This window comes from Hydrogenophaga sp. GW456-12-10-14-TSB4 (assembly GCF_059424305.1).
The window spans coordinates 54,011-111,395 of sequence record NZ_JBWKZH010000001.1 but is presented as its reverse complement, the minus strand read 5'-3'; the positions used below and the strand labels follow the sequence as shown (position 1 = coordinate 111,395).

52 protein-coding genes and 1 pseudogene (2 of these 53 cut by a window edge) are annotated in these 57,385 nt (G+C 62.6%); 19 read left to right on the top strand and 34 right to left on the bottom strand.

The window, feature by feature from the left end; genetic code table 11:
* The 10 genes in view from AC07ZS_RS00565 to AC07ZS_RS00520 are tightly spaced (at most 55 nt apart) and all read right to left on the bottom strand, a layout consistent with a single transcriptional unit that may run on beyond the window.
* Positions 1-1,251, bottom strand: the 5' portion of a protein-coding gene (locus tag AC07ZS_RS00565; protein WP_297393909.1) for an acyl-CoA carboxylase subunit beta. The gene continues 348 nt to the left of window position 1, outside the view; only the first 1,251 of its 1,599 coding nucleotides appear in the window; its start codon is at positions 1,249-1,251; its stop codon lies off the left edge, out of view.
* A gap of 10 nt (positions 1,252-1,261) precedes the next feature.
* On the bottom strand, positions 1,262-1,762 hold the full coding sequence (locus AC07ZS_RS00560) for a biotin/lipoyl-containing protein (protein WP_492437698.1): 501 nt from the start codon (positions 1,760-1,762) through the stop codon (positions 1,262-1,264).
* A 2-nt stretch (positions 1,763-1,764) separates the two neighbouring features.
* Positions 1,765-3,234, bottom strand: a complete 1,470-nt coding sequence (locus tag AC07ZS_RS00555; RefSeq protein ID WP_086124712.1) for an acetyl-CoA carboxylase biotin carboxylase subunit — start codon at positions 3,232-3,234, stop codon at positions 1,765-1,767.
* Between the two features lie 43 nt (positions 3,235-3,277).
* Positions 3,278-4,486, bottom strand: coding sequence for an ABC transporter substrate-binding protein (locus AC07ZS_RS00550; RefSeq protein WP_056278283.1), 1,209 nt, complete (start codon positions 4,484-4,486; stop codon positions 3,278-3,280).
* A gap of 55 nt (positions 4,487-4,541) precedes the next feature.
* Entirely contained in the window at positions 4,542-5,744 is a 1,203-nt protein-coding gene (locus AC07ZS_RS00545; RefSeq protein WP_069047296.1) for an ABC transporter substrate-binding protein, read from the bottom strand.
* 41 nt (positions 5,745-5,785) lie between these two features.
* Positions 5,786-6,832 (bottom strand): branched-chain amino acid ABC transporter permease, encoded by a 1,047-nt coding sequence (locus AC07ZS_RS00540; protein WP_056278277.1) that lies wholly within the window; start codon positions 6,830-6,832, stop codon positions 5,786-5,788.
* On the bottom strand, positions 6,832-7,704 hold the full coding sequence (locus tag AC07ZS_RS00535; RefSeq protein ID WP_056278272.1) for a branched-chain amino acid ABC transporter permease: 873 nt from the start codon (positions 7,702-7,704) through the stop codon (positions 6,832-6,834). Before AC07ZS_RS00535 ends, AC07ZS_RS00540 begins: the two co-directional genes overlap by 1 nt.
* Positions 7,704-9,572, bottom strand: coding sequence for an AMP-dependent synthetase/ligase (locus AC07ZS_RS00530; protein ID WP_056278268.1), 1,869 nt, complete (start codon positions 9,570-9,572; stop codon positions 7,704-7,706). Before AC07ZS_RS00530 ends, AC07ZS_RS00535 begins: the two co-directional genes overlap by 1 nt.
* Positions 9,569-10,351: an ABC transporter ATP-binding protein gene (locus tag AC07ZS_RS00525; RefSeq protein ID WP_056278265.1), complete on the bottom strand. Its 783-nt coding sequence runs from the start codon at positions 10,349-10,351 to the stop codon at positions 9,569-9,571. Before AC07ZS_RS00525 ends, AC07ZS_RS00530 begins: the two co-directional genes overlap by 4 nt.
* Positions 10,352-10,361: 10 nt before the next feature.
* Complete coding sequence (locus tag AC07ZS_RS00520) at positions 10,362-11,153, bottom strand: ABC transporter ATP-binding protein (RefSeq protein ID WP_056278262.1); 792 nt, start codon at positions 11,151-11,153, stop codon at positions 10,362-10,364.
* A gap of 627 nt (positions 11,154-11,780) precedes the next feature.
* Here AC07ZS_RS00520 and AC07ZS_RS00515 point away from each other — a divergent pair.
* Positions 11,781-12,246: pseudogene (locus AC07ZS_RS00515) on the top strand (IS30 family transposase); the annotation flags it as partial.
* Between the two features lie 120 nt (positions 12,247-12,366).
* Here the strand turns inward: AC07ZS_RS00515 and AC07ZS_RS00510 are convergent.
* From AC07ZS_RS00510 to AC07ZS_RS00400, 23 genes are all read right to left on the bottom strand, one after another.
* Positions 12,367-14,052 (bottom strand): electron transfer flavoprotein-ubiquinone oxidoreductase, encoded by a 1,686-nt coding sequence (locus AC07ZS_RS00510; RefSeq protein ID WP_069047294.1) that lies wholly within the window; start codon positions 14,050-14,052, stop codon positions 12,367-12,369.
* Positions 14,053-14,114: 62 nt separating this feature from the next.
* On the bottom strand, positions 14,115-14,624 hold the full coding sequence (locus AC07ZS_RS00505) for a MaoC family dehydratase (protein ID WP_056278252.1): 510 nt from the start codon (positions 14,622-14,624) through the stop codon (positions 14,115-14,117).
* A gap of 144 nt (positions 14,625-14,768) precedes the next feature.
* Positions 14,769-15,473 carry a TetR/AcrR family transcriptional regulator gene (locus AC07ZS_RS00500; RefSeq protein WP_492437704.1) on the bottom strand — a complete coding sequence of 235 codons (705 nt, stop codon included), beginning with the start codon at positions 15,471-15,473 and terminating at the stop codon, positions 14,769-14,771.
* 21 nt (positions 15,474-15,494) lie between these two features.
* The gene (gene badI / locus AC07ZS_RS00495) at positions 15,495-16,286 is read right to left on the bottom strand and encodes a 2-ketocyclohexanecarboxyl-CoA hydrolase (RefSeq protein WP_056278247.1); all 792 of its coding nucleotides are present in this window, start codon (positions 16,284-16,286) and stop codon (positions 15,495-15,497) included.
* Between the two features lie 59 nt (positions 16,287-16,345).
* On the bottom strand, positions 16,346-17,143 hold the full coding sequence (locus AC07ZS_RS00490) for an SDR family NAD(P)-dependent oxidoreductase (protein WP_008905455.1): 798 nt from the start codon (positions 17,141-17,143) through the stop codon (positions 16,346-16,348).
* 248 nt (positions 17,144-17,391) lie between these two features.
* Positions 17,392-18,648 (bottom strand): ABC transporter substrate-binding protein, encoded by a 1,257-nt coding sequence (locus AC07ZS_RS00485; RefSeq protein WP_056278244.1) that lies wholly within the window; start codon positions 18,646-18,648, stop codon positions 17,392-17,394.
* A gap of 93 nt (positions 18,649-18,741) precedes the next feature.
* On the bottom strand, positions 18,742-19,998 hold the full coding sequence (locus tag AC07ZS_RS00480) for an ABC transporter substrate-binding protein (RefSeq protein WP_297393893.1): 1,257 nt from the start codon (positions 19,996-19,998) through the stop codon (positions 18,742-18,744).
* A 126-nt stretch (positions 19,999-20,124) separates the two neighbouring features.
* Positions 20,125-20,976, bottom strand: a complete 852-nt coding sequence (locus AC07ZS_RS00475; RefSeq protein ID WP_082586007.1) for an ABC transporter ATP-binding protein — start codon at positions 20,974-20,976, stop codon at positions 20,125-20,127.
* A 10-nt stretch (positions 20,977-20,986) separates the two neighbouring features.
* Entirely contained in the window at positions 20,987-22,060 is a 1,074-nt protein-coding gene (locus tag AC07ZS_RS00470) for a branched-chain amino acid ABC transporter permease (protein ID WP_034694558.1), read from the bottom strand.
* 5 nt (positions 22,061-22,065) lie between these two features.
* Complete coding sequence (locus tag AC07ZS_RS00465; protein ID WP_056278238.1) at positions 22,066-22,953, bottom strand: branched-chain amino acid ABC transporter permease; 888 nt, start codon at positions 22,951-22,953, stop codon at positions 22,066-22,068.
* A gap of 3 nt (positions 22,954-22,956) precedes the next feature.
* Positions 22,957-24,900: an AMP-dependent synthetase/ligase gene (locus tag AC07ZS_RS00460; protein WP_086124709.1), complete on the bottom strand. Its 1,944-nt coding sequence runs from the start codon at positions 24,898-24,900 to the stop codon at positions 22,957-22,959.
* A complete protein-coding gene (locus AC07ZS_RS00455; RefSeq protein ID WP_008905462.1) occupies positions 24,887-25,684 on the bottom strand; it encodes an ABC transporter ATP-binding protein in 798 nt (265 codons plus the stop codon). The genes AC07ZS_RS00460 and AC07ZS_RS00455 overlap by 14 nt, the downstream gene beginning before the upstream one ends.
* A gap of 188 nt (positions 25,685-25,872) precedes the next feature.
* Entirely contained in the window at positions 25,873-27,090 is a 1,218-nt protein-coding gene (locus AC07ZS_RS00450) for a CaiB/BaiF CoA transferase family protein (protein ID WP_297393880.1), read from the bottom strand.
* 9 nt (positions 27,091-27,099) lie between these two features.
* On the bottom strand, positions 27,100-28,266 hold the full coding sequence (locus AC07ZS_RS00445; RefSeq protein ID WP_056278231.1) for an acyl-CoA dehydrogenase family protein: 1,167 nt from the start codon (positions 28,264-28,266) through the stop codon (positions 27,100-27,102).
* 66 nt (positions 28,267-28,332) lie between these two features.
* Positions 28,333-29,136, bottom strand: coding sequence for an enoyl-CoA hydratase/isomerase family protein (locus tag AC07ZS_RS00440; RefSeq protein ID WP_056278228.1), 804 nt, complete (start codon positions 29,134-29,136; stop codon positions 28,333-28,335).
* A gap of 51 nt (positions 29,137-29,187) precedes the next feature.
* Entirely contained in the window at positions 29,188-30,045 is an 858-nt protein-coding gene (locus AC07ZS_RS00435; protein ID WP_008905466.1) for a MaoC/PaaZ C-terminal domain-containing protein, read from the bottom strand.
* A gap of 11 nt (positions 30,046-30,056) precedes the next feature.
* Positions 30,057-30,977: an SDR family oxidoreductase gene (locus AC07ZS_RS00430; RefSeq protein ID WP_297393868.1), complete on the bottom strand. Its 921-nt coding sequence runs from the start codon at positions 30,975-30,977 to the stop codon at positions 30,057-30,059.
* Positions 30,978-31,007: 30 nt separating this feature from the next.
* The gene (locus AC07ZS_RS00425; RefSeq protein WP_056278218.1) at positions 31,008-32,165 is read right to left on the bottom strand and encodes a thiolase family protein; all 1,158 of its coding nucleotides are present in this window, start codon (positions 32,163-32,165) and stop codon (positions 31,008-31,010) included.
* Positions 32,166-32,226: 61 nt separating this feature from the next.
* Complete coding sequence (locus AC07ZS_RS00420; protein ID WP_056278216.1) at positions 32,227-32,634, bottom strand: Zn-ribbon domain-containing OB-fold protein; 408 nt, start codon at positions 32,632-32,634, stop codon at positions 32,227-32,229.
* A complete protein-coding gene (locus AC07ZS_RS00415; protein ID WP_056278213.1) occupies positions 32,631-33,800 on the bottom strand; it encodes an acyl-CoA dehydrogenase family protein in 1,170 nt (389 codons plus the stop codon). Before AC07ZS_RS00415 ends, AC07ZS_RS00420 begins: the two co-directional genes overlap by 4 nt.
* Positions 33,797-34,963, bottom strand: a complete 1,167-nt coding sequence (locus AC07ZS_RS00410; RefSeq protein ID WP_056278211.1) for an acyl-CoA dehydrogenase family protein — start codon at positions 34,961-34,963, stop codon at positions 33,797-33,799. The genes AC07ZS_RS00415 and AC07ZS_RS00410 overlap by 4 nt, the downstream gene beginning before the upstream one ends.
* A gap of 81 nt (positions 34,964-35,044) precedes the next feature.
* Entirely contained in the window at positions 35,045-36,211 is a 1,167-nt protein-coding gene (locus AC07ZS_RS00405) for an acyl-CoA dehydrogenase family protein (RefSeq protein ID WP_056278207.1), read from the bottom strand.
* 18 nt (positions 36,212-36,229) lie between these two features.
* Complete coding sequence (locus AC07ZS_RS00400; RefSeq protein WP_069047284.1) at positions 36,230-38,284, bottom strand: NADPH-dependent 2,4-dienoyl-CoA reductase; 2,055 nt, start codon at positions 38,282-38,284, stop codon at positions 36,230-36,232.
* A gap of 156 nt (positions 38,285-38,440) precedes the next feature.
* Between AC07ZS_RS00400 and AC07ZS_RS00395 the strand changes: the two genes are divergently transcribed.
* The 18 genes from AC07ZS_RS00395 (at position 38,441) to AC07ZS_RS00310 (ending at position 57,300) form a co-directional block, all read left to right on the top strand.
* Positions 38,441-39,607, top strand: coding sequence for an acyl-CoA dehydrogenase family protein (locus tag AC07ZS_RS00395; protein WP_056278202.1), 1,167 nt, complete (start codon positions 38,441-38,443; stop codon positions 39,605-39,607).
* Positions 39,604-40,392, top strand: a complete 789-nt coding sequence (locus AC07ZS_RS00390; protein ID WP_056278198.1) for an enoyl-CoA hydratase/isomerase family protein — start codon at positions 39,604-39,606, stop codon at positions 40,390-40,392. The genes AC07ZS_RS00395 and AC07ZS_RS00390 overlap by 4 nt, the downstream gene beginning before the upstream one ends.
* A 40-nt stretch (positions 40,393-40,432) precedes the next feature.
* A complete protein-coding gene (locus tag AC07ZS_RS00385; RefSeq protein WP_056278196.1) occupies positions 40,433-42,040 on the top strand; it encodes a carboxyl transferase domain-containing protein in 1,608 nt (535 codons plus the stop codon).
* 66 nt (positions 42,041-42,106) lie between these two features.
* Positions 42,107-44,104, top strand: a complete 1,998-nt coding sequence (locus tag AC07ZS_RS00380) for an acetyl/propionyl/methylcrotonyl-CoA carboxylase subunit alpha (protein WP_056278193.1) — start codon at positions 42,107-42,109, stop codon at positions 44,102-44,104.
* A gap of 18 nt (positions 44,105-44,122) precedes the next feature.
* A complete protein-coding gene (locus AC07ZS_RS00375) occupies positions 44,123-45,112 on the top strand; it encodes a hydroxymethylglutaryl-CoA lyase (RefSeq protein ID WP_056278190.1) in 990 nt (329 codons plus the stop codon).
* A gap of 173 nt (positions 45,113-45,285) precedes the next feature.
* Positions 45,286-45,399, top strand: a complete 114-nt coding sequence (locus AC07ZS_RS00370) for a hypothetical protein (protein ID WP_250637255.1) — start codon at positions 45,286-45,288, stop codon at positions 45,397-45,399.
* A gap of 50 nt (positions 45,400-45,449) precedes the next feature.
* Entirely contained in the window at positions 45,450-45,647 is a 198-nt protein-coding gene (locus AC07ZS_RS00365) for an SDR family oxidoreductase (protein WP_056278186.1), read from the top strand.
* 82 nt (positions 45,648-45,729) lie between these two features.
* Entirely contained in the window at positions 45,730-47,325 is a 1,596-nt protein-coding gene (locus AC07ZS_RS00360) for a carboxyl transferase domain-containing protein (RefSeq protein WP_494796807.1), read from the top strand.
* 10 nt (positions 47,326-47,335) lie between these two features.
* A complete protein-coding gene (locus AC07ZS_RS00355) occupies positions 47,336-48,133 on the top strand; it encodes a crotonase/enoyl-CoA hydratase family protein (protein ID WP_069047281.1) in 798 nt (265 codons plus the stop codon).
* Between the two features lie 25 nt (positions 48,134-48,158).
* On the top strand, positions 48,159-50,183 hold the full coding sequence (locus AC07ZS_RS00350) for an ATP-binding protein (protein WP_056278178.1): 2,025 nt from the start codon (positions 48,159-48,161) through the stop codon (positions 50,181-50,183).
* Entirely contained in the window at positions 50,180-51,325 is a 1,146-nt protein-coding gene (locus AC07ZS_RS00345; protein ID WP_056278176.1) for an acyl-CoA dehydrogenase family protein, read from the top strand. The genes AC07ZS_RS00350 and AC07ZS_RS00345 overlap by 4 nt, the downstream gene beginning before the upstream one ends.
* A 2-nt stretch (positions 51,326-51,327) precedes the next feature.
* Complete coding sequence (locus tag AC07ZS_RS00340; RefSeq protein WP_056278172.1) at positions 51,328-52,389, top strand: MBL fold metallo-hydrolase; 1,062 nt, start codon at positions 51,328-51,330, stop codon at positions 52,387-52,389.
* The gene (locus AC07ZS_RS00335) at positions 52,386-52,862 is read left to right on the top strand and encodes a PaaI family thioesterase (RefSeq protein WP_056278169.1); all 477 of its coding nucleotides are present in this window, start codon (positions 52,386-52,388) and stop codon (positions 52,860-52,862) included. Before AC07ZS_RS00340 ends, AC07ZS_RS00335 begins: the two co-directional genes overlap by 4 nt.
* The gene (locus tag AC07ZS_RS00330) at positions 52,859-53,293 is read left to right on the top strand and encodes a PaaI family thioesterase (protein ID WP_056278166.1); all 435 of its coding nucleotides are present in this window, start codon (positions 52,859-52,861) and stop codon (positions 53,291-53,293) included. The genes AC07ZS_RS00335 and AC07ZS_RS00330 overlap by 4 nt, the downstream gene beginning before the upstream one ends.
* 24 nt (positions 53,294-53,317) lie before the next feature.
* Complete coding sequence (locus AC07ZS_RS00325) at positions 53,318-54,199, top strand: SDR family oxidoreductase (RefSeq protein WP_056278584.1); 882 nt, start codon at positions 53,318-53,320, stop codon at positions 54,197-54,199.
* A 13-nt stretch (positions 54,200-54,212) separates the two neighbouring features.
* Positions 54,213-54,908, top strand: coding sequence for a transglutaminase-like domain-containing protein (locus tag AC07ZS_RS00320; protein ID WP_235501454.1), 696 nt, complete (start codon positions 54,213-54,215; stop codon positions 54,906-54,908).
* Positions 54,905-55,771, top strand: a complete 867-nt coding sequence (locus tag AC07ZS_RS00315; protein WP_056278160.1) for an alpha/beta fold hydrolase — start codon at positions 54,905-54,907, stop codon at positions 55,769-55,771. Before AC07ZS_RS00320 ends, AC07ZS_RS00315 begins: the two co-directional genes overlap by 4 nt.
* A 14-nt stretch (positions 55,772-55,785) precedes the next feature.
* Positions 55,786-57,300 (top strand): AMP-binding protein, encoded by a 1,515-nt coding sequence (locus AC07ZS_RS00310; protein WP_492437719.1) that lies wholly within the window; start codon positions 55,786-55,788, stop codon positions 57,298-57,300.
* Between the two features lie 8 nt (positions 57,301-57,308).
* Here the strand turns inward: AC07ZS_RS00310 and AC07ZS_RS00305 are convergent, their stop codons facing one another.
* Positions 57,309-57,385 carry the final stretch of an SDR family NAD(P)-dependent oxidoreductase gene (locus tag AC07ZS_RS00305; RefSeq protein ID WP_056278154.1) on the bottom strand. The gene runs 733 nt beyond the window's last position, so 77 of the gene's 810 nt are visible here — the last part of the coding sequence; the start codon falls outside the window, past its right edge; its stop codon occupies positions 57,309-57,311.

Here is a 57,385-nt window from a genome sequence, read left to right as displayed (position 1 = left end):
GCCCGCACCGAAAGCTGCGCTGGTGATGACGGTGAACTTGGGCACCTCGCTGCCAGCCTGCGCCATCAACATCTTGGCGCCGTCCTTGGTGATGCCTTCCATTTCGTAGTTGCGGCCGATCATGTAGCCGGTGGTGTTTTGAAGAAACACGAGCGGTGTACGGTTCTGATTGCACAGCGAGATGAAGTGCGCCGCTTTCTTGGAACTGTCGCTGAACAACACGCCGTTGTTGGCGAGGATGCCCACGCGGTACCCCCAGATGTAGGCGTAGCCGCAGATCAGCGTGGTGCCATAAGCGGGTTGGTATTCGTGGAAGCGGCTGCCGTCGACGATGCGGGCAATGAGTTCGCGCTGGTCAAACTGCACCCGGTGGTCGGGCGAGACGATGCCCAGCATTTCGTCGGGGTCGTAGTAGGGTGGCTCGGCATCGCGTTCTGGCAGGTAGCTTTTCGTCGCGGGCTTGAACTGCGCAACGATCTCGCGGCAAATCGCGATGGCGTGGGCCTCATTGTCAGCCGGGTAGTCGACCGTGCCGGATACCTGGGTGTGTAAATCACAGCCTCCGATCTCGTCGGCGGTGTGCTCCTCACCGGTGGCGGCCTTCACGAGCGGTGGCCCGCCGAGGAACACGCCGCCGGTGCCACGCACGATGATGCTGTAATCGCACAGCGCCGGGATGTAGGCACCGCCGGCGGTGCAGTTGCCGAACACCATCGCGACCTGCGGCACGCCGGCCTTGGACAGCAGGCATTGGTTGCGGAACACCCGGCCACCCTCGATGTACACGCCTGACAGTTCTTCAAGGAAGGCGCCGCCGCTGTCGCACAAATGCAGGACCGGCAACTGGTTCTCCAGCGCGATGTCCAGCAGTCGTGCCAGCTTGCGTGGCGTGAGCGTGTACCAGACACCGCCCTTGACGCTGGAATCGTCGGCGTGGATCAGCACCTCGCGGCCACTGACCACGCCCAGGCCAGTGACCACGTTGGCACCCGGGACCTCGCCGTTGTAGTCCTCGCAGGCAGCCAGCGCCGAGAACTCAAGAAAGGGCGTACCGGGATCTAGTAGCAGGTCCAGCCGTTCACGTACCAGTAATTTGCCCTGCGCGCGCACGCGCTTGATCTCATGCGGCGGACGTTGGTGGCGCGTGATTTCCATGCGCTCGCGAAAATTCGCGACGATGGCGCTCATGGCTTGATGGTTTCGCCGGAACGCTTCGGATGCGGTGTCGATGCGGGAGTCGATGCGTTTCATCAATCGGTTCTCAGGGGTCTTGCAGCGTCACGAGGGTGGACTTGAGAGCGAAGGTGTTGCCAACGGCAAAGTACACAGTCTTGACCCGGGCGTCGCGCGGTGCCGTCAGCGTGGTTTCCAGCTTCATGCTTTCGATCACGATGAGCGGTTGGCCCGTGTGCACGGCTTCGCCGGCTGCCACATGAACCGCGATCACCGTGCCGGGCATTGGCGCCTGCAGCAAGTCGGAAGCGGCACCGGCCCGGTCGCCGCCGGAGGCTGCGCTGAGATCGATCACCTCGACTTCAAGGGCACCGGTGGCCGCACTGTGCACGAATCGACTGTCGCCTTGCGCGGCGATCCAGACGGCTTGCGGGCGCTGATCCACGGTGACCCGCCAACGGCCATCAGGCAGCGTCTTCCCCTGCATCTCGAATTTGCGTTCGCCATGGCTGACGTGGAACACGCCATTCGCTCCACGTGTTACCACGAGGTCATGGACCTTGCCATTGATGACATAGCGGCGGCGCATCGTCAATTCCTCCAGGGTCCCATGGCGGCGTGCATCGCGGGAATGGAGTGAACGGCGCGCAACAGTTCGCGGTCGGCGAGCACCGCCGATGCCAGTACCAGGTCGATGTCATCGGGGGTGAGAGACTCGCGCAGCTCGTCGGCGCAGCGTGCCAGCATGCCGGTGTCGGCCTGCCCAGCACGGAACTCGGCATGGCGCAGTACCCGCGTGAGGTAGCGTGCGTTGGTGGTCAGACCCAACAGCACCGATTGCTCAAGCGCCAGGATGGAGCGTTCGATAGCCTGTGCACGCGTGTTTCCATGGCAAATAATTTTGGCGATCATGGGGTCAAATGCGGCAGTTACCGCCTGTCCTTCGCGCACGCCGGCATCAACCCGCACGCCGGAACCAGAGGGTGGTCGCCAGCACAGGATGTCACCGGTGGAGGGGCGAAAATCATGCTCGGCGTCTTCGGCGTAAAGCCTGCATTCGATGGCGTGACCAAGCTGCACGATGTCCGCCTGGGTGTAGCCGAGCGGCTCACCCTGGGCGACGCGTACCTGTTCGCGAACGAGGTCAAAGCCCGTCACCATTTCGGTGACCGGGTGTTCGACCTGCAGACGCGTGTTCATCTCAAGAAAGTAAAACTCGCCACCGGCGCCGTAGATGAACTCCACGGTGCCGGCGCCGCGATAGTTGGCGGCGCGGGCAATGCCGGCTGCGGCTTCGCAAATATCGTGGCGCTGCACCGGTGAAAGGGCCGGGGAGGGGGTTTCTTCAATGATTTTCTGGAAGCGTCGCTGCACTGAACATTCACGCTCCCAGAAATGCACCAACTGGCCATGCGCGTCGCCCATCACCTGCACCTCGATGTGCCGCGGGCGCTCCACATAGCGCTCGACAAACAGCCGACCGTCGCCAAAATAGCGCTCACCTTCGCGCCGTGCGGTCTCGATCTCGCGATCCAACACGGCGAGGTCACGCACGATGCGCATGCCCTTGCCGCCACCGCCGGCTGAAGGCTTGATCAGCAGCGGCGCGCCGAGCGCCCTGGCGCGCTCGACGAAGCTGGCCGGGTCATCGTCCTCGATGGCGCTCGGTGCCACCGGAAAGCCGCGTTGGGCGACGAAGCTGCGCGCGCGCACCTTGTCGCCCATCAGTTCGATGCTGTCCGGACGCGGGCCAATGAAGACGATGCCAGCAGCTTCCAGCGCACGCGCAAACGCCGCGTTTTCAGACAGGAAGCCGTAACCGGGATGCAGCGCCTGTGCCCCAATGCGCCGACACGCTTCAACCAACTGCGCGATATCGAGGTAGGCCGCCACGGGCGTCAAGCCGTGCAATTCGACCGACTCGTCAGCCTCCAGCACGGCCGGGCTATCGGCGTCCACCGCGTGGTGGGCCACCACGGTGGCGAGCCCCATGCCCTTGAGTGTGTGCAGGATCCGCAGCGCGATCTCGCCACGGTTGGCGATCAGAACTTTTTGAAACACGGGCGGAACCAGTTGTACGGCGGGTGACGAACGGCGTCTGGTGTCAATCGAGCACGGGGATGGGTTCGGACACGCGCTCGAAGCGGGAGTTTTTGGCGTCCGAGCGCAACACGAGCACGCTGCTCGGCGAGTGCCGGTCATTGGGGCCGAAACTGATGGGAGAAGCCAGCCCATCGGTGCTGAAGTTCTTGGTTGTCTCCAGCTTCTCGACGACACAGGCGCGGGTCAGCGCCTTGCCACAGCGGCGGATCGCGTCTTCCATTAGCAGCGCACCGACGTAGGCTGTGATCGAATAGCGGTTGAGCGACTTCAACTCGTCGGCTGACAGATATTTCTGTGCCAACCCCATGAACTTGGCCATGCCTGGCACCGACAGGTCGGTCAGAGGCGGGACATAGTCTGCGACGAAGTAGCCGTCGCCCGCGGCACCGGCGAGCGCCTGAACAGGGGTCAGGTGGGCCGAATGCACGGCAAGGAAGGTCAGCGACATCTGGTTTTTAGCGGATTCCTTCATCAGCATCGAATGCTCGGCTACCACGCCGCCCGACGCGAGAAAGGTCGCTCCCACCTGCTTCAGACTCAGCATCTCAGCCGAGAAGTCCTTGGTGCCACGCTTGAAGGAGATCTCGGACACGCTGTTAAGCCCCAGATCCTTGATCGCCTTCTGGTAGCCGCAACGCACGTCGCTGCCAAACTCGTCATCCTGATAGACCAGCGCAAACTTCTCCTTTTGCAACTTCTTGCTAGCGACCATGTTTTTCATGGCGGAGCTCAACTCCTGACAATAGGTTGGCCCGATCACAAATACCGTTTTGTTCGGTGGGGTGAAGTGCGCTGCTGCCACGGCCATCGCGTTGATAGTTGGCAAGCCTTGCTCGTTGATGTAGGGCAGCATGGCTTGCAGCATCGCTGAGCCCGAGGTGCCGATGAGGCCGAAGATGCCTTCCACGTCGACCAGTCGCTTGACGCCTTGCACAGCACGCTGAGGCACATAGCCGTCATCTTCCTGGCGAATTTCCACCTTGCGGCCGTTGATGCCACCACGGGCGTTGACATCCTGCTCCCATACCCGCAAGGCAAGCATGTGGGCCTTGCCCAGCAGGCTAGGGGGGCCGCTGACGGGCGTCACCGAGCCGAGGACGATTTTGGCGTCGGTCACACCGGGGTCGGCAGCAGCGGCGGTCGTGGCCGTCAGGCTGATAACCATGCTGAGCAGACTGGTGGCGGCATATCGAAAGTATTTGCGTGTCATGAAAAGGCACTCCTGGTTGAGTAATGGGGGAGGGGCTGGTGGCACGTCGTCTTGATTACTTGGAACTCAGAAATTCAGAGGCTCGCTCGAATTTCCCGGCGCTGGCATTCGCCTTGAGCAAAATGGGGCGGGTCCCCGACTGTCGAATATTGGGCCCGAAGGTCAATGGGGCCATGATGCCGTCGCTGGTGAAATTTTTGGTCTGCTCGAGCTTTTCGACCACGCAGGCACGTGTGAGGTTTTTGGCACATGCGTTGAGCGCTGATTCGAGCAACTGGACACCTACATAGGCGGTCAATGAATACCGGTTCATGTCCTTGACCTCATTGGCTGAAAAATATTTGTAGGTCAGTGCGGTGAGTTTGCCAATGCCCTGTGTTTGTATGTCGGTCACTGGAGGCACATACTCGGCGACGTACACGCCGTCTGCTGCCGGGCCGGCCAGGGCCAGTACCGCAGGCAGATGCGAAGGGTGAGCGGCCAGGCGCACGGCTTGCATCTGGTTCTTCGCGATCTCTTTGAGCATGGCGGCGGTTTCGGTGATGATGCCGCCGGTCAGCACGAAGGTGGCGCCGGCGCGCTGCACGCTCAACACCTCGGCGGAAAAATCCTTCGCCCCGCGTTTGTAGGCAACTTCGATGCTGCTTTTCAAGCCGAGCTCTTTCAGGGCCTGTTCGTAGCCGCATTTGACGTCGGTGCCGTAATCGTCTTCCTGGAAGATCAGGCCGAACTTCGATCCCTGCAGCTTCTGGGATGTGACCAGATGCTTCATGCTGGCAGAGACCTCCTGGCAGTAAGTTGCCCCGATATTGAACAGCGTCTTGTGCGGTGGGTTGAAGTGGGCGCTGTTGACGGCGATATGGTTGATGGCGGGAATTTTCTGCTCGTCGATGATGGGCAGCATGGCCAGCAACTGCGACGAGCCGGAGGTGCCGATCAATGCAAAGATCTGTTCGACATCAATCAGTTTTTTCAGACCCTGGACAGCGCGCTGCGGCACATAGCCGTCGTCCTCAATGCGAATGTCGACTTTGCGTCCGCCGATGCCGCCGCGCGAATTGACGTCCTGCTCCCAAACTTTCAGGGTCGTGGCAATGGCCTTGCCAATGATGCTGGGCGGGCCGCTCAGCGGGATGACCGCGCCAAGCACGAGTTTCTCGTTCGTGACCCCGGGATCTGCCGCCAGTGCGCTGCCGAAGGTCAGTGCGGCGAGGGCGCCGAGGCAAAAGCGCTGGGTCAGCTTCTGTAGTGTTCGCATCGCAGGTCTCCTATGGAATAAGCAGCGCGTGTGCTGCGGGGTCAGAATCGGAAGGGCCAATGGGTCCAGTAATGCTTGATGTCGCGCCATCGCCCCATCAGGCCATCGGGCTCAAAACGCAGGAACAACACAATCGCGAGTCCATAAATGACGCCTTTGATCTCATAGGCGGCAGTGGAGCCCGACCCGCCGAAGCTGGCGCCGATCATGCCGAACACGAAGCCCAGGCTTTCGTTGAGCAGGACGATGAAAGCCGTTCCGAGCAAGGCGCCGGCTACAGAACCCAGGCCGCCGACGATGAGCATGGAGAGCGCCTCGATCGATATCAGCAGGCTGAAGCTGTCGACATTCAGGTAGCGTGTGTAGTAGGCCAGCAAGCCCCCGGCGATGCCGGTGTAGAAGGCGCTGACCATGAACGCCAGCAACTTGTAGCGCACCAGGTTGACGCCCATGGCCTTGGCTGCGATGTCGTGCTCCCGAATCGCCTGGAACGCCCGGCCAATGCGGCTGCGCAGGATGTTCAGGGTGATGAAGGTGAACACCACCACAAAGCACAGCACCACGTAGTAGTAGCCACGTTCTGCCCCCAGCGCCTGACCGAACAGCGAGGGTTGCGGCACCGTCAAGCCTTCCGAGCCTCCGGTCAGGTCGCCACCGTTGAGGATCAGGTGGTTGATGATCACGGCAAATGCCATCGTCGTGATGGCCAGGTACAGCCCTTTGAGACGCAGCGAGGGTATGCCCACGATGATCCCGGCGATGGCCGCGCTCACGCCACCGGCAAAGATGGACGCCAGCATTGGCCAGCCAAGTTTGCTGGCCACGATGCCGGCCGTGTAGGCGCCGACCGCCAGAAACCCCGAGTGCCCGAGCGAGATCAGCCCGGTGGTCCCGGTCAGCAGGTTAAGGCCCAACACCCCCACCGCTGTGATCAGCAGCAGCAGAATGACGGAGACATAGTACTTGGCCAGCAGCAGTGGCGCGGCCGCCAGCAGCGCCACCAGCAGACACGACCAGACGATGACAGGAACCGAGTCGGTCAGTGCCAGCAGCTGACGATAGTTTTGTTTGAAGTTTCCGCTACGCATCAGACACGCTCGATTTCAGGTTTGCCGAACAGGCCATAGGGTCTGACCATAAGGACGACGAGGATCAAAACAAAACCGGCGATCTCCTTCATGCCGCGGCCGATATAGCCTTCCGACAGATTCTCGACCACCCCGATCAGGATGCCGCCGAGTGCGGCGCCGAACACCGAGTCCAGCCCGCCCAAGATGACCGCGGGAAAGCTGCGCAGACCTGTCGTCCACATGCCGGGATTCACGTCGTAGATCACGCCGATCAACACGCCCGCAATGGCGGCGAGCCCCGCCGACAGGGCCCAGGACAAGGCGAAAATGCGCTTGACATTGATGCCCATCAGCAGGGCTGCAGTTTGCACGTTGGCGGTGGCACGCATGGCGATACCGACCCGCGAATAGCGAAAGAAGGTCCACAGGCCGAGCAGTACGGCCGCCATCAGCCCAACGGAATACAGCTGCGCCGGGTACAGGCCGGCCGGGCCGATCTTGATGACCTCCGTTGGCAGGCCGGCATTGAGCGGCATGGGGTCTGCGCCCCAGATCAGCACCACCACCGAGCGCAGGATCACGGCCAGGCCAATGGTCACCATCACCGTGGAAAACACCGGCTGACCAAGCATCGGACGGATCAGCAAGACCTCGATCAGAAGGCCAATCAGCACCGAGGCCGCGACAGTTGCTGCCAGCATGAGCCAGAAGCCAAATTGGAAGGTGCCGGCCAGGGTGAAGGCGATGTAGGACACCAGCATCATCAGCTCGCCCTGGGCGAAGTTCACCACGCCGGTGGCGCGGTAAATCATCGCAAAGCCCATGCCGATGAAGCCGTAGAGCAGGCCCACGGCGATGCCGGAAATGACCAGTTGCAGAAAATAGTCCATCAGCCCGCTCCTGCGCCGTAGATGATCGCGATCTCTTTCGCGAAGGTTTTTTCGATGACGTTGCGGCGCACCTTCTGGGTGGCGGTGAGTTCGCCGTCGTCGTGGTCGAGTTCTTTTTCCAGGATCAGGAACTTGCGGATGTTCTCGACCCGGGCAAACAGCTTGTTCACACGCTTGACGTCCTCGTCGATCAGTTCGCGCACCTCGGGCAGCGCGGCCAGGCTCTTGTAGGTGGTGTAGGCCAGTTTGCGTTCTTGTGCCCACTTGCCGACCGTTTCGTAGTCGACCTGGATCAGCGCCGCCAAATAGTGGCGTCCGTCGCCCAGGATGATCGCCTCGCGCACATACAGGCTGTCCTTGAGCGCGTTTTCGATCTCCGAGGGCGCGATGTTCTTGCCGCCGCTGGTGATGATGATGGCCTTCTTGCGGTCAACGATCATCAGCTCGCCGTTGTCAGCCAGCGCCACGATGTCGCCCGTGTGCAGCCAGCCGTCCACCACGGTCTTGGCGGTGGCGCCTTCGTCGTGGATGTAGCCCTTGAACACGGCGGGGTGCTTGACGACGAGCTCGCCGTCCTCCGCGATCTTCCAGTTCAGGCCGTCGATGGGCAGGCCGGTGGCGCCCAGTTTGATCGCTTTTTCATGCTGGAAGAAGATCACCCCGCCGGACTCGGTCATGCCGTAGACCTGGTACACCGGAATGCCGAGGATGCGGAAGAACTTCAGTACCTCGGGCGAGACGCTGGCGCCGCCACAGAAGCCGCACTGCATGCGGTCCAGGCCGACGAATTTCTGCAGATTGCGAAACATCAGCAACCACAGAACGAAGAAGTGCAGGCGATCCGACAGACTGCGCTGGCCCCCTTGCGCCTCGACCTTTTCGAACAGACGGCGCCCGGCATCGAAGCAGCGCTGGAAAGCCCAGCGCTGAAAGCGCGAGGCGTCCTGCATGCGGATCAAAATGCCTTGCTGCAGCTTCTCCCAGATGCGCGGCACGCCCAAAAACACCGTGGGTGCGATCTCGCGCAGATTGACGGCTACCGTGTCGATCGATTCGGCGTAATTGACCACGCCACCGGTGAGCAGGTGCATGACCGTCGAGAAGGCACGCTCGGCCACGTGGCACAACGGCAGGTAGCAGACCACTTCGTAGTTGTGCCGGTCGAGCTTGAAATGGGTTTTGAGCTTGTCAACGGTGACGATCAGGTTGCGGTGCGACAGCATCGCGCCCTTGGGCGGCCCGGTGGTGCCCGAGGTGTAGACCAGCATGCAGGTGTCATCGGGCTGGGTGTCCTCGATGGCACGATCAAAGGCGCTCGCGTGCTGGGGCGATGCCGCGGCGTTTTGGTCTCCTAGCTCAAGCACGTCCTCGAACGACATCAGCTTGTCGTGTTTGTAGCCGCGCATCCCCTTCATGTCGACGCAGATGATCTTCACCAGGTCGGGCAGGCCGGTGTCGTGCTTGGCCATGGCGTCGAGCACCTTGTCGACCTGTTCCTGATCGCCGCAGACCACGAACTTGCTGTTCGAGTGGTGCACGATGTACTGCAGTTCCGGCCACGGGTTGGTGGGGTAGATGCCCACCACGACACCGCCGATGGCTTGCGTGGCCAGGTCGGTGAACATCCACTGCGGACTGTCCTCGCTGGCAATCGCCAGCCGGTCGCCCTTGTCGAAGCCCAGAGACTTGAGACCGAGGGCGAAGCGGCGCGCCGTTTCGAAATAGTGCTGCCAGGTCATCCGGTTCCAGATGCCGTAATCTTTCTCGCGAAACGCGAGCGCATCCGGAAAGCGCTGTGCCCAGTGCTGGAGCAGCTTGGGGAATGTGGTGTTGCCGTCGCGCAGTAACGCGTCCAGGTTGTCGATCACGCGGCCTCCTTGGTTTTGCTGCCCAGGTAGGCGTCGATCACGGCCGGGTTGGCCGATATCTCGGCCGGCGTGCCCTCGCCGATCTTGCGGCCGAAGTTGAGCACGCAGACGCGGTCGGAGATGTCCATCACGATGCCCATGTCATGCTCGACCATGAGGACCGAAATGCCGAGTTCGTCGCGGATGTCCAGCACGAAGCGGGCAATGTCTTCGGTCTCCTCGCTGTTCATGCCCGACACCATTTCGTCCAGCAGCAGCAACTTGGGCTCGGTGGCCAGTGCGCGTCCCAACTCGACCCGCTTTTGCAGGCCATAGGACAGGGTGCCCACCGGCATGTCGCGAATTTCCTCGATTTCGAGAAAATCGATGATCTCTTCCACCTTGCGACGGTGTTCGAGCTCCTCGCGCCGCGCCCGTCCGAAGAACCACGAGGCATCCAGCACGTTGGTGGCCATGTGGCAGTGGCGGCCGACCAGCAGGTTGTCCACCACGCTGGCATGTTTGAACACCGCCAGATTCTGGAAGGTCCGACCGATGCCGATGGCGGCCAGGCGGTGTGCCGGCATGCCGGTGATGTCGCTGCCATCGAAATGCACGGTGCCGCTGCTGGGCTTGACGACGCCGCTGATCATGTTGAAGGTGGTCGTCTTGCCGGCCCCGTTGGGGCCGATCAGGGAATAGATTTCACCGCGCCGAACGTGAAAACTGACACCGGCAACGGCTTCGACGCCGCCGAAGCGCTTGGACAGGGTTTCGACCCTTAACAATGTGTCGTTCATGTTTTTTTTCTCAGGACAGCCAGCGTTTGCGCCGCTTGTAATGCTTCACCTCGCGCATGTTCTTGCGCGATCCACCTTCGCCGAAGCCTAGGTAGAACTCGCGCACGTCGTCGTTGCGCAGCATCTTGTCGGCCTCACCGTCGAGCACCACGCGGCCGTTTTCCATGATGTAGCCATAGTCGGCAATGGCCAGCGCCATCTGTGCGTTCTGCTCCACCAGGAGAATGCCCATGCCTTCCTGGCGGCACAGGCGGGTGATGATGTCGAAAATCTCTTCGCTGATCTGTGGCGCCAGACCGAGCGTGGGCTCGTCGAGCATCAGCAGTTTCGGGGACGACATCAGCGCGCGGCCGATGGCCACCATCTGCTGTTCGCCGCCCGACAGGTAGCCCGACACCGTGCTGCGTTTTTGCACCAGACGCGGGAACAGCCCATACACCATCTCCATCTGGCGCCTGGCGTCGGTCAGACTGCGTGTGTAGCCGCCCATCACGAGGTTTTCCTCGACCGTCAACTGGTCGAACAGGCGGCGCCCCTCGGGCACCATGACCACGCCGGCGCGCACGATTTCGTCCGGCGCCAGGCCGGTCAGCTGGCGGTTTTCAAACGTGATCTGGCCACCCTTGATCTCACCGTCTTCCGGATACAGAACGCCCGAAATGCCTTTGAGCGTGGTTGATTTCCCGGCCCCGTTGGAACCGAGCAGGGCGACTATGCGACCTTTGCCGACGGCCAATGAGACCTCTCGCACCGCCTCGATGGTGTTGTCGTAAACGATCTGGACATTGGTGAGATTCAGCATGACAGGCCGCTACTTGCGCTGTGCTGCGGCGACTTAACCATTGAACGGGTTTGCCGGTCGAGCGTAGTGGAGGGGTGCGCCAGGATGGCAGCCGCAGTCGTGCAGACCTTCGGCTCGGATGGGCCGGGTGCATGGGCGCGACCATGGTCTCTGGTTGCCAGGGTGCCGTTCGAGGGGGCAGTTAATTTTCTCAAAGGTTGTCTCGTGTTGGCCGTGTTGGGCAGCGTGCCTGCCATGTGCCTTGCCGTTCGGTAGGCGCGATGCCTTGTTTGCATGGCGTTAATCTAACGGTAGTTAGTCTGGCTTCAACTCGGGAAATCCCTATGCAGGTGCCATCAAGTCCGGGTGCGAGTGCGGGCGGGAACTTCTGGCCAGGTTCGCTTCAGCATGAATGCCGGTGATTCACCGTCAGCGGATTCAAGACTGAAGTGCAACACCTGCCCCCGAGTACGGTCCGCAGATGCAAAGCAGCCCACCCAAGCGCAAACGACTACCTCGCAACAAAGGAAAAGGCCGAAGAGCTCAGATACTATTGCTCCGGCCCCATGAATTTTGAACTTTCGTGGATCGTTTGCCTGTGGCAGTCGGTCCACGACTCGCGACTTCAAAGGGCCGGAACAATAGATGGACATGGTGAGCATCCATGTGCGTCCGCCCGAGATTGAAGACCGGCAGTTGCCCGGGCACGGGGAGGGTGACCTGATCAAGGGTGCTGCGAACGCCAGCGCGGTGGGCACCCTGGTGGAGTGCACCAGTCGGGCTGCTCATGCTCATCAAGCTGCACGGGTTCAAGCCCGCCAGCGCGGTCAATGTCCTGCAGGCCTTTTCTGACAAGCTGCTGAGGCTCGCTGAGCCTATGTGCCAGAGCATGACGTACGACCAGTGCCGGGAGAAGGCGATGCGCAGGGAACTGAGCCGACGCACGGACATTGCGGTGTACTTCTGTTACCCCCACAGCCCTTGGCAGCGAGGCTCTAACGAGAACTCCAACGAGCTGGTGCGCCAGTACCAGCCCAAGGGCTCGCACCTCTCAGGGTACAGCCAGGAGCAGCTCGATGCGATTGCCGATCAGATCAACAACCCGCCCTGGAAGGGGTAGGGCGCACGATCCCCCTCTGGCAGTCTATCGGGACCTCCTGCTCAATAGCACGCAACACCCACCCTCGTTCATTGAAACCCAGGGTATTGCACTTTAGATTTGAATCACTCTCGGCTACATTCCCGCGTAGTTCGGCCCGCCGCCGCCTTCGGGCGTCACCCAGACGATGTTCTGCGTCGGATCCTTGATGTCGCAGGTTTTGCAGTGCACGCAGTTCTGCGCGTTGATCTGCAGCCGGTCCGAGCCGTCGTCGTTCTTTACGAATTCGTAAACGCCGGCCGGGCAGTAACGGCTCTCGGGGCCGGCGTATTTCGCCAGATTGATCTGCACCGGCACGCTGGCGTCCTTGAGCGTCAGGTGCGCGGGCTGGTTTTCTTCGTGGTTGGTGTTGCTGACGAACACGCTGGAGAGCCGGTCGAAGGTGAGCTTGCCGTCGGGCTTGGGGTAGCTGATCTGCGGCATCTCGGCGGCCGGGCGCAGGCTGGCGTGGTCGGCCTGGGTGCGGTGGATCGTCCAGGGCGGACGCTTGATGCCAAGCCTGGGCAGCAGCCACTGTTCAATGCCGGTCATCAGGGCTCCGACGAGGCTGCCCTTCTTGAACCACTGTTTGAAGTTGCGCGACTGGTCGAGTTCGGTGTGCAGCCAGCTGTTTTCGAACGCAGCGGGGTAGGCGCTGAGTTCGTCGCCGCTGCGTCCGGCGGCCAGGGCTTCAAACGCGGCTTCGGCGGCCAGCATGCCGCTCTTGATGGCGGCGTGGCTGCCTTTGATGCGTGCGGCGTTCAGGTAGCCGGCATCACAGCCGATCAGCGCGCCGCCCGGGAACACGGTCTTGGGCAGGCTGAGCAGGCCACCGGCGGTGATGGCGCGCGCGCCGTAGCCGATGCGCTTGCCGCCTTCGATGTGGGCGCGAATGGCGGGGTGGGCCTTCCAGCGCTGCATTTCCTCAAAGGGGCTGAGCCATGGGTTCTTGTAGTCGAGCCCGGTGACGAAGCCAAGCGTGACCTTGTTTCCTTCCAAGTGGTAGAGAAAACCGCCGCCGTAGGTCTGGGTGTCCATTGGCCAGCCGGCCGTGTGTACCACACGGCCGGGTTGGGCGCGGGTCGGGTCGATCTCCCAAAGTTCCTTGATGCCGATGGCATGGCTTTGCGGATCGCGGCCTTCGTCAAGCTTGTATTTAGCGATGAGTTGCTTGCCCAGGTGGCCGCGCGCGCCTTCGGCAAAGATGGTGTATTTGGCATGCAACTCCATGCCGAGCTGGAAGCCGTCGTGCGGCAGGCCGTCCTTGCCAATGCCAAGGTTGCCGGTAGCTACTCCTTTGACCGAATCGTTGTCGTCGTACAGAACCTCGGTGGCTGTGAAGCCCGGGAAGATTTCCACGCCCAAGCCTTCAGCCTGCTCGCCCAGCCATTGGGTCAGGGCGCCCAGGCTGATGACGTAGTTGCCCTCGTTGTGGAAGCAGTCGGGCACCAGGAAGTTGGGTGTGCGCCTGGCACCGGTTTCGCTCAGGAAAAGCACGTCGTCGCCGGTAACGGGTTGGTTCAGCGGTGCGCCCAGATCCTTCCAGTTGGGGAATAGTTCGTTCAGTGCGATTGGGTCCATGACCGCGCCGGAAAGAATGTGAGCGCCGGGCGCGGAGCCTTTTTCCAGCAGCACCACCGAGACGTCCTCGCCCTTTTCAGCCGCGAGCTGCTTGAGGTGGATGGCCGTGGCCAAACCTCCGGGGCCGGCGCCCACCACCACCACGTCATACTCCATCGCTTCGCGGGGACCGTATTGTTCGAGCAGGGAGGTGGGCTTCATGCGGAGAGGGTCAAAAAGGTGGCGACCCTGGGGCCGAAGTTGACGAAAAAAAGGGGGGGGGGTCAGGGTCGGTTGTCGACCGGCAGCGGCGGTGCGGTGCGCGGTGCGCCGTCACGTTTGTAGACCATCACCGTGCGTTTGAAGGTGCAGACAATGACGCCGCTCTGGTTATAGCCTTCGGTGCGCACCGTGACGACGCCGACATTGGTTCGCGACCGCGACTCGCGCCTGTCCAGCACCGTGGAACGTGAATAGAGCGTGTCGCCTTCAAACACCGGATTCGGAAGTCGAACTTCGTCCCACCCCAGGTTGGCCATGACGTTTTGCGAGACATCGCTCACCGTCTGCCCCGTCACGAGGGCCAGCGTGAGGCAGGAATTGATGAGCGGACGGCCGAACTCCGTCTGCGCGGCGTAGTGGGCATCGAAGTGCAGCGGAGCCGTGTTTTGCGTCAGCAACGTGAACCAGATGTTGTCGTTCTGGGTCAGTGTGCGACCGAGGCCATGCCGATACTCGTCGCCGACCTCGAAGTCTTCATAGAATCGGCCGCGCCAGCCTTCTTTGATGGTCATTTGCTGCTCCTGCGGCGGGTTGTCCAATTTGGGAGTCCCCAGACGCAGCCGGTCAGCGTGCCACTGCGCAATGTAGGCGACATGTGGACTATTGCTGTCAGTTTCTCGGCCCGGCTTGTTGAAGTTGCCGGCAATGCATCGCGACTATGCTTTGTCATGCGTGAGAATTCCATCGAACACGATCCCCGTTATTTGACGCGAGAAGTCACGAAAAGAGCCGCGTTGGGGGTTGTACCATTCGACGGTCCAGTTCAATGCCCCAATCACGAAAAGCCGAATCATGGCCGTGCTGGTGTCGTCGCGCAATTCGCCACTGGCGAGCGCTGATTCGAGAAGCTGATCCCAATAGTCTGCGTAAGCCCGCCGCACGACCCGGTGGCGATTTTTTGCGCTGGTCGGGATTTGGCCGTAGATGCGGATGTTGGCTGACGTGAAGTCGCCATAATGCAGCATTCCCCAGAGATGGCCTTCGATGCCAGCGGCGATTCGATCTCGCCAGGGTGCACTTTCGGGAAGAGCCGCAACACGGGTGCGTACGGCATCTGCGACGATGGTGATGCCTTTGTCCAATACCTCGCCCAGGATCTGCTCTTTCGATTCGAAGTGATAGTAGATACTGCCGGCTTTGACGCCGGCAGCATCCGCAATCTCGCGCAAAGTAGTTGCTGCATAACCATGATGCCTGAATAGCCTTGCAGCTTCGAGCAGCACGCGTTCGCGTGTGGCGGGACCATCCACCTCATTTTTGCTGGGTTTTGCGTCTGTATTTGACATCATTTGACCGTTTGGTAGATCCAAATTTCGAATCGTATCAAACCTAGCTTTGGTCGAAGGGGCGGCCTTGAGCAACGTCTCGTCGCGCGGGGTTGCTCACTTGCGACCATTCGCCCACTGCCTGAAATCAGGCCGGCGTTTTTCCAGGAAAGCGCTCACGCCTTCTTTGGACTCTGCCGTGTCGTAGTACAGGCTCAGCGCTTGAAGTCCCAGGCTGCCGATCCCGCGAATGTGCTCGGTGGATGCATTGAACGAACGTTTCGCGATCGCCAGAGCCGTCGGACTTTTTTCGACAATTTCCTTGCACCAGCGGGCGACTTCGGCGTCGAGCTGGTCGTGGGGCACGACGGTGTTGCACAGACCCATGGCCAAGGCCTCCTGTGCACTGTAGCGGCGGCACATGTACCAGATCTCGCGGGCTTTCTTTTCGCCAACCACATGGCTCAGGTAAGCTGTGCCCCAGCCAGGGTCGACCGAGCCTACTTTCGGGCCGACTTGGCCAAACACGGCCTTTTCCGAGGCAATGGTCATGTCGCACAAGGTGGCCAGGACATTGCCGCCGCCAATGGCGTAACCCTGCACGCGGGCGATCACGGGCTTGGGCACGTCACGAATGGCGCTGTGAAACTCTTCCACCGGGATACCGATGGTGCCCCGGCCGTCGTACTGGCCGGCATGAGCCGACTGATCGCCGCCGGTGCAGAAAGCACGGTCACCCGTCCCGGTGAGCACAATGGCGGCGATTCGCTTGTCCCAGCCTGCTTTCATGAATGCCTGCAGCAGTTCCTCGACGGTCTGGCCGCGAAACGCATTCATCACTTCGGGGCGGTTGATCGCGATGTAGGCCACCGAGTCGAGTTCTTCGTAGAGGATGTCCTTGAATTCCATGGGTTTTCCTTTTTGTCTGTTATTTCAATGCCGCATGTCTTTCGACCGTGCCCGGGCGTTTACCCAATCATGCTGTAACCACCAGACACTGAAAGAACCTGCCCGGTGACATGGCCCGCAGCCTTCGCTGAAGACAGGAAGACGACGGCATTGGCAATATCCTGCGGCCGTCCCACCTTGCGCAACGGCAGCGCCTTGGCGACTTTTTCCAGTTGCTCCGGCGTGAACATACTGTCGGCATCAATCCACATGCTGCTTCCGCCCACTTCGTCGGTGGTACTGGGGATAGTGACGCCGGGGCATACCACGTTGCAGCGGATGCCGTAACGCCCGTTTTCCTTGGCGATCGTTTTCATGAAGCTGTTGATGGCAGCCTTGACGCCGCCATACACCGCTTCACGTGGCTCACCTTGCCGACTGGCATCAGAGCTGATGGAGACGATTGAGCCGGCGTTGCGAGGAACCATGACTTCAAGCGCGGTCTTGGTGCAGTTGAGAACGCCGAGGTAGTTGATGTTGATGATCTTTTGCCACAGATCGGGGGTCGTCTGCGTGAAGAACATCAACTGGTCCCAGCCGACGTTGTTGACGAGGACATCGACGCCGCCGAACTTGTCCGAGGCTGCCTTGAACATGGCTTGCACCTGGTCAAGTTGGGTGACATCGGTCTTGACAACCTGCGCCGACGCCGCGCCGCTCGCCAGCGCGAGTTCTGCCGTCTTTTGCGCCTGACTTTCGTCGATGTCGCCGATGGTGATGTTGGCGCCTTCCGCGGCGAAGCCGAGCACGATGCCGCGGCCAATGTTCGAGCCGCCACCCGTGACGATGACCGATTTTCCTTTTAGTTCGAGATCCATACTGATTGCTCCTTGCGCTTTAGGCGCCACATTGGTGAGGATGAAATTATGACTATCTAACGATAGTTAGATAGCGGGCGAGATTTCCTGTGTTGGATGGTGCGCCTGGCAGCTACCACTGCAATCCACTGTGGCATAGGCTGCCACCTGTCGATTCAAGAGAGGGATGAAAATCCGAGAAACAAGATGGGATGGTTCACTATCAGTGCGCAACGCGTCTGACCGTGATCCATCCCAAGGGAAGGCAATTACTGTTTGTTCTTGGCGAACTCGCCAGATTCTTTCTTCACGATGTCCTGGACCACATCGTCATACGCCGAGAACCAGTCAGTCTGGGGCACCCACTTGGCGCCGTCCCACATGTCGATGCGGGTTTTGCCGCCGCCGCCATGGTCTTTGGCGGTCACCGTCACGGGGGCGATCAGGCCTTCGGCATCAAAGTTTTTCAAGCTTTCCAGTCCGCGCTTCATTTTGTCAGGGTTGAGGGGCCAGCCACTTTGTTTGATGGCTAGGCGAGCGCCTTCGAAAACGCTGGCATAGATGGCCAGACCGGTGTTGTAGTAAACATCGTTGAGATGCTTGCGGTCACCGCTGCCCTTGTTTTTCTCATACAGGTCCTTGATGATCTGCTGAATCAGCGGGTGGCTCTGTCCACCCGTCACGTTGGTGCCGCGCTTGAGGCCTTTTGCGTTTTCCAGACCAATGTTGGCAAGGTCAACTTCGTTGAGCCAATTGACGGAAATGTACTTGTCCATCGGGATGCCGTTGCGCTTCATTTCGCGCGAGGCGACGACGTGCATGCCGGCCAGGTTCCAGCTGATCACCCAGTCGGGGTTGTTGCGGCGGATCTGGGACCAAGCGGCGGCCTGGTCATTGCCCGGCATCGGGTTGGGAACCAACTGCAGGTCAAAGCCCTCTTTGGCCGCAAGTGTCGTCAACACGCCGATCGGTTCCTGCCCGAACGGATAGTCGGGGTAGATGAACGAAATCTTCACGCCCTTGAGGTTGTTGTTGGACTTGGTTTTGATGTAGTGGATATTGTTGGCCATTTGACCCCAGTAGGTGGGCCCAATGGGGAAAATCCACTTGAACACATCACCATCGACCGCATCGCCACGACCTACAAAGGATTGCACCATCACATTGCCATCCGCCATGGCGCGCGGCAGAACGGCGCGGGAAACCGGCGTGGACAGGAAATCAAAGGCAACGGCGCCTTCGCGTTTCATCTTTTCGTAGCACTCAATGCCACGCTGCGGCTCGTTGCCATGGTCTTGAACCAGTATCTCGATTGGGTGGCCTTCAATGCCGCCTTTCTGATTCAATATCTTGGCATAGTCATTCGCCGCCTGGGCAATTTGTGGCGTCACAAAGCCGTAGGATTTACTCAGGTCATAACAAAGCGCGAATTTGACGGGCTGGGCTGGTGCCTGCGCCTGCGCGGACTGCAGACCGGCCAGCGCCAATCCCAGGCCAGCAAGAATGGAAAGCTGTTTGATTTTCATGATGATGTTTCCTGTTTAGTTAGTACGGGGTGAAATGCAGTCTGTAGAAGGCACGCCGTACAGTCGTGCCCGAGGCCTGACCGAGGCGTATCGCTACTGCTTCGACTTGGCGAACTCCGCCGATTCCTTCTTGGCGCTTTCCTGGACTACATCGTCGTATGCGGAGAACCAGCCAGTCTCTGGCACCCACTTCGCGCCATCCCACATGTCGATGCGCGTCTTGCCGCCGCCGCCATGGTCCTTGGCCGTCACAGTTACAGGGGCGATGAGGCCGTTAGCGTCGAAGTTGCGCAGGCTCTCCAGCCCGCGCTTCATCTTGTCGGATGTCAGAGGCCAGCCATACTGCTTGATTGCCAGACGCGCGCCTTCGAAAACAGGAGCGTAGGTGGCCAGCCCAGTGTTGTAGAAGATGTCATTGGTATGCTTGCGGTCGCCGTTGCCCTTTCCCTTGTCATACAGATCCTTCAGGATCTGCTGGATCAGCGGGTGCTCCTGACCGCCCACCACATTAGTGCCGCGCTTGATGCCCTTGGCTGCGTCGGCGCCAATGTTCGCGATGTCCACTTCGTTGAACCAATTGACGGCGATGTACTTGTCCATCGGCATGGCGTTGCGTTTCATTTCGCGCGAGGCAACGACGTGCATGTTGCCCAGATTCCAGCTGATGACCCAATCGGGGTTGAAGCGGCGGATCTGGGACCACGCCCCTGACTGATTGTTACCAGGCAGCGGGTTCGGGAACAATTGGAGGTCGAAGCCTTCCTTGGCCGCGAGTGTCTTCAACACGCCGATGGGTTCCAACCCAAACGCGGTGTCCAGGTAAAAGAATGCGATCTTCACCCCCTTGAGGTTGTTGTTCGACTTGGACTTGATGTACTGGATGTTATTGGCTGCTTGGCTCCAATAGGTGGGCCCGATGGGGAATATCCACTTGAACACATCGCCGTCGACTGCATCGCTGCGGCCAGTAAAGGATGAAATCATCACATTGTTGTCCTGCATTGCGCGCGGCAGCAGCGCGCGCCCGACCGGCGTGGAAAAGAAGTCGAAGGTGATCGCACCCTCGCGCTTCATCTTTTCATAGCACTCGATGCCCCGCTGCGGTTCGTTGCCATGGTCTTGAACCAGAATCTCGACCTGATGGCCTTCGATGCCGCCTTTCTGGTTGAGTATCTGCGCATAGTCGCGCGCGGCCTGGGCAACTTGCGGTACGGCGAAGGCGTAAACCTTGCTCAGGTCGTAACATAGCGCAAATTTAATCGGTTCGGTCTGGGCTTGGGCCAGCGCGGGCTGGACGTTGGACATCGCCATCCCCACGCCAGCAAGAATTGAAAGCAGTTTGATTTTCATGGTGATGTCTCCTGTTTAGCTAGCACGGGGTGAAATGCAGTCTGTAGTAGGAATGCCGGTCGTGCCCAAGACTTAATGCGAGAGCTCGACGCGATGTGGAGGTGTCCATGCTACGAGAAACTAGTTTCAGGTGAGCCAGCGTTTGCGCCGACTATAGTGTTTGATGTCATGGAAGCTTCGCCCTTCGGTGCCTCCTAGATAGAACTCCTGGATGTCCGGGTTTTTCTTCATGGCTTCTGCGCTGTCATGCATCACCACGCGTCCGTTCTCGATCAGATAGCCATGCGAGACGACCTCTAAAGCTGCAATTGCGTTTTGTTCCACCAGCAGAACGGACAGGCCTTCTTCCTTGTTGATGCGCCGAACAATGTCGAAAATCTCGGCCACCAGAAAAGGCGCGAGACCAAGACTCGGCTCGTCAAGCATCAGCAGCTTGGGTTGCGTCATCAAGGCACGGCCAATGGCCAGCATCTGCTGCTCGCCGCCTGACAGGTAGCCGGACTGCGCGGTGCGCCGCTGATGCAAGCGCGGGAAATAGCTGTAAACCATATCCTTGTTACGCAGCATGTCTTGGCGGGTGCCACGAACCGCCGAGGCCGCCACCAGGTTTTCGTCAGGCGTCATGTGTTCGAACACACGCCGCCCTTCCAGCACATGCACGATACCGAGCTTGACGCGCTCCTGCGGCGCCAGTGCATCGATGTTCTGACCCAGGAATTGCACCTCACCGCGGGTTACCAGGCCGCGCTCAGGGCGCAGCAGGCCGCTGATCGACTTCAGCGTCGTGCTTTTGCCAGCGCCGTTGGCGCCCAGCAGTGCCACCATGGCGCCTTGCGGCACATCGATCGAAACGCCCTTGATGGCGAGCGATACATGATCGTAGATGACCTCGACATTGTTCAGTGACAATATCAATGCAGGTTCCGCAGTCTGGTTTTGCATCAGCGTTGGGTTGGAAGTCAAGTTGTCAGTCGCCATGATGTCGTTTTTACTTTCGGGCGTAGCCGAAGGGCCAGACCAGCAGGTAGTTGCGCAGATTGGTGTACATCTTGCCCAGCCCCATAGGCTCAACCAGCAGGAAAATAATGATCAGCGCGCCATAAACCGCATGTGGAATGTGGGCCAGCGTTTCGATCCCGAGCGAGATGCCCAGGAGCTGCGCCAGCCAGCCGATCAGACTGTTCATCAGGCCGGGCATCAACAGAATGAAGGCGGCCCCAAAATAGCTGCCGATGATGCTGCCCAGTCCGCCGACGATCACCATGGCCAGCAACTCGATGGAGACATTGACGGCAAATTGCTCCGGTGTGGCTGCTCGGTAGAAGGTGAAGATCAGGATGGCGCCGCTGATGCCGCCAATGAAGGACGAGGTGGCGAACGCCACCAGCTTGTAATACAGGCTGTGCACGCCAATGACCGCCGCAGCGAAGTCCTTTTCACGCACCGCAATGAGCGCGCGGCCAAGCCCGGTGCGGCGCAAGTTGAGCATGAACACGGTGACGATCAGGCACCAGCCCAGCGCCACGTAATAGAGTCCGGTATCCGAGGTGATGGCCTGGCCGAGCAGGCTGATGTCAGGTGCCTGCAGTGTGGCCTGGGTGCCGCCGCTGATGGCCGGCACGTGGGAGATCACCCAGTCCATCACGAACTGCAGGGCCAGCGTGCTGAGCGCCAGATACAGGCCTTTCACGCGCAGCGCCGCGAAAGCGAAAACGATGCCGATCACAGCGGCCATCACGCCGCCGAGCACCATCGCGATCTCCCAGGGAATGCCGTTGCGTACGCCGTGCACCGCCGTGTAGGCGCCGATGCCCATGATGGCGGCATAGCCGAAGTGGAACTGTCCGGTCCAGCCCAGGATCAGGTTCAAGCCGAGCACGGCCGCAGTCCACACCAGCCACGGTAACAACTGGGTGCTGAGGACGAGCGTGCTCATGGTGAATGGCGCAGTTAACGCAAAGGCCAGCAACAAGCCGATCATCCAGCGATCCGCGGGGAGCGGAAAAAGCGAGCGCGCGTTGGCGTAATTGGTATGGAAAATTCCTGATTGACGAAATAGCATGACCTTCAGATCCTTTCAATGTCGTGGCGCCCGAACAGGCCATGCGGCCGAATCAGGATGGTCAGAATCAGTATTGTGGCAACCACCAGGTCGCGGCTACCACCGCCAACCAAGGGGTCGAGATAGCCAGATGCAACGCCTTCAAGAAGGCCCAGCAGCAAGCCGGCCAGAATGGCGCCGCCGATGCTGTCAAGACCGCCCAAAACGGCGACGGTCAAGCCCTTGAGCAAAAGCAGCGCCAGCGCCTGGCTGACCCCTTGAACCGAGCCCCACAACACGCCGGCCGTGGTGGCCAGAACCGAGGACATGGCCCAGGAAAACGCCACCCCGCGTTCAACCGAAATACCGATCGACCACGATGCGATGTAATCGTCGGAGATGGCGCGCAGAACAATGCCCCTGCGCGTGCGAAAGAAGAACATCAAGACCAAAAACAGCGCGATGGCCACCACGGCGCCCACCACATAAGCCCGACTGAGCAGCACCGGCCCCAGAAACAGCGGGTCGTCGCTGATGCCAATGGACAGCGGAAGGCCAGAGCCGCCCCAGATGGCCATTGTTGTCGCGCGTATAAAGATGTCCAGCCCCAGTGTCATCATCAGGATCATGATGATGGGGCGGCCCGCCAGCCGGCGCAACGCCACCCGCTCGATGCCCATTCCGACAAAGAACATCGTTCCCATGGCCAGCGGGATGGCGACCCACATCGACACGCCCAATCCATTGGCGATGGCCAGCACGACATAGGCACCCAGCATGGTCATCGCACCTTGCGCCAGGTTAGGCACCGAGGATGACTTGTAGATGATCACGATGCCCATGGCGACCAGTGAATACATGAGCCCCGACAGCGCGCCATTGATGGCCAATTCGGCAAACAGTGAAAAATCCATAATTTAAATCTCCTGCACCGAGAGTTGGCGCTCGATGGTGCCGACTTCACCGGATTCATACGTGATCTGCGCCTTCATCGTGACCGTCTGCTGGCCGCCGTAGATCGCATCAATGATGGGCGCATAACGCTCCTCGACCACGTTGCGGCGCAGCTTGCGGGTTCGCGTGACCTCTCCGTCGTCGGGGTCGAACTCCTTGTGTAAGGACACGAAGTGATGCAGTTTCAACCCGTCTGGCAGGATGCTGTTGACGCGCTTGACCGCTGCCGTGACGAGTTCGATCACCTCGGGTTTTTGCGACAGGTCGGCATAGGACATGTAGGAAATGCCCCGTACCTCAGCCCAATGGCCCACCGGCTCCATGTCGATGCAGATGATGGCCGCCAGCGTGTCGCGGCCGCTCCCGAGCACGGCCACATCCTTGATGTACGGACTGAATTTGAGGCGGTTCTCAATGTAGTTCGGAATGTAGCGTTCGCCTTTGGAGGTATACACCACCTCCGACAACCGTCCGAGCACCACCATGTGTCCATCAGGCTCGATATAACCTGCATCGCCCGTGTACAGCCAGCCGTCCTCAAGTGCTTCACGGGTGGCATTTTCAAGTTTGTAGTAACCGGAAAACACGCTCCCGGAGCGAATCAAGACCTCTCCGTTGTCGCCGATCTTGACTTCCACACCGGGCAGCGGTTTGCCGACCGTGTGCAGGCGTACTTCTTCGGTGTCCTGCAAGGCAGTGAAGGCGCTGCTTTCAGTTTGACCATAAAACTGTCGCAATTTCACGCCCAGTGCGCGGTAAAAAACAAAAGTGTCTTCGCCAATGGCCTCGCCGCCGGTGAAAGCACCTCGCAGGCGGGTGAGGCCCAACTGGTCCTTGATCGGTCCGAAGATCAACCACTCTCCCAGTTGCCGCATCAGACGCTCTGTCAGGCTGGGCTGTTTTCCCTCGAGCTTGCGTCGTTCGGACGCCAGCGCCGAGTTCATGAAAACATCGTAGAGCCATTTCTTGAGCGGCGTCGAATCCTCCATGCGAACCTGGATGGTGGTCAGCATGTTGTCCCAGCTGCGGGGTGCGGCCAGATAGAAAGTGGGAGCCACCTCGCGCAGGTCGTGCAGCACCGTTTCCTGGCGTTCGGGGATATTGATGGTGAAGTGCAGCGCAACACCGGCGCCGACCGTGATGGCAAAGTCGCCCACCCAGGCCATGGGCAGATAGGCGAGGATGGTCTCGCCAAATGTGAAGGCGCCCCCGCGATGGGCGTTACGCACCCCCGCGAGGAAATTGCGGTGGCTCAGTACCACGCCCTTCGGCTTGCCCGTGGTCCCCGACGAGTGCACGAACACCGCCGGTCCGTCGGGCAGCGCCCGTTCGATCAAGGCATTTCGCAGTTTCGGCTCGGCACGCAAGCGATCTGCACCGATGGCCTGCAACTTTTCCCACGAAATCAGTCCGGGATTCGAATAGTTGGTCAAGCCGCGTGGCTCGTCGTAAATGATGTTCTTGATCGTTGCACCCTGATCGCCCAGATCAAGCACCTTGTCGACTTGCTCCTGGTCTTCGGCCAGGACAAAGCGGACATGCGTCTCATGCATGAAGTGACGGATTTCGTCGGGTGTTGCAGTAGAGTAGACGGGCATCGCGTAGCCGCCCAGCACGCCGGCCGCGAGCATGCCCATGTAGAGCCGGGGTCGGTTGTCGCCCAGGACCAGCAAGGCATCCTCTGCGCTAAAACCCAGGCTTTCCATGCCGGCCGCGTAGGCGAGCGTGGTGTCCAGCATCTGCGACCAGGTGGTCTCCTGCCATATTCCCAGGTGCTTTTCGCGCATGGCCACGCGATTGCCCAGTAACTCGGCGTTGCGAGCCAGAATGTGGATGAGGGTGGTGTCGGTGCCCATATCCCATGTGGTGTTGCTGCCCTTGGCAGCATCGGTTTCAGTGCTTTGCATGCGCACCCCCCAGGTAGGCCTTGATCACACGTTCATCCTTCATCACGTCGGCAGGAATACCGGTTCCGATGGTTTCACCATAGCTGAGCACCATCATGCGGTCGCAGATACCGGTGATCACATCCATGTGGTGCTCGATCAGCAGCACAGTGACATTGCGCTCGGCACGCGCATCGAGGATAAAACGGGCCATGTATTCCTTTTCCTCCTGGTTCATGCCAGCCATCGGTTCGTCAAGAACCAGAAAGCTGGGTTCGGCCACCAACGCGCGTGCCAGTTCGACGCGCTTTTTCAGCCCGATCGGAATGCTGTCCACCAGCTCGTCGCGCACGCTCTGCAGCTGCAGGAAATCGATAATCTCTTCGACCTTGAGCCGGCTCGCCATCTCATCCTTGCGACCCAGCCACCAGTAGAGGGCGGTTTTTGCCACGCCGGGCTTCATGTGGATGTGACGCCCCAGCAGGATGTTGTCAAGCACGCTCATGCCGTTGAAGAGCGCCAGGTTCTGGAACGTGCGCGCGACGCCCAGAGCTGCGACCTTGTGCGGCGCCATGCCGGTGATGTCGCGGCCATTGAGCCATATGCTGCCTACCTGGGGTGGAAAGAAGCCGGTGATGGCGTTGGTCATGGTCGTCTTGCCGCTGCCGTTGGGGCCGACCAAGCCGAAGATCTCCCCACGCTCAATGCGCAAATTGGCATCCTTCAACGCGACGAGGCCGCCGAATCGCCGCTCCAGCCCTCGGCATTCGAGGGCGGGCACTGCCGCCGCGTTGCTGGCTTTCATCGGAGTTGGCCGCTGCTCTTTGGTACTGATGGTGTTTATCACTGAGGGTGCCTATGACATAGCACGGTCGACCACCTGCCTGTGCGCAGCTTGCCGATCCGATTTTCTGTTCTGCATAAAGGCTTTCATTTTCTCACCTAACATTAGTTAGGTATATGGGGTTTCCCCTTGTCTCTGGCAGGCAGAGTTCATGTCGCAACGTGTTCTACGATGCTTCCCCGTGCGATCAGGGCATCAATGGTGGCGGCGCCGTAGCCGTGCTCCGTCAGCAGCTCACGTGTGTGTTGGCCGAAGCGCGGCGGCGCGCTGTGGGCGCGCCCCGGTGTGCGTGACAGCTTGACCGGGATGCCGATGCCAGGCACACCCTCGACCTGCACCACCATGTCCCGATGCAGGGTGTGGGGGTCCGTCAATACCTGCGGAATGGCCCTGACGGCGCCGGCCGGAATACCGGCGGCCAGTAGGTCACGGCACAGCTGTTCGCCATCCACCTCTTGCAACTGCGCCTCTAGCAAGGCGCGCAGTTCGTCGCGATGGCGAAAACGCTCGGCGTTGGTGGCAAAGCGCGGCTCGCTGGCCATGTCGGGATGGCCGAGGAACTCGCACAGTTTTTTCCACTGCCCGTTGTTGCCGATGCCCAGGAAGACCTCGCAGGTCCGGGTCGGAAACTTGTCGTAGGGCACGATGTTGGAGTGCGCATTGCCGCTGAGCCTGGGTGTCTGGCCCGACTGCAACCAGTTTGCACTTTGCGGATGCAGCAGCGACACGGCGGTGTCGTACAGCGTGGCCTCGACGAACTGCCCGCGCCCGGAGCGCTGCCGCTCGATCACCGCCAGTAGCACGCCTATCACGGCCGACAGGCCGGTGGTGATGTCGACCACCGGGACACCGACCCGCAGCGGGCCGGTGTCCGGCGTGCCGTTGACGCTCATCAGGCCGCCCAGTGCCTGTGCCACCGCGTCGTAGCCAGGCGCGCCGCCGAGCGGCCCATCGGCGCCGAAGCCGCTGACCCGGCAGTGGATCAGGCGCGGGAAGCGCTCGCGCAGCGTCTGTTCATAGCCGATGCCCCAGCGCTCCAGCGTGCCGATCTTGAAGTTCTCGATCAGCACGTCAGCGTCTGCCAGCATCTTGAGCACAATCTCGCGCCCTTCGGGCTTGGACAGGTCGATCACGATGTCGCGCTTGTTGCGGTTCAGGCCGTTGTAGTAGGCCGCCGTGCCGTCGTCGGCAAAGGGTGGGCCCCAGGCGCGGGTCTCGTCGCCAGCGGGCGGCTCGACCTTGATGACCTGCGCGCCGTGGTCGGCCAAAATCTGTCCGCAGTACGGGCCACCGAGCACGCGTGAGAGGTCAATCACCTTCAGGCCGGCCAGGGCACCAAAGGCGGGCAGGGGAGCGTTGTTACCCATGGTGGCCTGTCAATAGGAGCGCGGCAGGCCCATCACATGCTCCGCGATGTAGTTCAACACCAGCTCGCGGTTCAACGGGGCCGTGCGCAGCAACCGCACCAGACCGTACAGGTCGTAAATGCCGTATTCCTTGGTGAAACCGTTGCCGCCATGGGTCTGGATCGCCGCGTCAACGGCGTGGATGCCGGCTTCGGCACCCGCGTACTTGGCGATGTTGGAAAACTCCCCGGCAGGCAGGCCCTGGTCGAAGGCCCAGGCGGCCTTTAGCGCCATCAGTGAGGCCATCTCGATCTCGCAGCGGGCAATCGCCAGCGGGTGCTGCACGCCCTGGTAGGCGCCGATGGGGGTGTTGTTGAACACCTTGCGGTCGTTGGCATAGGCCACGGCCTTCTTCAAGGCAAAGCGTCCGACGCCGGTACACAAGCCCGACAGGATGATGCGCTCGGGGTTGAGCGTGTCGAACAGGATGTTGAAGCCTTTGCCGACTTCGCCCAGCACATCGGCCTCGGTGAGCTCCACGTTGTCAAAGAACAGCTGCCACTGCGTTTCTGGCACCGGGAAGGCAATCGGAATCAGTGTCTTGCTGATGCCTTTTTTCTTCATGTCGACCATGAAGATGGTGAAGCCGTCGGTCTTTTTCTTCACGTCAGCGCGCGCTGTGGTGCGGGTCACGACCATGGCGTAGTCGGCGCAGTTGGCGTCGGTGATGTAGACCTTCTGGCCGTTGAGCTTGAAGCCGCCCTGGCCATCGGACTTGGCGATGCTGGTGATCTCGATCGAGTTGGAGCCGGCGTTCGGTTCGGTGATGGCGAAGCAGAACTTGATGTCGCCGGAGCAGCCGCCCGGCAGAAAGCGGCGCTTCATGTCCTCGCTGGCGTGCTTGGCCAGCAGACCCATGGTCATGGTCGGGCCGACCACCAGGTTCAGCAGCGGAATGCCGTTGTTGGCCAGTCCCTCCATGAACAGCAGCATCTCGGTCATGCCCTGGCCGGCACCGCCATAGGCCTCGGGCACCATGATGCCGAGAAAACCGTCGTTGGTGATCTGCTGGTACAGCTCGGTGGGGCGCTCGTTCTTGTCGGCGTAGCCGCGCCAGTAATTGTGGTCGAACTGCTTCGAGATACGGTCGCCGTACTCGTAGATCATCCGTTGTTCTTGGGTCAGTGCGAAATCCATGGGGTGTTCTCCTGTGTGGTGGGGCGTTTTGGCTCCTTCCCCCAGCGGGAGAAGGAGCGAACTCAATCAGACCTGGGCCGAGGGGAACTTGGGCGCGCGCTTCTCGCGCACCGAGGCCACGCCCTCCTTGGCGTCTTCGCCCAGGAAGCACAGCATTTCCATCGCCAGCGAGCTCTCGAAGATCGGGCGCGCCACGTTCATCCAGCCGTTGAGCGAGCGCTTGGTGAAGCGGATCGCCTGCTGGCTGCCATTGGCCAGTTTGTTGGCCACGGCCATGGCCTTGTCCATCAGCTCGGCGCGCGGCACGCACAGGCTGACCAGACCGATGCGCTCGGCTTCCTTGCCGTTCACGAACTCGGCCGTCATCAGGTAGTACTTGGCCTTGGCCATGCCGCACAGCAGCGGCCACAGAATGGCTGCGTGGTCGCCGGCGGCGACGCCGATCTTGACATGGCCGTCGGTAATCTTGGCCTCCTCGGCCATGATGCTGATGTCGGCCAGGAAGGCGACTGCCAGACCGGCACCGACGGCCACGCCGTTGATGGCCGAGATGATGGGCTTGTCGCAGGCCATCATGTTGTAGACCACGTCCGAAGCCTCGGTCATGGTGTTGGCGATTTCCTTCGGGTTGCCGACCATGCCGGCCACCCATTCCAGGTCGCCGCCGGCCGAGAAGGCCTGGTCGCCCGCGCCGGTGATGACCGCCACCTTGGTCTTGGCATCGTCAGTGACCACGCCCCAGATCTTGGTCAGCTCCCAGTGCAGCCGGCCATTGGTGGCATTCATGACCTCGGGGCGGTTGATGGTGATGACCAGCACGCCGTTGGGCTTGTGGTCGAACTTGAGGAATTGAAAGTCAGCGTAGTTCATGTTGAGGCTCCTTGAAAAAAATTGAAAACGAAAATGAAAGGCAAAGGACGGTCAGCGCAGCTCGGCGCGTCCGTTGTTCAGCACGACGATGTCGCGTTCGACGGCGCGGGCGCGAAAGGAAACGACCTTGCCATCCACCCAGAGCTCGGTGCGTATCGTTTCGCCGGGGTAAACGGGTGACGAAAAACGCACATCCAGCGACTGCAGGGCGCTCGGGTCGCCGCCGCAGACGCGCTGGGTGAGTGCCCAGCCGGCGATGCCGTAGGTGGCCAGGCCGTGCAGGATGGGCTGCTTGAAACCAGCGGCGCTTGCCACCGCGGGTTCGGCGTGCAGCGGGTTGTAGTCGCCCGAGAGGCGGTAGATCAGCGCGGCACGCGGCTGGGTGGCGAAATCGTCGCTGTGATCAGGCGCGCGCGTGGGCAGCTCATGCACGGTTTTGACCGGCCCGGCCGGGCCGCCAAAGCCACCGTCGGCGCGGCAGAAGGTGGTCGAGGTCAGCGTGGCCAGCAGTTCGCCGCTGGTGGCGTCCGTCACCGTGCGCTCGGTGTAGATCAGAGCCCCCTTGTCCGGCCCCTTGTCGATGATCTGGCTCACCCGCGTGCGCCCGATCACTTCACCCTCGGGCGGCACCGGCCGGTGCAGGCGCAAGCCCTGTTCGCCATGCACCAGCCGCACCCAGTCAACGCCGGTGGCCGGGTCCTTGAGCCACATGCCGGGATAGCCCAGCACCACCGGCAGCGTGGGCAGCGCCAGCAGGTTCTTTTCATAGACAAAGCGCAGCTCGGTCTCGTTGGTCGGGTCGGTGCCCAGGCCCACGCCCAGTGCGTAGAGCATGGTGTCGCGCTGGGTGTAGCGATGGCGAACGTCCTCGAACGGCCATGCCATCAGTTTCTCGTAGTTGATCGCCATGGCAGATGACGTCAGACGGGATCCCAGGAGAACACGATGTTCGAGCTCTCCAGCGGATAGAAGTTCTGCTTCATGGCGGGCAACACGCGCTCGGCGATGGTCTTGGGTGTCCAGCCCTCGGCGGTGTGCATGCCGCGGATCGGGCGCGACTGGCTCATGAGGAAAATCTCGTTGCCGCGCACGGCGAAGATCTGGGCCGTGACGTCGGCTGCGGCATCGCTGGCCAGGAAGGTGGCCATGGGCGCAATCTGCTCGGTACCGAGTTTTTTTAGTTTTTCCACGCGTGCCTGCTGCTCGGGTGTGTCGGTGGGGATGGCGCCGATCATGCGGCTCCAGGCGAACGGCGAGATGCAGTTGGAACGCACGTTGTAGCGTTGCATGTCGCCGGCGATGTGGCGCGACATGGCCACGATGCCCAGCTTGGCAGCGGCGTAGTTGGCCTGGCCCAGGTTGCCGATCAGGCCGGACGTGGAAGTCATGTGCACATAGGCACCCGACTTCTGCGTCTTGAAGTGCGGGGCGGCGGCGCGCGAAGTGAAGAAGCTGCCGTTGAGGTGCACGTCGATGACGGCGCTCCACTCCTCGGGCGACATGTTGAAGAACAGGCGGTCGCGCAGGATGCCGGCGTTGTTGACGACGATGTCGATGCGCCCGAAGGTGTCGGCCGCGCATTCGATGATGCGGTTGGCCGTGGGCCAGGTCGAGACGCTGTCGGTGCTGAGAACGGCCTGGCCGCCAGCGGCCTTGATCTCGTTGACCACCTGCTGGCCGTGGCTGGCGTCATTGCCTTCGCCGCCGACCGAGGCGCCGATGTCGTTGACCACCACCTTGGCGCCTTGCGCCGCCATCATCAGTGCGATGTCGCGGCCGATGCCCCGGCCCGCGCCGGTGACCACGGCGACTTTGTCTTGCAGCATGTTGCCCTTGCTCATGAAATGACTCCTGGTTGTTGATTTGAAAAATCAGACGGTGGCGGCCGTGCCCAGCAGGGCCGTCACCTGGCTGGAGAGAACGCCGCCGTTGCCGTGACACAGGGCGATCTCTGCGCCCGGTACCTGGCGGTCGCCGGCCTCGGCGCGCAGTTGCTGCACGGCCTCGATCAGCAGGAACATGCCGTACATGCCAGGGTGACAGCACGACAGACCGCCGCCATTGGTATTGACCGGCAAATCGCCCCCCGGTGCGATGCGCCCGTTGCGCACGAAAGCGCCACCTTCTCCCTTGGCGCAAAAGCCCAGGTCTTCGAGGAACAGCAGCGTGTTGATGGTGAAGGCGTCGTACAACCCCAGCACGTCCACGTCCTTCGGTGCCAGACCGGCCATGGCAAAGGCGCGCGGCCCGGACTCGGCGGCTGCGGTGACAGTCAGGTCGGGCATGGAGCCGATCTGGCGGTGCCAGGTGGCCGCAGCCGTGCCTAGGACATAGACCGGCGGTTTGGGAAAGTCGCGTGCCCGCTCGCTGCGCACCAGCACCAGGGCGCCGCCGCCGTCGGTGACCAGGCAGCAATCGAGCACCGACAGCGGATCGCTCACCAGCCGCGAAGCCAGCACCTGTCCGATGCTGAGTGGATCTCGCGTGTGGGCCAGCGGATTGAGTTGTGCCCACTGGCGCGCTGCCACCGCGATGTGCGCCAGGTCCTCGCGCGTGGTGCCGTATTGGTGCATGTGGCGCGCTGCGGCCAGGGCGTAGCTGGAGATCGGGTAGCGTGGCTCGTATGGCGCCTCGTACAAGGGCGTTTCGGCCATCGACTTGAGCTTGCCGAAGCCCGAGCCCTGGTTGCTGCCGTAGCAAATGAGCGCCACGTCGCACTGGCCGGTGTGCAGCGCCATGGCCGCAGTGAGCAGGTGGCCCACATAAGACGAGCCGCCGACCATCGTGGCTTCGCAGAACTTGGGATGGATACCCAGATATTCGGCCACCGATAAACCTGCAAGGAAGTGATAGGACGAGCCGGTGAACAGGCCATCGACATCGGACAGCTTCAAGCCTGCATCGGCCAGCGCGCCGTGCACCGCTTCGCCCAGAATTTCGAGCGCGCTGCGACCGGGGGCCATGGGCACGCCGCCCAGGCTGGCACCCACGATGGCGGCCGCGCCGCGCAGGGGAGAGATGGTGCTCATGGAGGACCTTCGTGCTGCGCACTGCGGTGCGAGCTTGCTTGGGAACGGCCCGACGCGGCGCTCATGGTGTGGCGCCCTCGGGGATGAAGACCAGCAACTTGCCCTTGGCAGGATCGTCGATCACGCGCGCCTGCACCCGCATGCCGATGCGCACCTGGTCGGGTGCAATGCCATCGATGCGCGACATCAGCCGCGGCCCTTCGGCTAGGTCCACCAGCGCCACGTTGTAGTCGCCACCGGCTTGCGGCTTGCGGCGCACCGTGGTGCTGGAATAGACGCAGCCGACCCCGCTGGGTTCAATCCAGTCGAGCTGGGCCGAGCCGCAATGGGTGCACAGCGCGCGCGGATAAAACACATGCTGACCGCAGGCGCTGCAACATTGGATTTTAAAGCGACCTTGCGCCAACCCTTGCGCGAACAGCGCGTCCGGGCCGCAGCCGTCAAATGCCGGATAGCCCGATGCGCTCATGACGGCAACTTCAGCACGCTGGAAGCCAGGATGTTGCGTTGCACTTCGTTGCTGCCGCCGTAGATGGTGGCCGGGCGCGCATTGTAGAAGGTGGTCAACGCATCGGTTTTGCCACCGGGCAGGGCTGTGGAGCCGGGCGTGCCGCCACTCGATCCCATGACATCGACCAGCAGGTCGGCCAGCCGCGAATAGGTTTCGGTGGCGAACAGCTTGAGCATCGAGACATCGGGTCCCAGGGTTTCGCCGCGCTTGACTTGATCGATGAAACGGCCATAGAGCGCGCCCAGGTCGGACACGTCCAGCGCCAGCTTGGTGTAGCGGTCCACGAAGCCGGTGTCTTCGAACAGGCCGAGGCGCTGCGCGGCTTCCTGCACGCGCGCCAGCGCGTACTGGCTTTGTTTGGGGCTGCCCAGGAAGATGCGCTCGAATCCGAGCAGCGCCTTGGCGATGGTCCAGCCCTTGTTAAGCTCGCCGACGATGCTGGTGCGCGGCACGCGCACGTTTTCCAGGAAGACCTCGCAGAAGTCTTCGCTGCCCGCGATGTTGCGGATGGGGCGCACCGTGATGCCCGGCGTGTTCATGTCGACCAGCAAAAAGCTGATGCCTTCCTGCTTCTTGGCCGATTTGTCGGTGCGCACCAGCAGGAAAAAGTGGGTGGCGTCCTGTGCCAGCGTGGTCCAGGTCTTTTGCCCGTTGACGATAAAATCGTTGCCATCGACCACCGCCTCGGTGCGCAGACTGGCCAGGTCGGAGCCCGAATTGGGTTCCGAGTAACCCTGGCACCAGATGTGCTCACCGGAAATGATCTTGGGCAGGTAGTAGGCGCGCTGGGCGTCGTTGCCATGGTTGATCAGCAGCGGGCCGACCATGGTGATGCCCATGTCGGGCGCGCGCGCCACGCCCCAGCGCTCCTGCTCTTCAATGAAGATGATGAGTTTCTCGGGTGAGAGTCCCATGCCGCCGTACTGCGTGGGCCAACTCGGCGCGACCCAGCCTTTTTCTGAAAGCCTCAGGTACCAAGGGCCGATTTCGGACCAGCGCAGGCGCCGTTGCGGGTAGCGCCATTCGCTGGGGAAATGTTCTTCAAAGAATTCGCGCAGTGTGGCGCGAAAGCTGGCGTTGTCGAACGCATTCCAGTCAGTGGAAGTGGAGGCGGTGGTGTTCATGCGTGCTCCTGCGCGGTGGCGTTTTGGGTGAGGTTGGCGTAGCGGCGGCGCTGCTGGTTGCCATTGCCCAGCCAGGCGGCCAACACCAGAGCACGCTGCAGATACAGGCCCAGGTCGTATTCGTCGGTGACGCCGATGGCGCCGTGCAGTTGCACCGCCTCCCGCGCCACCTGCAGCCCCGCATCCGACGCGCGCGACTTGACGCGGCTTGCCAGGGCAGAGCGCGCGCTGGCGTCGGCGGCCGGGTCATCTAGCAGGGCCAGAGCCTGCGTCACCACGCTGGCAGTCAGTTCCTGCTGAATCAACAGGTCCACAGTGCGGTGCTGCAGTGACTGGAAGCTGCCTATCGGCTTGCCGAACTGGATCCGCGTTCGCAGGTAGTCTTGTGTCATGGTCAGCATGCTGCGCACAAGGGCCAGCAGTTCAACGCTGGCCAGTACCAGGGTTTCGTCGTAGGCGCGGGTCAGCGCGGCCGCGGCGGCGGCCCCTTCGGCCAGCAGGTGGCTGGCGGGCAGGCGAACGCTGTTCAAGTTGAGCTGTGCTGCATAGCTGCCGTCGGCCAGCGGCTGGCTCGACAGGGTAAGGCCGGATGCATCTGCCGGCACCCACACCAGGACCAGACCTTGTGGGTTGGTGGCGCTGACGATGTAGCCGTCGGCCCCGGCACCGGGGCGTACATGGCGCTTGTAGCCATGTATCAGCAGGGAGTCGCCCTGGCGCTCCAGCCGGGTCGCGGCCAGACCGGGCTGGTCTTTCGCGCCGGTTACATCTTCCTGCCAGGCCACGGCGGGTAGCGTGCGACCCTCGGCGAGTTCGGTCAAGAGACGCATCGATAGCTCGGTGGCACCCACATGGGACAGCAGCCGGCCGGCAAACACCAGCACCGGCACCACCGGTTCGGGCGCGACCTGAGAAGCCAGGGCGGCCGCCACCTCGGCCATCTCAGCGAAACCCTGGGCGTAGCCGCCCAATTGTTCGGGCACCAGCAGCCCGGTCCAGCCCTGCTCGGCCAGGGCGCTCCAGAAGCGGCGGTCGTAGCCCGGCACCTGTTGGCGCAGGGCGCGGGCACGGTTGAGTGGTGATTCTTTGGTGACGAAACTTAGCGCGCTTTCGCGCAGCATGGTCAGTTGTTCAGCGCGTTCGCTGTCGTGGGTGGTAGTCATGATGGGGTGGGTGCTGGCCTGGGTAAAAATTGGGTATTGCTGGCCTCAGCGGGAAGAAAATCGGTCGCGAGCTCGTGAATGTCAATAGGATTTAGGCAGGCCCAGCACCTTCTCAGCGATGAAGCACAGGATGAGTTGCGGGCTGATCGGCGCGATGCGCGGAATCATCATTTCGCGCAGATAACGCTCGACGTGGTATTCCTTGGCATAGCCATAGCCGCCCAGCGTGGCCATGGCGCGCTGGCAGGCGTTGAAACCAGCCTCGGCCGCCATGTACTTGGCAGCATTTGCGTCGGCGCCGCAGGGCAGGCTGTTGTCGTATTTCCAGGCCGCGCGCATCGCCATCATTTCAGCGGCCTCAAGCTCCATCCATGATTGCGCCAGCGGATGCTGGATAGACTGGTTCTGCCCGATGGGCCGGTCAAAGACCACGCGCTCGCGGGCGTACTTGACGGCTACCTGCAGCGCCGCCCGACCCAGGCCGACGGCCTCGCCCGCGATCAGCACCCGCTCCGGGTTCATGCCATGCAGGATGTACTCAAAGCCGCGGCCTTCTTCGCCGATGCGGTCTCCTACCGGCACGCGCAAGCCGTCGATGAAGAGTTCGTTCGAGTCGACCGATTTGCGTCCCATCTTTTCGATTTCGCGCACCTCGACAAAACTGCGGTCGAGGTCGGTGTAGAACAGGCTCAGGCCGAAGGTCGGTTTCTTGCAGTCCTCGATCGGAGTGGTGCGCGCCAGAATGAGCATCTTCTCTGCCACCTGGGCGGTCGATATCCAGACCTTCTGGCCAGACAGCACATAGTGGTCGCCTGCCCGTTCGGCGCGGGTTTTCAGACGGGTGGTGTTCAGGCCGGTGTTGGGCTCGGTGACGGCGAAGCAGGCCTTCTCCTTGCCCTGGATCAGCGGAGGCAGCATGCGGCGTTTCTGCTCCTCGTTGCCAAACACCGCCACGGGCTGCAAGCCGAAAATGTTCATGTGCACCGCCGATGCGCCAGACAGCCCCGCACCCGACTGTGAGATGGTCTGCATCATCACGGTCGCTTCACTGATGCCCAGTCCGACGCCGCCATATTCCTGTGGCAGACAAACGCCGAGCCAGCCGCCGTCGGCTAGAGCGCGGTGCAGCTCATGCGGAAAGCCGCCCAGCCGGTCCCGTTCGAGCCAGTAGCTGTCGTCAAAGCGAGCGCAGATTTTGCCGATTGCTTCGCGTATCGCTTCATGTTCCTGGTTGTGGGCGAAATCCATGGTGGTGTTCCAGTGGACTCAAATCGCCAGACCGAGGCGTGTGCCTTGGTCAATGGCGCGCAAGGCGTCGAGTTCGGCGGCCAGCTCGGCGCCGCCGATGACATCGGGCGCCAGGCCGAGCGCGCGCAATTCGGCGACCAGCGCGTTCTCGCTGTCCTGGCCGGCGCAAATCACGATGGTGTCCACGTTCAGCGTCTGCGGTACACCGTTGACGCGCAGGTGCAGCCCGGCGTCATCGATGTGTTCATAGACGCATCCTGGCAGCGTGCGCAGGCCGCGCCGCGCCAGCTCGGCCTTGAGTGCCCAGCCAGTGGACATACCCAGACTGCGTCCAGGCTTTTCAGGTTTTCTCTGCAACAGGGTGACTTCGCGTGGCGCGCTGATTGGCTGTGCCGGTTTGAGGCCACCCGCAGCTGCGGGCGAGGTATCGACGCCCCATTCAGCGTAAAACTGCTCAAGCGCCTGAGGCGCGTTGGCAGCATTACCCTCATGCTCGTCATGCAGCAGGAAGGTGGCTACATCGAAACCGATGCCACCGGCGCCGATCACCGCGACCCGGCGGCCTGCCTGCACCCGACCCGACAGCAGATCGGCATAGCTCATCACTTTCGGGTGAGCCATGCCCAGGAGCTGCGGCAGGCGCGGGCGCACGCCGGTGGCTATCACGATGCGGTCGTAGTGACCGGCAGCTAGAGATGGGGCATCCGCCCGGCTGTTGAGCCTGAGCGTCACGCCATGCCGAGCCACGCCTTGCCTGAAATAGCGCAACAGTTCGTTGAACTCCTGCTTGCCCGGCACGGCCCGGGCCAGGTTTAACTGGCCGCCAATCTCGGGTCCAGCCTCGAACAGGGTGACCGCATGACCGCGTTCCGCCGCAGTCAGCGCGCAGGCCAGTCCGGCCGCGCCGGCACCGATCACCGCCACCTTGCGCTGCATGGCCCGTGACGGCATCAGCGAGAACTCCAGCTCGCGCCCGGCGCGTGGATTGACCAGACAGGTGGCGGGGCGGTCGGCGAAGATGTAGTCGAGACAGGCTTGGTTGCAGGCGATGCAGGTGTTGATCTCATCGGCGCGGCCCTGCGCCGCCTTGCGTACGAAGTCGGCATCGGCCAGGAAGGGGCGCGCCATCGACACCATATCGGCGTCACCGCTGGCCAGGATTTCTTCGGCCAGATCGGGCGTGTTGATCCGGTTGGAGACGATGACAGGAATCGTCACTGCTTGTTTGATGCGGGCCGCCGCAAAGCGCCACGCCGCGCGCGGCACCACGTAGGCAATGGTCGGGATGCGCGCTTCGTGCCAGCCGATGCCTGTATTGAGGATGTCAGCGCCTGCGGCCTGCACCGCCTGGGCGAGCTGGATGATGTCGTCAGCCGGGGCACCGCCCTCGACCAGATCGAGCGCCGAAACCCGATACATGAGCAGAAACTGCGACCCCAGGCGTTCGCGCGTGCGCCGCACGATCTCCACCGGCAGGCGATGACGATTTTCCATGCTGCCGCCAAATTCGTCGCTGCGGTTGTTCGTGCGCGTGACGGTGAACTGGTTGAGCAGGTAGCCCTCCGAGCCCATGATCTCGACGCCGTCGAAGCCGGCGCGTTGCGCCAGTTCGGCACAGCGTACATAGTCTTCCACCGTTTGCCAGACTTCGGCCGTGCTCAAGGCGCGAGGCGCGCGGGAGTTGATCGGGGAGGGGATGTCAGAAGCGCCCACTGGCCTGGCGACTTTTGCGTAGCGCCCTGTGTGCAGGATTTGCAGAATGATCTTGCCGCCCTCGGCGTGCACCGCCTGAGGGATCGGTCTGAGCACATCGGCTTGTGCCGTCGTGATAAGCAGGGGACCCGTTTCATCCAGCAGGCCATCCTGGCAGGGGGCATAGCCGCCCGTGACAATCAGGCCCGCGCCGCCGCGTGCGCGCTCGGCATAGAACAGGGACAGCCGGTCGATCGACCGGTCCAGCGACTCCAGACGTGTGTGCATCGATCCCATCAGCGTTCGGTTGCGAAGGGTGTGCGCGCCTACCTTCAGGACGGAGAGTAGCGTCGGAAAGAAAACAGTGGCTTCGGTGGACATGGGGAACGCCTCTTTAAAAATCTAACTAACACCTGTTCGATGATATCATGCGACAACGACCAGCCATGCAATTGGCGAGCACCTCAAATTCTTCGTCCGGATTGACGGTGTGATGCAGGCGGCGATTTCGACAACAGTCAGTCAGGAGATTTACCCATGATGTTCGACGATGACCAGATTGCGCTGCGTGACGTGGCGCGCCGCTTTGCACGAGAGAAGCTCAGGCCCGATTACCAGAAGCGCGAATCGCAACCTGGCATCGACCGGGCCTTGTTCAAGGAAATGGGTTCGCTCGGTCTGATCGGTGTTGATCTGCCCGAGGAATATGGCGGCTTGGGCCTCAGTGGCGTCACGGCCGGCATGATCACCGAGGAAATTGCCTATGGTGACTTCAACGTCAGCTACATGCAGCTGCTCAGTTCGCTGATGGGCGCCATCATCCATGCCAATGCGTCCCCCGAGCTGGCGCGCACCTGGAACAGCCGGATCGTGGCGGGCGAGGCCATCGTCGCGCTGGGTCTGACCGAACCACGGGGCGGCTCGGATGCCGCCAATCTGCAACTCAAGGCGCGTCGCGTGGGCGACGAGTACGTGCTTTCCGGCGAGAAAACCTCCATCACTTTTGCCGACCAGGCCGATGCCATGGTGTTGTTCGCACGCACCGGAAAGCCCGAGGATGTCGCACGAGGCATCAGCGCCTTCCTGGTCGATCTGAATCAGCCCGGCGTGCAACGCACGCGCTTCAACGATGTTGGTAGCAAGATCATCGGCCGTGGTTCGGTGTTTTTCGACGATGTGCGGGTGCCGGTCGAGAACCGGCTGGGCGAGGAGGGCAAAGGCTTCACGCAGGTGATGCAGGGCTTTGACTTCAGCCGCATCCTGATCGCGCTGCAGTGCGTGGCCGCCGCGCAGGCCTCGATCGACGAAGCCTGGGAATACGTGAAGGAACGCCAGACCTTTGGCGCGCCGCTGGCGCAGTACCAGGGCGTGAGCTTTCCCCTTGTCGAGTTCGAGACCCTGATCGCCGCTTGCCGCCAGCTCTGCTACCACGGCCTGGCCCTGCGCGATGCCGGTCAGCCGCACACCGCGGAAGCGGCCATGGTCAAGTGGATGGGCCCCAAGACCGCTTTTGACGCGATTCACCAGTGCCTGCTGACCTTTGGGCACTATGGCTGGTCGATGGACCTGCCTCACCAGCAGCGCCTGCGCGACGTGATGGGCCTGGAAATCGGCGACGGAACGGCGCAAATCATGAAGCTGATCGTTGCCCGCGAGCGCGTGGGACGCGCCGCCGTGCAGTACGCCAAGGAGAGCAAGAAATGATTCAGACATCCCCAGTGGAGATCAGCCGTGCCGGCGCCGTTGGAATTATCGAGTTAGCCCGCCCCGAAAAATTCAATTGCCTGTCGATGTCCGTTCATGCGGCCATCGAGGCCGCCATCGACGGATTCGAGAAATCCGACTCCGGTGTGCGCGCCATTCTGATCCGGGCGCAAGGCAAGCACTTCTGCACCGGCGCCGATCTGGATGAGGTGAAGTCGCTGCGTGGCGATCCAGCCAGGCTCAAGCACTTCATCAGCTATGGTCACAGCGTGCTCAAGCGCCTGGAACGCAGCGATTTGCCGGTGGTGGCGGCCTGCCAGGGTCTGACCCTGGCCGGTGGCAGCGAACTGATGCTGGCCTGCGACATCATCTTTGCGGCCAAGGACGCGCGCTTTGGCGACCAGCATGCCCAGTTCGGCCTGATTCCCGGGTGGGGCGGCAGCCAGCGCATGCCACGCATTGCGGGTCTGCGCCGTGGCCTGGACCTGTTCTTTTCGGCGCGCTGGATCGATGCCGCCACCGCCGAGCAGTGGGGGCTGGTGAACTATGTGGTCGAGCCTGAGCAGTTGGGTGAAGCGGCGCTGGCGTATTGCAGCAAGATCGCCACGCGCAGCCGCATCGGCATGGCCACCATGAAACGTTTGGCACGGCAAGGCATGGAGGGTTCGTCGGAGGTCGGTCTCCAGCTTGAGGAAGACCTGGCCAGCGCGGCTCTGCTCGATGACGACGTCAGCGAAGGTCTGGCGGCCTTCGAGGCACGCCGTACACCGGTGTTCAAGGCCTGAGCGGCTGAATGCTTTGTCTCGCGAATAGGCGCAATCACATATGACCATCCTTTCCTCCCGCATATCGACTTCCGACGACGAATTTCGGCTCAACCAAAAAGCCTACCAGGCCGTGATTGCGGACCTGCAAAGCCGTCGCCAACTGGCGCTGGCCGGAGGCCCCCCGAAAGCGCGGGAAAAACACCTGGCGCGCAACAAGATCCTGCCGCGCCATCGCGTCGAAGTGCTGCTCGATCCAGGTTCGCCTTTCCTAGAGGTCGGCATGCTTGCCGGCGAGGGCATGTACGACGGCGTGCCGCCGGGTGCCAGCATCATCACCGGCATCGGTCTGGTGCAGGGCCGTCCGTGCATGATCATTGCCAACGACGCCACCGTGAAGGGTGGCACCTACTACGGCATGACCTGCAAGAAGCATGTGCGGGCGCAGCAAATTGCCTGGGCACACCGCTTGCCCTGCATCACGCTGGTGGACAGCGGTGGCGCCTTCCTGCCTGAGATGGCCAACATCTTTCCCGATGTGGGGCAGTTCGGCAGCATTTTCAACAACCAGGTACGCATGTCGGCCGAGGGTATCCAGCAGATTGCCGTGGTGATGGGGCCTTGCACGGCGGGTGGCGCCTACATCCCGGCGCTGTGCGACGAGGCGGTGATTGTCAAGGAACAAGGCTATATGTACCTCGGTGGCCCCGAGTTGACCTTTGCCGCCACCGGCGAGACGGTGGATGCAGAGTCGCTGGGCGGCGCCAAGATGCACTGCAGCGTCAGCGGTGTCACTGATCATATTGCCGAAGATGACCGCCACGCGCTGGCCATCACGCGTGAAATCGTACGGGACCTGGGTGAGCAGCCCAAGCCACGCTGGACGCGTCAGCCGTCGGTGCCTCCGCGCTTCGATCCGCGCGAGATTTACGGCATCATCAGCCGCGACACCAAAATCCCGACCGACACGCGCGAGATTCTGGCGCGTTTCGTCGATGACAGCCGGTTCCAGGAATTCAAGCCGATGTACGGCGACACCCTGCTGACCGGCTTTGCTCGCATCCATGGCCACGAGGTTGGCATCCTGGCCAACCAGGGCGTGCTGTTCCCGGAAAGCGCGATGAAGGCGGCGCACTTCATCGATCTGTGCTGCCAGCGAGACATCCCTCTGCTGTTCATGGCCGACGTGACCGGCTTCATGGTCGGGCGCGCCGCCGAGCAGGCTGGCATTGCCAAAGCCGGGGCCAAGATGATCACGGCGATGGCCTCGGCCAACGTGCCCAAGTACACCATCATCATGGGCGCCTCTTACGGTGCAGGTTACCTGGCGATGTGTGGCCGCCCGTTCAACCCGACCGCGATGTTTGCTTGGCCGACCGGCCGCGCGGCCATCATGGGTCCGGATCAGGCCGCCACGGTGATGGCACTGGTGCGCAGACAGATCAACAAGACCGAGGGAAAAGAGTGGACGCCCGAGGAAGAAGAGGCGTTCAAGGCGCCGGTACGCAAGATTTACGAAGACTTCCAGCCTGCTGCGAACTTCTCCTCGAATTTGTGGGTGGACGGCATCATCGATCCGGTGGAAACACGCGACGCCATGGGACTGCTGCTCGACCTCGCATCCCGGACTGCCGCCAAACCGACGCCGTTCGGTGTCTTCCGTTTTTAACCAGGACGCCAGCCATGCAACGCATCCACACCGTCTTGATGACCCACTTCGCCGCAGGAGTTGGGCATGCTTAAGAAAGTCCTCATTGCCAACCGCGGCGAGATCGCCTGCCGCATTGCCCGCACCTGCCGCAAGCTCGGCCTGGAAGTGGCCACCGTGCACTCCAGTGCCGACCGGTTTGCCCGCCATGTGCGTGAGATCGGTGAATCGGTCGAACTCGGGGGTGCAGCGCCCAGCGAGAGTTATCTGAACATCGATGCCATCATCGCGGCGGCCCGGCGTGTGGGCGCCGACGCCGTTCATCCGGGCTACGGTTTTGTCTCGGAAAATCCGGCCTTTGTGCGCGCACTGGATGCGGCTGGCTTGACCTTCATTGGACCCCGGGCCGACACCATCGAGCGCGTCGGCGGCAAAGCCAGTGCCAAGCGCGAGGCAGCCCGTCTCGGCGTGCCGGTCATTCCCGGCAGCGAAAGCGGCATGACCGACCCAGCCGAGGTGTTGAATCTGGTGCGCGGTATGAAGCTGCCCGTGCTGCTCAAGGCCGTGGCTGGTGGCGGTGGCCGTGGCATGGCGGTGGTCGAGACGCTGGAGGGGCTGGAGTCGCGCATCGAGAGTGCCATGCGTGAGGCCGAAAAAGCCTTCGGCAACGGCGAACTGATCGTCGAGCGCTACCTGCCGCATGTGCGCCACCTGGAGGTGCAGGTGGCCGGTGACGGCCAGGGCCACGCCATTCACCTGTTCGAGCGCGAGTGCACCTTGCAGCGACGCCATCAAAAAGTGATCGAAGAAGCGCCGTCAAGCGGTCTGAGCCCGCGTCTGCGTGAAGCTATCCTGGCCGATGCGGTCAAGCTGGCCTCTGGCGTGAATTACCGCGGCCTGGGCACGGTTGAGTTTGTCGTCACGGGTGAAGAATATTATTTCCTGGAGGTCAATCCTCGCTTGCAGGTCGAACACCCGGTGACCGAAGAAGTCACCGGCCTCGATCTGGTCGAACTGCAACTGCGCATTGCCGACACGGACAGCCTGCCGCTGGCGCAAGCCGACGTGCGGTGCACCGGTCACGCCTTCGAGGCCAGGCTGTGCGCTGAAGACGCCGCTGCGGGATTTTTGCCGGCTACCGGGCGGTTGCAGGTGGTCGATTTTTCGCGCGCGGGCGTGCGCGTCGAGTCCGGGGTAGACAGTGGCGACGAAATCTCGCCGCACTACGACTCGATGATCGCCAAGCTCATCGCGCACGGGCCCGACCGCGAGTCGGCGCGCCGGGCGCTGGTGGCCGGATTGCGCGAAAGCACGGTGATCGGCCTGGTCACCAACCTGGAATTTCTGCATGAACTGCTGGAATGGCCGGAGACCCGCGATGCCACATTTCACACCCGCCTGATCGACGAGCGCCACGCGCAGCGCGGCGTGGTGGCTCCCGCCGCGCCGCCTCTTGAGCATCTGGCTGCTGCCGCGCTGCACTGGCTGGCGCAACGGCGTGCCGAGTCGTCCGCGCTGGGCTGCTGGACCCTCTGGGACGGTTTCACGGGCTGGCGCCTGAGCAGTGGGCCGATTCAGGCCGCACCCCAGCCGGTCCTTGTGTTGAAGGCGGGCGCGGCGGAATGGCCCGTGCGGTTTTCGATGCGCGATGACCAGGGCAGCAGTGCGCTGGTCATTGGCGAGCAAAAGGTGCGCGCTACGCTGCAGCCGCTCGCGGGCGGACGCTTCCTGCTGCAATGTGGTGGGCGGGCGCTGGAACTGACGATCCGGGGCGACGCGTGGCAGGCCGAGCTCGCCAGCGCGTTGGGCAGCAGCTTGTTCACGGCACGACCCTATCTGGGGGGGGGCGCCGGTGACGCTGCCGCCAGCGGTCAATTGGGCGCGCCAATGATGGGCAAGGTGGTGGCGGTCAAGTCGGCGGTCGGTGAGAAGGTTTCCATCGGCCAGACCGTGATCGTGCTCGAATCGATGAAGATGGAGCTGCACGTCATGGCGCCATTCGAAGGCAGCCTGAGCAGCCTGCGCTGCCGGGTCGGCGACATGGTTGAGCGCCACCAAGTGCTGGCCGAAGTCAGCCCGGCTTGATCGAAGGAGGTACAAGCGATGAGCAACTTGCCTACCTCCGTCGAGTTCCATGAGGAGGGACCGCGCGAGGGCTTCCAGATGGAGCCAAAAACCTATCCGCTGGCGGACCGCGCCGCGCTGATTGATGCCTTGAGCCTCTCGGGTCTGAGGCAGATCCAGGTTGCGTCCTTTGTCAGTGCGCGCGCGGTGCCGCAGATGGCCGACACGTCCGAATTGTTCGCCGCCATCATCAAGCGCCCTGGTACCCGCTACACGGCGCTTTGGCTCAACGACAACGGCTTCGAGCGGGCGCGCGCCTGTGAACAGGTGGATCTGGACGGCAAGCTGATGTTCTACACAACCGAGCCGTTTTCGCAGCGCAACAACAATTGCAGCGTGGCCGAGATGCGTGAACGCCAGCTCGGCTGGCTGGACCGCTACATCGCCCTGGGCATTCCGGTGGAAAAGGCCTACGTGATCACGGCCTTTGGCTGCAATCTCGGTGGCGCCGTGCCGCTGTCGGTCCTCACCGATCAGGTCCGCTGGCTGGTCGATGCCTGCGCCGACCGGCGTGTGCCGCTGCCGGCGGTCTACTTGGCCGACACCATGGGCTGGGCAAATCCCGAGGAGATCAAGCGCCGCGTCGGCGCGGTGCGCGCGATCGTGCCGGAGGCTCAGATCGGCCTGCACCTGCACGACACGCGCGGCGTCGGCGGTGCCAACGTTTATGCCGCCTTGCAAATGGGCGTGCGGCTGTTCGACAGTTCGGTCGCCGGTCTGGGCGGCTGTCCGTTCGCGGGTCACACGCACGGTGGCGCGGCCGGCAATATCTGCACCGAAGACATGGTGTTCATGTGCCAGGAACTGGGCATCGAGACCGGCATCGATTTAGAGGCGCTGATCGAGGCGTCCCTTCTGGCCGAACGCGTCATCGGCCGCACCCTGTCGGGCCATGTGATGCACAGCGGCTCGCTCAAGGGATTTCGCGCCGGCCAGCGAATGCAAGAGATTTGTGGGGCGGTGCGCTGAATCACATGACAAGGAGAAGGTCATTGGTCGAGTACAGGACAAGGTCATTCTTGTGACGGGCAGTGCGATGGGCATGGGCCAGGTCCACTGCGAGCTGCCTGTCGCGGACATGAACGCCGGGATTGGCGAAACCGTCGCGGCGGGCGTTCGCCAGCGCGGCGGAGTGGGACCGCATGTTCAACGTCAACGTGCGCTACCCCTTTTTCGGCACGCGGACGGGGGTGCCGACGATGAAGCAGGCAGGTGGTGGCTCGATCATCAACATCCTGTCTATCTACGGCCGTTAGGCGCACCCTGTGCCTATGGGGCTTCCAAGGGCGAGGTACGGCTGTTCAGTATGGCCAGCGCGCCCTATCTCGCCCCTTTCAATATTCGTGTCAATTCGGTTCACCTTGGCGCCATCGAGACGCCGATGACCAAGGACTTGTTGAGCGATCCGGCCGATCACAAATCGCTGCTCGGCACCACTCCAATTGGGCGGGCGGTGCAGCATCAGGAAGTGTCGGCGGTGGTGCTGTTCCGGGGCCTCCGATGAGTCGTCCACCGTCATGGGTGCCGAGTTGGTGGTCGATGGTGGCTACGCCGCGGTCTGACCGCGCTTCAAAGGACGAAACAGGATGTCCGTGATTCAAACGCTGGTCGATGTGCAAGGTCCGAGCTTCCGCGACAACCTTGCACACCACGCGGGCCAGATCGCTCTTCTGCGCGCACGCCTGGCCGAGGTGGCCACCGGCGGGCGCGACGCGCACATCCAGCGCCACCGCGAGCGCGGCAAGCTGCTGGTGCGCGAGCGCATCGACTTCATCGTCGATGACGGTAGCGCCTTCCTGGAACTCTCGCCGCTGGCGGCCTGGGATCAGTATGGCAACGAGGTGCCGGGTGCGGGCATCGTCACCGGCGTCGGGATGGTGGCCGGGCGGCCCTGCATGTTCATTGCCAACGATGCCACCGTCAAGGGCGGCTCGTTCTTCCATGAAACCGTTAAAAAACACATACGGGCGCAGGAGATTGCCCAGCGCCTGCGCCTGCCTTGCCTGTACCTGGTGGATTGCGGCGGCGCCTTTTTGCCGGAGCAGGACCGCGTGTTTCCCGACAAGGACCACTTCGGCAACAGCTTCCACCGCCAGTGCCGCATGTCGCAGGCTGGCCTGCCGCAGCTCTCGGCCGTGTTCGGCGGTTGCACCGCGGGCGGCGCCTACATTCCCGCGCTGTCGGACGAAGTGGTGATGGTGCGCGGTAACGCACGCATTCATCTGGGTGGCCCGTCCATCGTCAAGATCGCGATCAACGAAGTGGTAGACGGCGAAACCCTGGGCGGCGCGGAGATGCACAGCCGTGTCTCCGGTGTCAGCGACCACCTGGCCGAGGACGAGCATCAGGCGCTGGCCATGCTGCGTCAGATCGTCGCCAGCCTGCCGCCCGAGCCGCCCATGGTGCCGCCGCTGCCGCCCAGCGCACCACGTTACGACCCGGTTGAGCTCGATGGCGTCGTAACGGTCGACCCCAAACAGCCCTACGACGCGCGCGAAATCATTGCGCGGCTGCTCGACGGCAGCGCTTTCCACGAGTTCAAACCGTTGTGGGGAGATACGCTGGTGACCGGCTTTGGCGCGATCCACGGCCAGCCGGTCGCCATCCTCGCCAACAACGGCGCGCTGCTGTCCGAGTCGGCCCTGAAGGGCGCGCATTTCATCGAGCTGGCCAACCAGCGCGGAGTACCGCTGCTGTTTTTGCAGAACATCCCCGGCTTCATGGTTGGCACCGAGGCCGAGCGTGGCGGTATTGCCAAGCACAGCGCCAAGATGGTGTATGCCATGGCTTGCGCGCGCGTGCCCAAGCTCACGTTGGTGGTTGGCGGCTCTTATGGCGCCGGCAACTACGGCATGTGCGGCCGCGGCTTTGAGCCCGAATTCCTGTTCGCCTGGCCCAGTGCCAGAGTTGCCACGATGAGCGCCGACATTGCCAGCAACGTGATGGTCGAGCTGGCGCGCTCTAACCTGCGCGGCCCGGCTGATGAGGCGCGGCTGCTGGATATCGAACGCAAGGTACGCGAGCAGTACGCGCGCCAGAGCGATCCCTATTACGCCACCTCCCGGCTGTGGGACGACGGTCTGATCGAACCCTCGGCCTCGCGCGACGTGCTGGGCCTGGCGCTGGCGCTGGCGGCGCGCCGTGCGTTGCCGAGTACGGCAACCCCTGTTTACCGCATGTAAGAGAACCTCTATGAACACCCCCACCTACGAGACCCTGCAACTGGTCGTCGACGCGCGCGGCGTGGCCCGCCTCACGCTCAACCGCCCCGACACTCATAACGCGCTCAACGCCACCCTGATCAGCGAGTTGCGCCGTGCCGTCGATTGGCTGGCCGTAGCGCCGGGCGTGCGCGCGGTGGTGCTCACCGGCACCGGCAAGACCTTTTGCGCCGGTGGTGACCTGGGCTGGATGCAGGACAACATGAAAAAGAGCCGGACCGAGCGCGTGGGCGAAAGCGGCGATCTGGCGCTCATGCTGCGCGCCCTGAACGAGCTGCCTATGCCCGTCATTGGCCGCATCAATGGCCCCGCGTATGGCGGCGGCGTCGGCATGATCTCTGTCTGTGACATCACGATCGCGGTCGATACCGGCATCTACTCGCTGACCGAGGTGCGCCTGGGCCTGCTGCCGGCCAACATCGCGCCCTACGTTGTGGCGCGCATGGGTGAAGCCAACGCCCGGCGCACCTTTCTGACGGCGCGCCGCATGAGCGCGGCAGAGGCGCAGCGCCTGGGCCTGCTCTCAGAAGTGGTGGCGGCCGATCAGCTCGACGCGGCCATTGAACGCGAACTCGCCGACCTGCTGCAGTGCGCGCCCGGCGCGGTGGCGGCCACCAAGAAGCTGGTGGCCTATGTGCAGGCGCACGATCTGCCCACCAACATGATCTACACCGCTGACAAGCTGGCCGACGCCTGGGAAACCGAAGAAGGGCGCGACGGCATTGCAGCCTTTTTTGGCAAGCGGCTGCCGGTGTGGCGGCAGGTCTGAGTGTTGGCATGAAGGCGTGCGACTGATGTTTAACACCCTCCTGATTGCCAATCGCGGGGAGATCGCCTGCCGCATCGCCCGCACCGCGCGCCGCATGGGCTTGCGCACGGTGGCGGTCTATTCCGACGCCGACCGCGAGGCGCTGCACGTGGCCCTGTGCGATACGGCCGTGCGCATCGGAGCGCCGGAGGCCGCGCGCAGCTACCTTGATGCCGCTGCCATCGTGGCCGCGGCGCGTGCCGCCGGTGCGCAGGCCATCCATCCGGGCTACGGCTTTTTGTCGGAAAGCCTGGCCCTGATTGACGCCTGCGAAGCCGTCGGGCTCATTTTTGTGGGCCCCTCGCGCGAAGCGATTCGGCGCATGGGCTCGAAGATCGAATCCAAGCGCATCGCGCTCGGAGCCGGCGTGCCGGTGGTGCCGGGCTACCACGCCGACGACCAGGACTCTGCGGTCTTGCAGGCGGCGGCCGGGGGCATCGGCTACCCGGTGCTGATCAAGGCCTCGGCCGGCGGCGGCGGCAAGGGCATGCGGGTGGTGCGCAGCGCGGCTGACTTCTCGGCCGCGCTGGATACCGTGCGACGCGAAGCGAAGGCTTCGTTCGGCGACGACCGCGTGCTGCTGGAACGCTACCTCGACGAGCCACGCCACCTCGAAGTGCAGTTGCTGGGCGACAAGCACGGGCATCTGGTCCATTTGTTCGAGCGCGAATGTTCGATCCAGCGCAACCACCAGAAAGTGATTGAGGAAGCGCCCGCGCCACACCTGCCTCCCGCCGTGCGCGAGGCCCTGTTTTCGCACGCGCTGACGATCGGGCACGCCATCGGCTACGACAGCACCGGCACCATCGAGTTCATCCACGACAGCCGCAGCGGCGACACCTTCTTCCTGGAAATGAACACCCGGCTGCAGGTCGAGCACCCGGTGACCGAGTTGACGGTCGGTATCGATTTGGTCGAATGGCAGCTGCGGGTGGCCACTGGTGAGCCGCTCGGCTTCGCCCAGCCGGACCTGACGCAGCGCGGCTGCGCGATCGAGGCGCGTGTCTGCGCGGAGAATCCGGCGGCGGGTTTCGCGCCCGAGATCGGCGCCCTGATCGACTACCGCGAGCCGCGCGGCGAGGGCGTTCGGGTCGACAGCGGCATGCGCAACGGCAGTCACGTTACGCCTTATTACGACTCCATGCTGGCCAAGGTAATTGCCCATGCCGACGACCGGCCGACCGCCGCACGGCGGCTCGCCACGGCATTGGACGACACGGTGCTGCTCGGCGTGCACAGCAACCTCGGTTTTCTGGCCGATCTGCTGCGCCATGACCACTTCGCGCAAGTACTCACCACACATTACATCGAACGCGCCTTTCCCACAGGCTGGCAGCCGCGCACGGACGATGGGCTGGCCATCGCGGCTGCCGCCGTGCACGGCGTGCTGATCAAACAGGCGACGGCCGGGCGCTCGGCCTGGCAGTCGCTCGGGGCCTGGCGCGCGGCCGGCGCTGGGAGTGGCACTGGCAGCACACAGGTGCTGCTCGAAGACGAGCAGCGCTGCGTGCATGAAGTCAGCGTCTCGCCGCAGGGTGACAGCTGGCGTGTGTGCGTCGGCGATCGGGAGTTGACCCTGGCGGCGGTATTGGTCGGCGACACCCTGGCGTTGCAGTGCGACGGCCTGACGGTTCGCTTCACGGTGGCGGTGGAGCAGCACGCCAAGCAAGGCGAACGCGTGTGGCTCTCTGGCCTGAGCGGTACGTGGGCCTGGCGCCGGCTCGATCGCTGGCAGCGCGCACTCAAGGGCGCGGCGGGTGCCGATGAGCTGGGCGGCAATCTCCTGCTCGCCCCCATGCCCGGTCTGGTGACGCAGGTGCAGGTCAGTGTAGGCATGAGTGTGAACGCGGGCGACACGCTGGTGCAGATGGAAGCTATGAAGATGGTGCATACGCTGAGCGCGGTAGCGCCGGGACGTGTGGCCGAGCTGCGTTGCCGCGTCGGCGACGCGGTGCGCGGTGGTGATGTGCTGGCGATCATGGAAACAATCGAATCCGAGGAAAAGCAATGAACGAGCCGATTTATTTTGACGAGCAACACCGGCAGTTCCGGGACAACCTGCGCCGCTTTGTCGAGCAGGAAGTAGTGCCGCACGCCGCGCTCTGGGAAGATCAGGGCATGGTGCCGCGCGCGCTGCTGCGCAAGATGGGCGAACTGGGCTATCTGGGCATACGCTACGACGAAAAGTACGGCGGCTCGAAACTCGACACCGTGTACAGCGCCATCCTGGCCGAAGAACTCGGCCGTTCCACTTACGGCGGCTTCGCCGTGACGGTGATGGTGCACACCGACATGGCCTCGCCGCACCTGGCCAACTTTGGCACGCCAGAGCAGCTCGCACGCTACCTGCCGCCCATCATCGGTGGCGAGAAGATCTGCGCTGTGGCGGTCACCGAGCCCGATGCCGGCTCCGACGTGGCCGGCATCCGCACACGCGCGGTGCGCGACGGTGAGCACTGGGTCATCAACGGAAGCAAGATGTTCATCACCAACGGCGTGCATGGCGACGTGTACTTTGTCGCCGCCAAGACCGATCCGAGCGCCAAGGGTTCGCGCGGTATCTCGATCTTCATCGTCGAGAAGGGCACCCCGGGTTTTCGGGTCGGGCGTGCGCTCAACAAGAGCGGCTGGCTGTGCAGCGACACCGCCGAGCTGGTGTTCGAGGACTGCCGCGTGCCGTCCGCCAACCTGCTGGGCGAAGAGAACAAGGGCTTCTACCAGATCATGCGCAACTTCCAGAACGAGCGCATGGTGCTAGGTGCGCAGGTGATGGGCGAGGCCGCACGCGCGATCGAGCTGACGCTGGCCTATGTGCGCGAGCGCAAGGCCTTCGGCGCCACGCTGTGGGACAAGCAGGCGATTCGCCAGCGCATGGCCATGCGGGCAGCGCAGGTGGCGGCGGCCCGCCAGTTGGTTTACCACGCGGCCTGGCTGGACGCGCAGGGGCGCGACTGCGTCAAGGAGGTGTCGATGGTCAAGGCGCTGTGCGGCGAGCTGGTCAACGATGTGGTCTATGACTGCCAGCAGTTCCACGGCGGCTTCGGCTACATGCGCGAGGCCGCGATCGAGCGTATGGTGCGCGACGCACGCGTCCAAGCTATCGGTGGCGGTGCCACCGAGGTCATGCTCGAAGAAGTGGCGAAACGGTTGTGAACATGAGCACCTCTCGAGCTACTTCAGTCATTGACGGGTTGGTCGAGCTGCCTCTGAAGGAGGTCCTGCCCGGCATCCTGATGTTCACGCTGCCGGTGGACTATGGCATCGACCACGTCAACATCTACCTGATTCGCGACAGCGAGGGTTGGTGCCTATTCGACACGGGTGCCGATTGCGAGGCGGCGCGGGCCTTGTGGCTGCGCGCATTGGAAGGCCCGCTGGCGGCTGGCTTGACGCGCATCATCGTCTCGCACCACCACCCCGACCACCTCGGGCTGGCGGTGTGGCTGCACGAGCGCACCGGGGCTCCGATCCTGATGCGCGAGGAGGAGGTGGCGGTGGCGCGGCAGACGCACGTGGTCAGCATCGATGACCGCGCTTACTGTATCGACTTCATGTGCCGCCATGGGGTGGCGCCGGAAGATGCGCATCAGGTGGTGGGCGGGGTGTTGCAAAGCAATATGGCCTGTGCCGTGCCGACTCGCGTCGAGCCGCTCGAAGCCGGCCAGACCTTGCACATCGGCGATCATGCTTTCGACGTGCTGGTGCTTGGTGGACACAGCATTGCCCAAATCTGCTTGTACGAGCCCAAGCTGAAATTGCTGCTCACGGGCGACCAGTTGCTCGAGCGCATCACACCCAACATTGGTGTCTGGCCCTATGGCGAAACCGATCCGCTGCCACGTTACCTGGATAGCCTGCGCACCATTGCGGGACTGGACATCGAGTACGTCTTGCCAGCCCACCACGGCGTCTACCACGCCGGGGTCGAGCGCGCGCATGGACTGGTGGCGCACCACCAGAGGGCACTGCGCAAGTTCTTGGCGCGTCTGGGCGAGGGGGGCATGAATGCCACCGAACTCGGCTACGCCGTTTATGGCGCGCAGAGCGACCCGCTGCATGCTTACCTGGCCATGGGCGAAACCCTGGCGCACCTGCTGTGGCTGCAGCGTGCCGGCCATGTGCGCCATGAAGAAACGCCAGCCGCGACCCGCTGGTATCCGGTGACGGCGGCCAGCGAAGAGCCCACCCTCACCTTGTCTGGAGACATGTCGAGATGACAGAAACACACATCATCAAAGAAGAAGAAATCGCCAAGCGATGGCAAAAGTTCGCCCATGTGTCGCCGTATAACCGCGAACTGGGCTTCCTGCCGCACGCGGTGCACACCGACTGGTGCGTGCTCAAAGTCGAGTACCAGGAAGCACTGGTGGGCGATCCGCAGACCAGGGTTTTGCATGGCGGAGTCATCACTGCGCTGCTCGACGCCGCGCTCGGATTCGCGATTTTCGTCAAGCTGCCGGAGATACGGCCGATGGCCACGCTGGACTTGCGCATCGACTACCTCAAGCCCGCGACGCCCGGGCGGGCGATTCTGGGGGGAGCCGTTTGCTACAAGTTGACTGCAGAACTGGCGTTCGTCCGTGGCGCCGCTTACCACGACACGTTGGACGACCCAATAGCCACCGCAGTCGGCATTTACATGTTTACTTCCGGGCGACCGGTATTGCGCAACGAGGATGTGCCACGATGAAATGGACCGAACAAATTGACCATGCGCGCGCCCAGGGTGACTGGAGCGAAGTGATCCAGGCGGTGCCCTTTGCGCGTTTTCTGGACCTGCGCATTGATGTCAAGGGCGAGGAGTTCACCTGCGTCTTGCCTTTCCAGGAAAAACTGATAGGCAACCCCATGCTGCCGGCTCTGCATGGCGGTGCCACCGGAGGGTTTCTGGAATGCGCCGGATTGTTCTACCTGCTGTGGCACATGGACAGCCGGGACTTGCCCAAGACCATCGATTTCAACATTGATTACCTGCGCTCGGGCCGTCCGCAGGACACCTATGCCAACGTCGTGATGGTCAAGCTGGGCCAGCGTGTGGCGAACCTGCGCATCCAGGCATGGCAATCCAGCCCCGATAAGCCCATCGCCCTTGGCCACGGCAATTTCATGCTGCGAGCCTGAGGGTGCAGAAAGGAAATGTCCATCATGTCTCAATCTACCTACCGTTCCGTGTTCCGCCCTGGCCTGTTTGTTGGTCAAACCGTTATCGTCACCGGTGGTGGCAGTGGCATTGGCCGCTGCACCGCGCACGAACTGGCCAACCTAGGGGCCAGCGTCGCGCTTGTCGGTCGCCGCGTCGAGAAGCTGGAAGCTGTGCAAGCTGAAATCACGCAGGCCGGCGGCCGGGCCAGTATCCACGCTTGCGACATTCGCGACGAGGCGGGCGTCAAGGCCATGATCGCCGACGTGATCGCACAGCACGGCAAGATCGATGGTCTCGTCAACAACGCGGGTGGCCAGTACCCGCAGCCGGTCAAGGACATCAGCCTGAAGGGCTGGGATGCGGTGGTGCGCAGCAACCTCACCGGCGGCTTCCTGGTGGCGCGCGAAGCCTTCAACCAGTCCATGGAGTTCCATGGCGGCGCCATTGTCAACATCATCGCCGACATCTGGGGCGGCATGCCGACCATGGCGCACAGCGGTGCGGCGCGTGCCGGCATGCTGTCGTTCACCGAGACGGCGGCTTGCGAATGGGCCTGCGCCGGCGTGCGTGTCAACGCCGTGGCACCGGGCTGGATTGCCAGCAGCGGCTTTGATACCTACAGCCCCGAGATGCAGGCCGAACTGCGCAGCCTGAAGACCAAGGTGCCGCTGCAACGTTATGGCACCGAGGCCGAGATTTCGGCGGCGATTGTGTTTTTGCTGTGCGAGGCGGCGGCTTTCATCACGGGTTCTTGCATTCGGGTCGATGGTGGCGTGCCCAATGCCCGACCGACCTGGAAATTGCAGGCTCATGATCGATCCAAACCCTTCAATGGCTTTGCGCTGGCCGAACCGCCAAAGTGCCTGAGCGTCAAGGATCAATGACATGGAAGTGACTATGCAAACCCCAATCACCCCTTCGAACGATCCGTCGGCTTATCTCGCGCCCGGCCGCTACGTGGACAGCGATCACTCGGCGGTGATCGCGTTCGCGCACCGGGTGGCCGACCCTGCCATGGCGCCGCGCGAGATCGCAGTCAAGCTCTATTACGCCGTGCGTGACGAGTTTCTCTACGACCCCTACTGCTTTGACACCACGGTCGAGGGTTTGAAGGGCAGTCGCGTGATCGAGGCCGGGCGTGGCTTTTGCGTGCCCAAGGCGGCGCTGCTGGCAGCGGCAGCCCGCGTCCTGGGCGTGCCGGCACGGCTGGGCTATGCCGACGTTCGCAACCACCTGAGCAGCAAGCGCCTGCAAGACATGATGGGCACCGATCTGTTCGTCTTTCACGGTTACACCGAGCTGTGGGTTGACGGGCAGTGGCTCAAGGCCACGCCCGCCTTCAACCGCTCCTTGTGCGAGAAGGCCGGTATCCATCCACTGGAATTCGATGGCCGCGCCGATTCGGTCTTTCATGAATTCGATGTCAGCGGCCGCAGGCACATGGAGTATGTGCACGACCACGGCACTTACGCCGACTTGCCGCGCGATGAACTGCTGGCCTCTTGGCGCGCACATTACAAAACCTTCGCCGACTGGGGACAGACCGCGGACAGCGGGGCCGACTTCGCCCAGGAAGTGGGGCCGTCATCATGACGACGCGCCGGGAATTTCCCGGCTTTGCCGGTGGCTCTCTGGTGGCCGACGTCTATGGCCCAGTCGGCGCGCCCACGGTGTTGCTGCTGCACGGTGGCGGGCAAACCCGCCATGCATGGGGCAAGGCGGCACAGGTGCTGGGCGATGCGGGTTGGTACACCGTGGCGCTGGACTTGCCGGGCCACGGCGACAGCGCCTGGGCCAAGGATGGCGATTACCGCATCGAGACGCTGGCCGACACCATGTGCTGCATCTGGCGCGAACTGGGCACACCGCTGGCGGTGGTCGGTGCCTCGCTGGGTGGCCTCATCAGCATGGCCACCGTGGGCCGCGCCGATGCGCCGCCGATCAACGCGCTGGTGCTGGTGGACATTGCGCCGCGCATGGAAGAAGTCGGTGTCGAGCGCATCGTGCGCTTCATGCGGGCTCGGCCCGATGGTTTTGCGTCACTTGAAGAGGCCGCCCAGCATATCGCCGCCTACCGGGGCCGACCCATGGAAGGACCGGTTGAGGGGCTGAAGAAAAACCTGCGCATGAATGCGCAAGGTCTCTGGAATTGGCATTGGGACCCGCAACTGATGAGCGAGGCCAACCACAACCACCGGCGCGATGCGGACGGCTACGAGCGCGCTTTGCGCGGCCTGCAGGCGCCCACTTTGCTGCTGCGCGGCCAGCGCAGCGACGTCATCAGCGAAGAAGATGCGCGCGCCCTGGTGCAAACCCTGCCGCGGGCGCGTTTTATCGATCTGAAGGGTGCTGGTCACATGATCGCTGGTGATGCCAACGACGCCTTCGCCGCCAGCGTGGCGGCGTTTCTGCACGAAGTGATGCCGTCGACACAGTCCCCGTCGGGTGAAATCTGAACCAGGAGCCTGAAATGAGTTTGCGATCTTTTACGCTGCACGATCTCATCAACCGCAACGCGCGGTTGTACAGATCGAACACCGCTCTGGTGTTCGGCAATCAGCGGATCACGCACGCCCAGTACGCCGGGCGCACAGCGCGCCTGGCAGCCGGTCTGGCGGACGCAGGCGTGGGCCAGGGTGACCGGCTGGCGATACTGGCCCCCAACTGCCTGGAATACGTCGATCTGTTCGGCGCCGCAGCCCAGTTGGGCGCGATCGTGGTGCCGATCAACTGGCGGCTGTCGGCCGAGGAGGTCGCCTATGTCATCGAGGACGTGGCACCGCGGGTGCTGATCGTGGCCGATGAATTCCAGGCCCTGCTGCCGCAGCGCGGTTTGGACGACACGCTGCGCTACACGCTGGGCGCCGCGCCAGCGCCATGGCAACCCGTCAGTGAGCTGTATCGGGAGTGCGATACGCAGGCGGCGGATCTGCCCGGTCTGGCCGACGACAGCGGTTTGCTCATCATCCACACCGCCGCCGTGGGCGGTCGGCCGCGCGGCGCGCTGCTCTCGCACCGCGGCCTGATTGCCGCCAGCCTGCAGACGCAACTGGCCTGGCACCTGACGCCGACGGACGTCAATCTGGGCGTTTTGCCGCTGTTTCACGTGGCCGCCATCGGCTTCATGCTGGCCACGCAGCAGGCGGGCGGGGCGACGCTGCTGTTGACACGTTTCGATCCGCCCAGTCTGGTCAAACATATCGACGAGGACGGGGGCAGCCTGATCGGCACCTTTCCACCGATGCTGGGTGCCCTGCTGGACGCCGCAGCCGCCCAAGGCTCTTCACTGGCCAGGTTGCGCGTGGTGTCGGGGATCGATGTGCCCGAGACCATCGCGCGCTTGCGCACCACCTGTCCCCAGGCGACCTTCTGGAGTGCCTACGGCCAGACCGAGACCTCGGGCTCGGTCAGCCTGGCGCCATTTGACGAGCGCCCCGGCAGCGCCGGGCGTCCCACCGCGCTGAACATGGTCGCGGTGGTGGACGAACTGGACCGCCCGTTGCCCACAGGCGCCACCGGCGAAATTGTGGTGCGGGGGCCGATGGTGTTCCAGGGCTACTGGCGCTGTGAAGCAGACAACGCCTTCACGCTGCGCAACGGCTGGCACCACACGGGCGACATGGGGCGCGTCGATGCCGAGGGCTACCTCTGGTACAGCGGGCGTTCACCGGCCAAGGAGTTGATCAAGCCGGGGGGCGAGAACGTTTATCCGGCTGAAGTCGAGCGGGTCATTATGGAGCACCCGGCGCTGGCGCAGGTGGTGGTCCTCGGTGTGCCGGACGTTCAGTGGGGCGAGGCGGTCAAGGCTGTCTGCGTGCTGAAGGCGGGGTGCACGCTGAGTGCCGAGGAGTTGATCGAGTTTGTGGGCGGTCGCATCGCACGCTACAAAAAACCCAAGCACGTGGTGTTTGTATCGGCACTCCCCTTGGGCGGTGCCGATAGCATTGACCGCGCGGCCGTCAAGGCCGCGCACGGTGGCGCCTGATGGCCATGTCAGCCCGGTGTGCTCAAACCGCCGTTGACGCTGAGCGTCTGGCCGGTGATGGCATCGGACTCCGGTCCGGCCAAGA

Bases quoted from the DNA above. Each gene is read 5' to 3' on its own strand.
- AC07ZS_RS00560 (WP_492437698.1), bottom strand. From the start codon at position 1,762: ATGCGCCGCCGCTATGTCATCAATGGCAAGGTCCATGACCTCGTGGTA.
- AC07ZS_RS00550 (WP_056278283.1), bottom strand. From the start codon at position 4,486: ATGACACGCAAATACTTTCGATATGCCGCCACCAGTCTGCTCAGCATG.
- AC07ZS_RS00545 (WP_069047296.1), bottom strand. From the start codon at position 5,744: ATGCGAACACTACAGAAGCTGACCCAGCGCTTTTGCCTCGGCGCCCTC.
- AC07ZS_RS00540 (WP_056278277.1), bottom strand. From the start codon at position 6,832: ATGCGTAGCGGAAACTTCAAACAAAACTATCGTCAGCTGCTGGCACTG.
- AC07ZS_RS00535 (WP_056278272.1), bottom strand. From the start codon at position 7,704: ATGGACTATTTTCTGCAACTGGTCATTTCCGGCATCGCCGTGGGCCTG.
- AC07ZS_RS00525 (WP_056278265.1), bottom strand. From the start codon at position 10,351: ATGAACGACACATTGTTAAGGGTCGAAACCCTGTCCAAGCGCTTCGGC.
- AC07ZS_RS00520 (WP_056278262.1), bottom strand. From the start codon at position 11,153: ATGCTGAATCTCACCAATGTCCAGATCGTTTACGACAACACCATCGAG.
- AC07ZS_RS00510 (WP_069047294.1), bottom strand. From the start codon at position 14,052: ATGAAGCCCACCTCCCTGCTCGAACAATACGGTCCCCGCGAAGCGATG.
- AC07ZS_RS00505 (WP_056278252.1), bottom strand. From the start codon at position 14,624: ATGACCATCAAAGAAGGCTGGCGCGGCCGATTCTATGAAGACTTCGAG.
- badI (WP_056278247.1), bottom strand. From the start codon at position 16,286: ATGGAATTCAAGGACATCCTCTACGAAGAACTCGACTCGGTGGCCTAC.
- AC07ZS_RS00490 (WP_008905455.1), bottom strand. From the start codon at position 17,143: ATGGATCTCGAACTAAAAGGAAAATCGGTCATCGTCACGGGTGGCGGC.
- AC07ZS_RS00485 (WP_056278244.1), bottom strand. From the start codon at position 18,648: ATGAAAATCAAACAGCTTTCCATTCTTGCTGGCCTGGGATTGGCGCTG.
- AC07ZS_RS00480 (WP_297393893.1), bottom strand. From the start codon at position 19,998: ATGAAAATCAAACTGCTTTCAATTCTTGCTGGCGTGGGGATGGCGATG.
- AC07ZS_RS00475 (WP_082586007.1), bottom strand. From the start codon at position 20,976: ATGGCGACTGACAACTTGACTTCCAACCCAACGCTGATGCAAAACCAG.
- AC07ZS_RS00470 (WP_034694558.1), bottom strand. From the start codon at position 22,060: ATGCTATTTCGTCAATCAGGAATTTTCCATACCAATTACGCCAACGCG.
- AC07ZS_RS00465 (WP_056278238.1), bottom strand. From the start codon at position 22,953: ATGGATTTTTCACTGTTTGCCGAATTGGCCATCAATGGCGCGCTGTCG.
- AC07ZS_RS00460 (WP_086124709.1), bottom strand. From the start codon at position 24,900: ATGCAAAGCACTGAAACCGATGCTGCCAAGGGCAGCAACACCACATGG.
- AC07ZS_RS00455 (WP_008905462.1), bottom strand. From the start codon at position 25,684: ATGAAAGCCAGCAACGCGGCGGCAGTGCCCGCCCTCGAATGCCGAGGG.
- AC07ZS_RS00450 (WP_297393880.1), bottom strand. From the start codon at position 27,090: ATGGGTAACAACGCTCCCCTGCCCGCCTTTGGTGCCCTGGCCGGCCTG.
- AC07ZS_RS00445 (WP_056278231.1), bottom strand. From the start codon at position 28,266: ATGGATTTCGCACTGACCCAAGAACAACGGATGATCTACGAGTACGGC.
- AC07ZS_RS00440 (WP_056278228.1), bottom strand. From the start codon at position 29,136: ATGAACTACGCTGACTTTCAATTCCTCAAGTTCGACCACAAGCCCAAC.
- AC07ZS_RS00435 (WP_008905466.1), bottom strand. From the start codon at position 30,045: ATGGCGATCAACTACGAGAAACTGATGGCATGGCCGTTCGAGGACGTT.
- AC07ZS_RS00430 (WP_297393868.1), bottom strand. From the start codon at position 30,977: ATGAGCAAGGGCAACATGCTGCAAGACAAAGTCGCCGTGGTCACCGGC.
- AC07ZS_RS00425 (WP_056278218.1), bottom strand. From the start codon at position 32,165: ATGAGCACCATCTCTCCCCTGCGCGGCGCGGCCGCCATCGTGGGTGCC.
- AC07ZS_RS00420 (WP_056278216.1), bottom strand. From the start codon at position 32,634: ATGAGCGCATCGGGCTATCCGGCATTTGACGGCTGCGGCCCGGACGCG.
- AC07ZS_RS00415 (WP_056278213.1), bottom strand. From the start codon at position 33,800: ATGAACACCACCGCCTCCACTTCCACTGACTGGAATGCGTTCGACAAC.
- AC07ZS_RS00410 (WP_056278211.1), bottom strand. From the start codon at position 34,963: ATGACTACCACCCACGACAGCGAACGCGCTGAACAACTGACCATGCTG.
- AC07ZS_RS00405 (WP_056278207.1), bottom strand. From the start codon at position 36,211: ATGGATTTCGCCCACAACCAGGAACATGAAGCGATACGCGAAGCAATC.
- AC07ZS_RS00400 (WP_069047284.1), bottom strand. From the start codon at position 38,284: ATGTCCACCGAAGCCACTGTTTTCTTTCCGACGCTACTCTCCGTCCTG.
- AC07ZS_RS00395 (WP_056278202.1), top strand. From the start codon at position 38,441: ATGATGTTCGACGATGACCAGATTGCGCTGCGTGACGTGGCGCGCCGC.
- AC07ZS_RS00390 (WP_056278198.1), top strand. From the start codon at position 39,604: ATGATTCAGACATCCCCAGTGGAGATCAGCCGTGCCGGCGCCGTTGGA.
- AC07ZS_RS00385 (WP_056278196.1), top strand. From the start codon at position 40,433: ATGACCATCCTTTCCTCCCGCATATCGACTTCCGACGACGAATTTCGG.
- AC07ZS_RS00380 (WP_056278193.1), top strand. From the start codon at position 42,107: ATGCTTAAGAAAGTCCTCATTGCCAACCGCGGCGAGATCGCCTGCCGC.
- AC07ZS_RS00375 (WP_056278190.1), top strand. From the start codon at position 44,123: ATGAGCAACTTGCCTACCTCCGTCGAGTTCCATGAGGAGGGACCGCGC.
- AC07ZS_RS00370 (WP_250637255.1), top strand. From the start codon at position 45,286: ATGTTCAACGTCAACGTGCGCTACCCCTTTTTCGGCACGCGGACGGGG.
- AC07ZS_RS00365 (WP_056278186.1), top strand. From the start codon at position 45,450: ATGGCCAGCGCGCCCTATCTCGCCCCTTTCAATATTCGTGTCAATTCG.
- AC07ZS_RS00360 (WP_494796807.1), top strand. From the start codon at position 45,730: ATGTCCGTGATTCAAACGCTGGTCGATGTGCAAGGTCCGAGCTTCCGC.
- AC07ZS_RS00355 (WP_069047281.1), top strand. From the start codon at position 47,336: ATGAACACCCCCACCTACGAGACCCTGCAACTGGTCGTCGACGCGCGC.
- AC07ZS_RS00350 (WP_056278178.1), top strand. From the start codon at position 48,159: ATGTTTAACACCCTCCTGATTGCCAATCGCGGGGAGATCGCCTGCCGC.
- AC07ZS_RS00345 (WP_056278176.1), top strand. From the start codon at position 50,180: ATGAACGAGCCGATTTATTTTGACGAGCAACACCGGCAGTTCCGGGAC.
- AC07ZS_RS00340 (WP_056278172.1), top strand. From the start codon at position 51,328: ATGAGCACCTCTCGAGCTACTTCAGTCATTGACGGGTTGGTCGAGCTG.
- AC07ZS_RS00335 (WP_056278169.1), top strand. From the start codon at position 52,386: ATGACAGAAACACACATCATCAAAGAAGAAGAAATCGCCAAGCGATGG.
- AC07ZS_RS00330 (WP_056278166.1), top strand. From the start codon at position 52,859: ATGAAATGGACCGAACAAATTGACCATGCGCGCGCCCAGGGTGACTGG.
- AC07ZS_RS00325 (WP_056278584.1), top strand. From the start codon at position 53,318: ATGTCTCAATCTACCTACCGTTCCGTGTTCCGCCCTGGCCTGTTTGTT.
- AC07ZS_RS00320 (WP_235501454.1), top strand. From the start codon at position 54,213: ATGCAAACCCCAATCACCCCTTCGAACGATCCGTCGGCTTATCTCGCG.
- AC07ZS_RS00315 (WP_056278160.1), top strand. From the start codon at position 54,905: ATGACGACGCGCCGGGAATTTCCCGGCTTTGCCGGTGGCTCTCTGGTG.
- AC07ZS_RS00310 (WP_492437719.1), top strand. From the start codon at position 55,786: ATGAGTTTGCGATCTTTTACGCTGCACGATCTCATCAACCGCAACGCG.